Here is a 57,671-nt window from a genome sequence, read left to right on the forward strand (position 1 = left end):
CAAGAGGCCCGAAGGTCCCCCTCTTTGGTCTTGCGACGTTATGCGGTATTAGCTACCGTTTCCAGTAGTTATCCCCCTCCATCAGGCAGTTTCCCAGACATTACTCACCCGTCCGCCACTCGTCAGCGAAACAGCAAGCTGCTTCCTGTTACCGTTCGACTTGCATGTGTTAGGCCTGCCGCCAGCGTTCAATCTGAGCCATGATCAAACTCTTCAATTTAAGCTTGATGCTCGTGAATTAAACTTCGTAATGAATTACGTGTTCACTCAGAGACTTGGTATTCATTTATCGTCTTGCGACGTTAAGAATCCGTATCATTGAGTGCCCACACAGATTGTCTGATAAATTGTTAAAGAGCAGTGCCGCTTCGCTTTTTCTCAGCGGCGCGGGGTGTGCATATTAAGCCATCCCGCTACAGAGTCAAGGTTTATTTTCACTCTGTTGACCCGGCGGCATGTTGGCCGTTGTTCCGTGTCAGTGGGGGCGCATTATAGGGAGTAATTGAGATCTCGCAAGCATAAAATACAAAAAACTTTTCACTCGCTCACTTTTCATTCAATTTACTTATTTTTGCCTGGTTTATAAACAAAAACGAGCCCCTGAGGGCCCGTTTTTGCATTTTTGTGACTTACTGCACTGCCACAATATGATCGTCTTTAACGTCCAGACGTATCGTTTTCCCCGGAACCAGCTCACCGGATAGGATCTGCTGCGCCAGCGGGTTTTCAATTTGCTGCTGAATAGCGCGTTTCAACGGACGCGCGCCATATACCGGGTCATAACCGTTTTTACTCAACAGATGCAGAGCCTCATCGGAAATCTGCGTTTCATAACCGCGTTCTTCCAGACGTTTGTACAGACGTTGCAGCTGAATCTGTGCAATTGAGGCAATGTGTGCTTCACCCAGCGGATGGAACACAACCACTTCATCAATACGGTTGATGAATTCCGGACGGAAGCTCTGACTGACCACGCCCAGCACCAGATCTTTCATATGACCGTAATCCAGCTCGCCAAAGCGCTCCTGAATCAGATCGGAACCCAGGTTAGAGGTCATAATGACCACCGTATTACGGAAATCAACCGTCCTCCCCTGCCCATCGGTCAAACGACCATCGTCCAGCACCTGCAGCAGAATGTTGAACACATCCGGGTGCGCTTTCTCAACTTCATCCAGCAGGATGACCGAGTAAGGGCGACGGCGTACGGCTTCGGTCAGATAGCCGCCCTCTTCATAACCGACATATCCCGGAGGCGCACCGACCAGGCGAGACACGGAGTGTTTCTCCATAAACTCGGACATATCGATACGCACCATCGCGTCATCGCTATCGAACATAAAGTTCGCCAGCGCCTTACACAGTTCCGTTTTACCGACACCGGTCGGCCCCAGGAACAGGAACGAACCGATTGGGCGGTTAGGATCGGACAGCCCGGCGCGGCTACGACGAATCGCGTTCGATACCGCTTCCACCGCTTCGTTCTGACCAATCACCCGGCTATGCAGGTCTTGCTCCATCCGCAGCAGTTTTTCGCGCTCGCCTTCCAGCATGCGTGCAACCGGGATCCCGGTCCAGCGAGCCAGCACTTCGGCGATTTCCGCATCCGTTACGCGGTTACGCAGCAGACGCATGGTTTTACCTTCGGACTGAGTCGCCGCCGCCAGCTGTTTTTCCAGTTCCGGAATTTTACCGTACTGCAGTTCAGACATCCGCCCCAGGTCACCCACGCGGCGCGCCTGTTCGATGGCGATTTTCGCCTGCTCAAGCTCCGCTTTAATTGTCTGCGTACCGGAAAGCGAGGCTTTCTCGGCTTTCCACTCTTCTTCTAATACCGAATACTGGCGTTCTTTGTCTTCCAGCTCTTCATTCAGCATATCGAGACGTTTCAGGCTGGCTTCGTCAGACTCTTTCTTCAGCGCCTGTTGTTCCAGTTTCAACTGGATGATACGGCGATCGAGCCTGTCGAGTTCTTCCGGCTTCGAGTCAATCTGCATACGAATGCTGGACGCCGCTTCATCAATCAGGTCAATCGCTTTATCCGGCAACTGACGGTCGGCAATATAACGATGCGAAAGCGTTGCCGCCGCGACGATAGCCGGGTCGGTGATTTGCACGTGGTGGTGCAACTCATAACGTTCTTTCAGACCACGCAGGATCGCGATGGTATCTTCAACGGACGGCTCAGCCACAAACACTTTCTGAAAACGACGTTCCAGCGCCGCATCTTTTTCAATGTACTGGCGATATTCATCAAGGGTGGTCGCGCCCACGCAGTGCAGTTCACCACGAGCCAGCGCCGGTTTCAGCATGTTCCCGGCGTCCATTGCGCCATCGGCTTTACCTGCACCCACCATGGTGTGCAGCTCATCGATAAACAGAATGACGTTGCCTTCCTGTTTCGACAGATCGTTCAGCACGCCTTTGAGACGTTCTTCAAACTCACCGCGATATTTCGCCCCGGCCACCAGCGCGCCCATATCCAGCGCTAGTACGCGGCGGCCCTTCAGCCCTTCCGGCACTTCACCGTTCACGATACGCTGCGCCAGCCCTTCGACGATCGCCGTTTTACCGACGCCGGGCTCACCAATCAGCACCGGGTTGTTTTTAGTACGGCGTTGCAGCACCTGAATGGTGCGGCGAATTTCTTCATCACGACCGATGACCGGATCAAGCTTGCCCTGCTCGGCACGCTCGGTCAGATCGACGGTATATTTTTTCAATGCCTGACGTTGGTCTTCGGCATTTTGATCGTTCACGCTCTCCCCTCCGCGCATCTGTTGAATCGCCTGAGTAATGTTGGCAGTCGTCGCCCCTGCGGATTTCAGCAGGTCGGCCAGTGAACCGCGAGACTCAAGCGCGGCCAGAACAAACAGTTCTGACGAAATAAAGTTGTCGCCCTGTTTTTGCGCCAGCTTGTCGCAAAGATTCAGCACGCGCACCAGATCCTGTGAAGGCTGGACGTCGCCGCCGGTACCTTCCACCTGCGGTAATCGGCTTAACGCCTGATCGATAGCCGTGCGAAGCTGGCCCGCATTAATGCCGGCAGTGGTTAACAAAGGACGAATCGAACCCCCTTCCTGATTCAGTAAGGCGCTCATTAAATGAAGGGGTTCGATAAACTGGTTGTCGTGCCCCAGTGCGAGAGACTGGGCATCGGCGAGAGCAAGCTGGAATTTGTTAGTAAGACGATCCAGACGCATAATTCCTCCCATAACAGGTCAATTTTGCTACTGGAGATTAAATGAGGTCATCCCTCAATTATTCAAGGTTAATGACCTGTTTAATGCGAAAAATAAGTCAGCCTTCTGGATCGTCTTGATTCTTTAGGTTATATCAGCCAAATGAAACTTGCCATACGACCTGTAGTACGGTCACGACGATATGAGAAAAAATCATCGTTTTGGCTGAAGGTACAGCGGTCACCGCCGTAGATGCGCTGCACACCGACATTTCCCAGACGCTGACGCGCCAGTAGATAAATATCAGCATAGTACTTTTCACCCGCTGCGCGGAACGCGGCGTCAGCCTGATGGTCTTTCGCCATAAAGGCGTCACGCACTTCCGGCCCCACTTCAAACGCCGTAGGGCCAATCGCCGGGCCAAGCCACGCCATGATATTTTCAGGGCGATCGTTAAAGCAGGCAACCGTCTCTTCCAGCACGCCCTCACACAGCCCGCGCCAGCCAGCATGCGCCGCAGCCACTTCTGTTCCGTCGAGATTACAGAACAGTACCGGCAGACAATCGGCGGTCATTACCGCACAAACGGTGCCCGGCGTATTGCTGTATGACGCATCGGCGCGTTTTGATTCATACGGCCCGCCGCTTAAGCGCAACACATCTTTACCGTGAACCTGTTCAAGCCAGACTGGTTTAGAGGGTAAGCCGCCCGCCGCAAACAAGCGGCGGCGATTCTCTTCTACATCGTCCGGATTATCACCGCAATGCGCGCCCAGATTCAGAGAATCGTAAGGCGCTTGACTCACACCGCCTTTACGGGTGGAACTACAGGATGCCACGCCCTTTGGCTGCGGCCACTGCGGGATAATCAATGACGTCATAACCAGTCCACATCGTCCTTATGTTCTTCGAAATCGGCGCGCATCGCGTCGATAAGATCGATCATATCCTGCGGGATAGGCGCATGCCATTCCATCTCAATCCCGGTGATCGGATGATAAAGACGCAGCATGGTGGCATGCAGTGCCTGACGGTCAAATTTACGCAGTGCGGAAATGAACTCATCCGACGCGCCTTTCGGTGGACGCGGACGCCCGCCATAAACCTGATCGCCCACCAGCGGGTGCGTGATATGGGCCATGTGCACGCGGATCTGGTGCGTACGTCCTGTTTCAAGACGCAGCCGCAGACGCGTGTGCACACGGAAGTGTTCCATAATGCGATAGTGCGTGACCGCCGGTTTACCCATTGGGTGCACCGCCATATGTGTACGTTTGGTTGGGTGACGGCTAATCGGTTCTTCAACCGTACCGCCCGCCGTCATATGGCCAATCGCTACCGCTTCATATTCACGGGTGATTTCGCGCAGCTGCAGCGACTCTACCAGACGCGTTTGCGCCGGAACGGTTTTCGCCACAACCATCAGGCCGGTGGTGTCTTTATCCAGACGATGGACAATGCCCGCGCGCGGCACATCGGCAATCGGCGGATAATAATGCAGCAGCGCGTTCAGCACCGTGCCGTCCGGGTTACCGGCGCCAGGGTGAACCACCAAATCGCGCGGTTTGTTGATAACCAGAATGTCATCATCTTCATAGACGATGTTCAGCGGGATATCCTGAGGTTCAAAACGGATATCTTCATCAATTTCAGCGTTGATCGCGACGGTCTCGCCACCCAACACTTTTTCTTTCGGTTTGTCGCAAATTTGACCATTAACCTGCACGCGCTGGTCAAGAATCCATTCTTTTATGCGAGATCGCGAATAATCAGGGAACAATTCGGCCAAAGCTTGATCTAAGCGTTGACCCAGTTGATTTTCTAAGACCGTTGCGGTGAGTTCTACTCGTTGTGCCATATACAGCTTCTTCGTTAACGTTGGGTTTTTACGGCTTCGCCGTTTAATATAGTGTGCTATTGTAGCTGGTCTTAATCGGGAACAGGAACTGCGAATATCCCGTACAAACATTTTGAGGAAAGTCAAAACGTCATGACGCGCATGAAATATCTGGTGGCAGCGGCCACGTTGAGCCTGGCTTTGGCGGGGTGCTCTGGTTCAAAGGAAGAGGTGCCTGATAATCCGCCTAACGAAATCTACGCAACTGCTCAGCAAAAGCTGCAGGACGGTAACTGGAAACAAGCGATAACGCAACTGGAAGCGTTGGATAACCGTTATCCGTTTGGCCCGTACTCTCAGCAGGTGCAGCTGGATCTGATCTACGCGTACTACAAAAATGCCGATCTGCCGTTGGCTCAGGCTGCCATTGATCGTTTTATCCGTCTTAACCCGACGCACCCGAACATTGATTATGTCATGTATATGCGTGGCCTGACCAATATGGCGCTGGACGACAGCGCACTTCAGGGCTTCTTTGGGGTTGACCGTTCTGACCGCGATCCGCAGCACGCACGTGACGCCTTCAATGACTTCTCTAAGCTGGTTCGCGGCTACCCGAACAGCCAGTACGTCACGGATGCGAACAAACGTCTGGTGTTCCTGAAAGATCGTCTGGCCAAGTACGAGCTGTCAGTCGTTGATTACTACACTGACCGTGGCGCATGGGTTGCCGTGGTAAACCGCGTTGAAAACATGCTGCGCGATTTCCCGGATACACAGGCCACCCGCGATGCGCTGCCGAAGATGGAAAACGCGTACCGTCAGATGCAAATGACGGCGCAGGCAGACAAAGTAGCGAAAATCATTGCGGCAAACAGCAGCAGCACGCAATCCTGATTTCGAACGCAAGCAAAACGGCAGCCCTGGGGCTGCCGTTTTTTTATCCGTTTCACCTGCCCGCTGAACCGCTTTAGCGGCAAGTCATCTCATCAAATATGACCGCCTTTTTCCCTTTCGACAAGGAAAATATCGCCTGTTCCTGCCCTGCCTCACAAAACAGTTTCCTTGACAAAAAGTGACAAAAAAACGTGATTTAAATCACACATTTTGACATTAGGAAAGGTATGCTGGAATCACCAAGACGGAAAGACAAGAGGTAAAATTTATGACAATGAACATTACCAGCAAACAAATGGAAATTACTCCGGCCATCCGCCAACATGTCGCAGACCGTCTAGCCAAATTAGAAAAATGGCAAACTCATATTATTAACCCGCACATCATCCTGTCCAAGGAGCCGCAGGGTTTTATCGCTGACGCCACCATGAACACGCCGAACGGGCTTCTGGTTGCCAGCGCCAAGCATGAAGATATGTATGCTGCAATCAACGAATTGATCAACAAGCTGGAACGGCAGCTCAATAAGGTGCAACACAAAGGGGAAGCCCGTCGCGCCACAACATCGGTGAAAGACGCAAGCTTCGAAGAAGTTGAAGAAGAGTAAAACTGAACTTTGAGTGTATCGCCAACGCGCCTTCGGGCGCGTTTTTTATTGACAGAAGGAAAACGGAGCAGGTACTGTTACCTGACTCACTGTAAGGAATCATCATTCGTGAAATCTGTTCTGTTTTTCTTCGCATTCTTTTTTACCTTCCCCTGAACGGGAGGCGTTTCGTCGTAAGATAAAGAATGCGAAGACGAACAATAAGGCCTCCCACTCCGGGGGGCCTTTTTTATTGGCAAGATTGATAACAATAAAGGCACAACTATGACAGCGGAAAACCCGTTACTGGCTCTGCGCGATAAAATAAGCGCGCTGGATGAAAAATTACTGACGTTGCTGGCCGAGCGTCGTGGTCTGGCGGTGGAAGTGGGCAAAGCGAAGCTGGCCTCCCATCGCCCGGTTCGCGATATTGACCGCGAGCGTGACCTGCTGGAACGTCTGATTGCGCTGGGTAAAACGCATCACCTTGACGCCCACTACATCACCCGCCTGTTCCAGCTCATCATCGAAGATTCCGTTCTCACGCAGCAGGCGTTACTTCAGCAGCATCTTAATAAAATTAATCCACACTCTGCGCGTATCGCCTTCCTGGGGCCAAAAGGCTCTTATTCGCACCTTGCAGCGCGCCAGTATGCTGCACGCCACTTCGAGCAGTTTATCGAGAGCGGCTGCGCGAAATTCGCCGATATCTTTAATCACGTGGAAACGGGCCAGGCTGACTACGCCGTGGTGCCGATTGAAAACACCAGCTCTGGCGCTATTAACGACGTCTACGATCTGCTGCAACACACCAGCCTCTCAATCGTCGGTGAAATGACGATCGTTATCGATCACTGCGTACTGGTCTCCGGGTCAACGGATCTCGATACTATCGACACGGTTTACAGCCATCCGCAGCCGTTCCAGCAGTGCAGCAAATTCCTTGCCCGCTATCCACACTGGAAAATTGAGTACACCGAAAGCACTTCGGCGGCGATGGAAAAAGTGGCGCAGGCCAACTCACCGCGCGTTGCGGCGCTGGGTAGCGAAGCCGGCGGCGCGCTGCACGGTTTGCAGGTTCTGGAACGTATTGAAGCCAATCAGACGCAAAACATTACCCGCTTCATCGTGCTGGCGCGTAAGGCGATTGATGTCTCAGACCAGGTTCCGGCAAAAACCACATTGCTGATGGCAACCGGGCAACAGGCGGGCGCACTGGTAGAAGCGTTGCTGGTGCTGCGCAACCATCACCTGATCATGACCAAACTGGAATCCCGCCCGATTCACGGCAACCCGTGGGAAGAGATGTTTTATCTCGATATTCAGGCCAACCTGGAATCGGAATCAATGCAAAAAGCGCTCAAGGAGCTGGGCAAAATTACCCGCTCCATGAAAGTGCTGGGCTGTTATCCGAGCGAGAACGTCGTTCCGGTTGATCCGGCTTAACGCTCGATAAACGGTAACTTCTTCATTCCTGCCACACTCACTGGCAGGGTGAAGATGGCACCGGAAAGGGGATACTGCGCCACTTCTGCCGCTGACATGTTTTCCCGCGTGGTGGTAATAAAGAGCGTGCGCATATCTGCCCCACCAAAACAGACCATTGTCGGGCAACGTACCGGCATCCGGTACTCTTCCAGCTGTTCACCCTGCGGGGAAAAACGCGCAATACGCCAGCCATCAAACAACGCACTCCAGTAACAGCCTTCTTCATCGACCGCCGCGCCGTCCGGAATCCCCTCCCCGGCCGCAAACTGATGAAAAATTTCACGGCTGCCCGGTTCGCCCTCGTCATCAAGCGGCGTTCGATAAATCACACCGTTCGGCGTATCCGATGTGTACATCCAGCGTTTATCCTCGCTGAACGCCAGACCATTGGCACCATGGATATCGCACTGCACCACCTTCGGCTGCAAATCATTATCAATTCGTACCAGCAACGCGCCGTTGTAATCGCCCGGCCCCCAGAAGGTCCCTGCGTAGAAACGGCCGTCCCGGTCCGTACCACCGTCATTGAAGCGGGCCAGCGCCGGGTTGCTGGGGTTATCGCAGATTTTTCGCACCAGCAGGCCATGTTTATCCGCCAGCCAAATGGCGCTACGTAGCGCCACAATAAACCCACCCTTTTCGCGCAATGCAAAACAGCCGACCTCTTCAGGAAACTGCAAAACCTGATGCTCGCCGCTTTGCGGATGATAGCGATGGATTTCGTATTCCAGGATATCGGCCCAGTACAACGCCTGCTCCGACTCACTCCAGGTGGGACATTCCGGCAGATGTCCGGCGTAATCAAACAGCGGTTGTGGCTCAGTCATGCGTCTCATCCCTATAAAAAAAGCCAGCGGGCTACCCACTGGCTTTTAAGTATATACAGAATTTGTTAACGCTATGTGTGACGACGCTCTTAGGCGCGACTGTCGTTGGCCTGGCGCAGCAAGGTGCGACTTTCACTCTGGAAGCGCTGTGCGTAATCGCCAAACCAGTGCTCCACTTTGCGGAAGCTGTCGATAAACGCCTGCTTATCGCCCTGCTCCAGCAGGCTGATGGCTTCACCAAAACGCTGGTAGTAACGCTTAATCAGCGCCAGATTATTGCCGGAAGACATAATAATGTCGGCGTAAAGCTGCGGATCCTGGGCAAACAGTCGGCCAACCATCGCCAGTTCCAGGCGATAGATAGGCGAAGAGAGAGCCAGCAACTGTTCCAGCTGCACATTCTCTTCCGCCAGATGCAGGCCGTAAGCAAAGGTCGCGAAGTGGCGCAGCGCCTGAATAAAGGCCATGTTCTGATCATGCTCGACAGCGCTGATGCGATGCAGACGCGCCCCCCAAACCTGAATCTGTTCAAGGAACCACTGGTACGCTTCCGGCTGACGCCCGTCACAGTACACCACCACCTGTTTTGCCAGGCTACCGCTGTCCGGCCCGAACATCGGGTGCAAGCCAACAACCGGGCCCGGATGCGCTTCCAGCATCGCCTGTAACGGCCCGGCCTTCACCGATGCCAGATCAACCAGAATGCAGTCGGCAGGCAACGGCGGCAGCTTCGCGATGATCTGCTCGGTGACGTGAATCGGCACGCTGACAATCACCATGCCCGCATCGGCAACAATCTCCTGCGCACGCGACCAGTCGTCACGTTCGAGAATGCGTACCTGGTAGCCGGACAGATTCAGCATTTTTTCAAACAGCCGCCCCATCTGCCCACCACCGCCGACGATAACGACAGGACGCAGCCCAGGATGCAGGGTTTTGAAGCCTTTATCATTTTCGCTGGAGTACGACTCACGCATCACGCGACGCAGGACATCTTCAATCAAATCGGGCGGAACGCCAATCGACGCGGCCTCTTCCCGGCGCGAGGCAAGCATCGTCGCTTCACGCTCGGGAACATAAATCGGCAGGCCATATTTGCTTTTGACCTCGCCAACTTCAGCCACCAGTTCAAGGCGACGTGCCAGTAAACCCAGCAACGCCTTATCCACTTCATCAATTTGATCGCGCAGCGCGGTCAGTTCAGCAACCATACAATCCTCTTACGCCAGTCGTGCTGCCAGATGGCCACGTAAATCCTTGTCTAACTCACGCAGCAGCGCATCGGTGGTTTCCCAACTGATGCAGGCATCGGTCACCGAAACGCCGTACTTCATATCGCAGCGCGGTTGTTCAGAAGACTGATTGCCTTCGTGAATGTTACTTTCAATCATCAGGCCGATAATCGAACGGTTACCGTCTTTGATCTGAGCGACAACGGATTCCGCCACCGCAGGCTGACGGCGGTAGTCTTTATTGGAATTACCATGGCTGCAATCTACCATCAGCGACGGTTTCAGTCCCGCCTGTTCCATCTCTTTTTCGCACTGGGCAACATCTTCTGGCCCGTAGTTTGGTGATTTACCGCCGCGCAGAATCACATGACCATCCGGGTTACCCTGCGTTTGCAGTAAGCAAACCTGGCCGGCCTGGTTGATACCCACAAAACGGTGCGGCATGGCAGCCGCGCGCATGGCGTTGATCGCGGTTGCCAGCGAGCCATCAGTACCGTTTTTAAAGCCTACCGGCATAGAAAGACCAGAAGCCATTTCGCGGTGGGTTTGTGATTCGGTGGTACGCGCACCGATTGCAGACCAGCTAAACAGATCGCCCAGGTATTGCGGGCTGTTAGGGTCCAGCGCTTCCGTTGCCAGCGGCAGGCCCATGTTGACCAGTTCCACCAACAGACGACGCGCAATTTTCAGGCCGCCTTCCACGTCAAACGAGCCGTCCATGTGCGGGTCGTTGATCAGACCTTTCCAGCCAACGGTCGTACGTGGTTTTTCAAAATAGACGCGCATCACCAGGTAGAGGCTATCGCTGACCTCCTCGGCAAGGCTTTTAAATCGACGAGCATATTCGATGGCCGTTTCAGGGCAGTGAATCGAGCACGGGCCACAGACAACCAGCAGACGAGGATCGCGCCCGGCGATGATGTCAGAGATGGTTTTGCGTGACTGCGCGATTTGCGCTTCCTGTTCAACACTCAGCGGGAATTCCGCTTTCAGTTGTTCTGGGGTGATCAGAATTTGTTCATCGGTAATATGTACGTTATTCAGCGCGTCTTTTTGCATGGTGGCTTACCTGTATAGCTCGTTTGCGATAGTGGTTTCCTCGGTGAGGTGAAATAACAATATCATAAAAAGTAAAGATTTCAATCCAAATTCCGTAAATATTACTTTACATGTGACTATTTCAGGCAAATTTCACCGCCTCAAACAGTAAACATATCGTTACAATCAACAAACTTTGATGTTAACCCTCTGATAACCGCGCTCGTGGCGATAACTGGTTCACCCGCTTGCCCGGTCTCCTTAACATCGCTGAAATTGCAAACTGAGTGCCTGTAAAATCAATTAACTAAGAGATATCCTTACTTTTAATATATTTATTTCTAAGCATGTGATCGCCACCAAGTCATTCAGCTGAGATTTAACTTAACTAATACGTAATCCATTTCATGATCTAATGACGGGTCGGGCGAAAAATGATAGTCTGCACTGAGAAATTATGGACGCAGAAATCAAAGCTTTACGGCGGATTCCGATGAGCAACCCGTTCTTAAAACTTTCATACCCGCTTTTGCTGGTATTGATATTTTTTTCTCTTAGCAGACCTCTTCTTGCCGCTGCGCTAACTGATATGGATAAATCGGTACGTTCAATGGTTTCCGGTATTATCAGCTACACCCGCTGGCCGCAGCCTGTGCAGCCGACAACGCTCTGCATTTTTAGCACCGCACGTTATCGCGATGCGCTGAGCACAGCTGAAGGGCCGCCCGTTACCTATCACCCGGTAATGGTGCATTCCCGCCAGGATGTTCTTAGCGCTGGCTGTGCTGCTATCTATTTTGGCTCGGAATCACCTGAACAACAGGTGGAATTACAAAATATGCTTAACGCGAGGCCAACATTATTAATTTCCGAACAAAACGCCGAATGTCGTATTGGCAGTTCCTTCTGTCTGCTATTCAATACCGATAAAGTGACATTCGCTGTAAACCTCGATTCCCTTTCTCGTAGCGGTATCAGGGTCAATCCGGATGTTTTGATGCTCGCACGGAATAAGAATCATGAATAAGGACTATTCAACCCCACCGCGCCCAACGTTTAAGCGCACGCTCCGGCGTATTAGCGTCACCAGCGTATTTATTACCATGACGCTGATTTGGCTGCTATTGTGCGGCGCATCCATTGTGACGCTGAAGCAGTACGCGCAGAAAAATCTTGAGCTGACCGGTTCGACCATGAGCCATAGTCTGGAAGCAGCACTGGTCTTTAAGGACAATACCGCCGCCAATGAAACACTGGCGATGCTGGGCAAGCAGGGTCATTTCGCCACCGCAGAAGTGGTGAGCACCGGCAATAAGCGCTTTGCGTACTGGCACTACAATGCGTCTGCCGAGCGGGACACGCTGAACAGATTAGTCAGCCAATGGTTATTTCCTTTACCTGTCACGCAGCCCATCACTTACAACGGTCAGACCATTGGTGAGTTACGCTTAACGGCCCGCGACAGTTTGATCAGCCATTTTATCTGGCTATCACTTGGCGTTCTGACTGCCTGTATCGTCTTCGCATCAGCGGTCGCCTTACTGATTACCCGCCATCTGCACGAAGGCGTGGTCACCGCCCTGCAAAGCATTACCGATGTGGTACATGATGTGCGCACGAATCGTAACTTCTCTCGCCGCGTCAGCGCCGAACGCATTGATGAATTCCACCGTTTCGCCCTCGATTTCAACAGCCTGCTGGACGAAATGGAGGAGTGGCAGCTCAAGCTGCAGGCCAAAAATGCCCAACTTCTGCGCACCGCGCTGCACGATGCGCTGACGAGCCTGCCTAACCGTGCGGCTTTTCGAACCCGCATTGCCTCGCTGATGAGTAATCCGCAGATGAAAGCCAGCTCGGCGCTACTGTTCCTCGACGGCGACAACTTTAAACGCATTAATGATACCTGGGGCCATGCCGCTGGCGATTGCGTGTTGATCGACGCGGCGAAGCGGTTGATGGAGTTCAGCGGGGATCGCCATGCGGCGTATCGTCTGGGCGGCGATGAGTTTGCGGTTATTTTATCGGGCGTGAACAGCGAAGATGAAGTCCAGCGGATCTGCTCCGCGCTGTCGCAGCAGTTCATTCGCCCCTTTGATTTACGCAATGGGCATTATGTGCCGCTGTCACTGAGCGTCGGCTATGCCTTAACGTGGGAACATAATTCCGTCGAAGATTTACAGGAACTTGCCGATAAGAACATGTATGTCATGAAAAATCAGCGTTCCAAAAACTCATTATGAGAAGCAAGGAAAGAGAATGTTAAAGCGTTACATCGCCGCCGCGTTGCTATCAACCACTCTGCTGGCAGGCTGCCAGGCCCCGCAGGGGAAATTTACGCCAGAGCAGGTTGCCGCCATGAAATCATACGGTTTTAGCGAAGCCAATGGTGACTGGTCACTCGGCCTCTCTGATACCATTCTGTTCGACAAAAATGATTTCCGCCTGCGTGCAGATAGCCAGCAGCAAATCCACACCATGGCCGCACGCCTGGCATCAACCGGGATCACGCATTTGCGTATGGACGGACACACGGATAACTACGGGGAAGCGAGCTATAACGAAGCTCTTTCCCTGAAACGCGCCAACGCCGTCGCCGACAGCTGGGCTGAAGGCGCGCGCATCCCGCGCAGCAATCTGACCACTCAGGGGCTGGGGCAGAAATACCCGGTTGCCAGCAATAAAACCTCGCAAGGGCGCGCCGAAAACCGCCGCGTCGCGGTGGTGATCAGCGCCCCTTAAGGCTTATTGTACTGGCTGCGTTTGCGTCGCTCCCTGATGACTCCGCCAGCGCAGCCAGTCAATGACCACAAACAGCAACAAACTGACGCCCATCACCGGTAGCGCGAACCCAAACAGGACAGCAATCCCCAACGTCATAAGGCGACCGGCCCAGGATAACGCCAGCCAGCTCTGAGACAAGGTCTGAAGCGGATCTGCTACTGCCTGCGCCGGGCGCTTGATCCACCACAGTCGATATCCCATCACGATCGCTACGCACAGTGCCAGCCCGAAAGCGATCAACAGCAGCTGGTTAGGCAAACCCAATAAAATCCCCATATGGAAATCGACACCCCAGCGGGTCAGCTTCGCCATCAGTGGGAAATCAGCAAAACGCGTGCGGTCGAGGATCGCAAGCGATGTGCCATCTACCGCAACGGCATCCACCTGGGTCGGCCAGCGACGGTCTATTTCCGTTACCGTCCAGGCGCGATCCTCGCTGCGCGGCGGGCGAATCTCCAGCAGAGACGCATCAATACCCGCTCGCTGTGCCGCAGCCAGTACGGAATCAAACTTTTCTCCGGCGATAACCGGCGGTGACATGCCAGGCATGGCTGCCATATGGCCTTTATGTTCCGCATGCGGGTCTGCCATTTCCATTTTGCCGTGCAGCTGCGTATTCACCTGCGGCGTCATCCAGCCGAATGCCGCGCGCATCTTATCGACGTTGCCGCCCGCCCACTGCGACCAGGTCAGCCCGGTTGCGGAGAAGAGCAGCATCCCCGCCAGCAGTAACCAGCCAAGCGTGACGTGCACACGACGCGTGTTCTGGAAGCGGTTATTAACACGGCGTTTTGGTCGGGTAACGGCCCACAGCGCAATACCGCCCAGCGCCGCCACCCACATCCATGATGCCGCCAGCTCGCTGTAGAGTCGCCCCACATCGCCCAACAGTAATGAACGGTGGGCGTAATCAATCCACTGACGCAGCGGCAATATACCGCTGGTGCCGTAGACGGTCATATCGCCCGTGACGGCCAGCGTCACCGGGTCGATAAAAATCGCCCGGTTTTCAGACTCGCCGAGCGAAGGATCGGCGAACATCACGCGGGTGGTTTCCCCGGCAGTCAACGCCGGACGAACCGCATGCAGACGAAGTTCACCACCGGAGGCCCGCTGCGCAACCGCGATTTGATCGGCAAGCGGAAGGCGCTCGGAGCTCATCGTGCCGTGCAGCGCGTGCTGGTAGAGCCTATTTTCCAGCTGTGGCGTGGCGACATACAGCGTGCCGGTTAACGCCGCCACGAAGATAAACGGCCCAACAAACAGGCCAATAAAAAAATGCAGGCGACGAAGCAGGTGTACCCATGCCGCCCGTGAGGTGCAGGTTGTCATACTTTTCCTTAATGCAGACGAAAAGAGTCGTGGCGCATGACGCCATTTATTATGTTTTAACGAGGAAAAGCAGACAGACGCGGCGGCGCGCGAGTATCAGGGAAAAGCCAGGGGAAATAGTGCCAGTGTTTAACCGCAGGCCGCACCAGCCTGACACGACAGCGCAACAGCAGCCCACACAGCAGGATGACCAGCGCCAGAATCAGCCCCGGTACGTGCGCCATTAAAACGCAGTAGCCGCAGGCCTCGGCATGGTCAACTGGCATACTCTGCGAAGAGGAGTGATGCTCTGCATCCATACTCATTACATGATGCATACCGGGCATCGCGCTCATCGGATCTTTTTGCAGCGACACGGAGACGAGCGGTGCCACGATAATCAGCGCAATAGCAAACAGCGCGAACCAGGCCGCGTGCCGTTTTAGCGCTATACCATGAAACCGATTGCTGCTCACAATACCCTCCGATAAGGAGCGGATATTGTAAATGAATTATCTCAAAACAGTTAACACGAAGTGCCCAGCGCGAAAAAAAAGGGCCAGCCTTTCGGCCAGCCCTTTTCTAACAGGATGTCGCTTACGCGAATCTTAGTTAAGACGCTCTTTGATACGAGCAGACTTACCAGTACGTTCACGCAGGTAGTACAGTTTAGCTTTACGCACAGCACCACGACGTTTAACAGCAATGCTGTCAACAACCGGAGAGTGAGTCTGGAAGACACGCTCAACGCCTTCGCCGTTGGAAATTTTGCGAACAGTGAATGCAGAGTGCAGACCGCGGTTACGAATAGCGATAACCACGCCCTCGAATGCCTGCAGACGTTTTTTGGAACCTTCAACAACCCATACTTTCACTTCCACGGTATCACCCGGACGGAAGGAAGGTACGTCCTGCTTCATCTGTTCTTGTTCAAGTTGCTTAATAATGTTGCTCATAATTTAATCTCTTATCCTGGGTAAACTGATATATCGGGCGCGTATTACGCTTGCCCATCATGTTTATGTTGCTGTTGTGCGTGCTCCTTTTGGAACTCCGCCAGCAACCTTGCTTGCTCTTCAGTCAGAGCCAGGTTTTCCAGAAGTTCAGGTCTTCTAAGCCAGGAGCGGCCCAGCGACTGTTTCAAACGCCAGCGACGTATCTCGGCATGGTTCCCCGACAGCAATACTGGCGGTACTTCCATTCCTTCTAACACTTCAGGACGCGTATAGTGGGGGCAATCCAGCAACCCGTCAGCAAAGGAATCTTCCGTTGCCGATGCTTCGTGACCCAGTACACCCGGAATAAACCGGGAAACGGAGTCAATCAGCGTCATTGCCGGTAACTCACCACCGCTGAGAACGTAATCACCGATTGACCATTCTTCATCAATTTCGGTCTGAATCACGCGCTCATCAATACCTTCGTAGCGACCACACACCAGAATCAGTTTCTGATTCGTTGCCAGTTCGCTGACGCCTGCTTGATCAAGCTTGCGTCCCTGAGGTGACAGATAAATCACCTTTGCGCCTTCACCTGCCGCGGCTTTTGCTGCGTTGATGGCATCCCGTAAGGGTTGCACCATCATTAACATCCCCGGTCCGCCGCCGTAAGGACGATCGTCCACGGTACGGTGCCGGTCATGCGTGAAGTCACGAGGACTCCAGCTCTGGATGTTCAGCAGGCCATTTTTTACTGCCCGGCCAGTTACCCCGTAATCGGTAATTGCGCGGAACATTTCAGGAAACAGGCTAATTATGCCAATCCACATAGCGCCGTCTTTTACCGTTTATCCGGTGGTTTAAAAACCAGGATCCCAATCTACTTCGATTGAACGAGTAGCGAGATCGACTTTCTTGATAACCTGCCCATCGAGGAACGGAACCAACCGCTCCTTGATACCAAATGCATCTTTCAGGTTTGCCTTAATGACGAGAACGTCATTCGAACCGGTTTCCATCATATCGATGACTTTACCGAGATCGTAACCTTCGGTTGTGACTACCTGGCAGCCCATCAGGTCTTTCCAGTAGTAATCACCCTCTTCCAGTTTTGGCAACTGCGATGAATCTACGATAATTTCGCAATTAGTCAGCAGATTCGCAGTATCACGATCATCAACGCCTTTCAGCTTAATGATGATGTCCTGATTGTGGTGGCGCCAGCTTTCCAGCTCAACAACCTGCCACTGACCCGCCTTCTGGATTAACCAGGGCTGATAGTCAAAAATGCTTTCGGCGTCTTCGGTGGAGGAAAACACTCTGAGCCAACCACGGATACCGTAGGAAGAACCCATTTTGCCCAATATGATGGGATCAACAGGTGCCTGTGCGGTGAGTTGCTTGCTCATCATGACCACCGTGACAGATTAAGCTGCTTTTTTAGCTTCTTTGATCAGCGCAGATACGCGATCAGAGATAGTTGCGCCCTGGCCAACCCAGTGTGCGATGCGATCCAGATCCAGGCGAGTGCCTTCTTCTTTTTCGCTAGCCAGCGGGTTGAAGAAACCAACGCGCTCGATGAAGCGACCGTTACGTGCATTACGGCTGTCAGTAACAACAACCTGGTAGAACGGACGCTTTTTAGCGCCGTGACGAGCTAAACGAATAGTTACCATAACATCCTCTTGTGTGAATAGAACAACCGGGCCCCATCGAGGGAAGGGGCCCGGTGTCATATTAAAAGCCCGAAAATTTTACTCATTTTCGTATAAATTGCAATCTTTAAAGCAATTATCGGCCTGGGAAACCTGGGGGCATCATGCCTTTCATGCCGCGCATCATCTTCGCCATGCCGCCTTTCTTCATTTTCTTCATCATGCGCTGCATGTCGTCGAACTGTTTCAGAAGGCGGTTGACGTCCTGAACCTGCATGCCGCAACCGGCAGCAATACGGCGTTTGCGGGAACCTTTAATGATTTCCGGCTTCGCGCGCTCTTTCAGGGTCATGGAGTTGATGATGGCTTCCATACGCACCAGCACTTTGTCATCCATCTGTGCTTTTACGTTGTCAGGAATTTGGCCCATGCCCGGCAGTTTGCCCATCAGGCTGGCCATGCCGCCCATATTTTTCATCTGGCGCAGCTGCTCCAGGAAATCGGTCAGGTCGAAGCCGTCGCCTTTTTTCAGCTTGGAGGCCAGTTTCTCAGCCTGCGCACGGTCAACCTTGCTTTCGATATCTTCGATAAGCGACAGCACATCGCCCATGCCGAGGATACGGGAAGCGATACGATCCGGGTGGAACGGCTCCAGCGCTTCGGTTTTTTCGCCAACGCCGAGGAATTTAATCGGTTTACCGGTGATGTGACGAATAGAGAGCGCCGCACCGCCACGGGCGTCACCGTCGACTTTGGTCAGCACCACGCCGGTCAGCGGCAGCGCTTCGTTGAAGGCTTTCGCAGTATTCGCCGCATCCTGGCCGGTCATGGCGTCAACAACAAACAGGGTTTCAACCGGATTAATCGCGGCATGCACCTGTTTAATTTCGTCCATCATCGCTTCGTCTACGTGCAAACGACCGGCGGTATCCACCAGCAGTACGTCGTAGAATTTCAGCTTCGCTTCTTTCAGTGCGCCGTTAACGATGTCGATAGGTTTCTGGCCTACGTCAGACGGGAAGAAATCGACTTCAACCTGTTCGGCCAGGGTTTCAAGCTGTTTAATCGCCGCAGGGCGATAAACGTCGGCAGACACCACCAACACTTTCTTCTTGTGCTTTTCGCGCAGGAATTTACCCAGCTTGGCGACACTGGTCGTTTTACCCGCACCCTGCAAGCCCGCCATCAGCACCACGGCTGGCGGCTGTGCGGCCAGGTTCAGCGTCTGGTTCTCTTCGCCCATCGCCGAAACCAGCTCGTTACGGACGATTTTGACGAACTCCTGACCCGGAGTCAGGCTTTTGTTCACTTCATGACCAACCGCTTTCTCTTTTACGCGGTTGATAAACTCACGCACCACCGGCAACGCGACGTCGGCTTCCAGCAGCGCCATGCGCACTTCGCGCAGCGTCTCTTTAACGTTGTCTTCGGTGAGGCGGCCACGGCCGCTGATATTACGCAGCGTCTGTGACAAACGATCGGTTAAATTATCAAACATTGTCTCTCGCCTAAGGTGGAAACGGTTGGTCGCTGTGCGACACAAAATTAGAAATTTGCCGGAGTATAACACGACAGCGCCCGAGTTGTGATGCCGCGGTTTACCTCAAAGCGCCCGATGTTTTGCCCAACGCCCCGCGCCTTGATACAACTTGAATGATTTTGCGTATATACTGCCCTTCTTACACTCTTATTGACGATTGCCGACACACTCTATGCCCGTTTTTGCCCTGCTCGCGCTTGTCGCCTACTCCATCAGCCTGGCGCTGATCATCCCCGGTTTGCTGCAAAAAAACAGCGGCTGGCGGCGTATGGCTATTCTTTCTGCCGTTATCGCGCTGATCTGCCACGCTTTCGCGCTGGAAGCCCGCATTCTGCCCGGCGGCGAGAATGGTCAAAACCTGAGCCTGCTCAACGTCGGTTCTCTGGTCAGTCTGATGATTTGTACGGTGATGACGATTGTCGCCTCACGCAATCGCGGCTGGCTACTGTTGCCGATTGTTTACGCCTTTGCGTTAATTAATCTGGCCTTTGCAACGTTTGTCCCAAATGAATTCATCACGCATCTGGAAGCCACGCCGGGGATGATGGTGCATATCGGCCTGTCGCTGTTCGCCTATGCGACGCTGATTATCGCCGCGCTCTACGCACTTCAACTTGCGTGGATTGACTACCAGCTGAAAAACAAAAAGCTAGCCTTCAGCCACGAAATGCCACCGCTGATGAGCATTGAACGTAAAATGTTCCATATCACGCAGGTGGGCGTGGTGTTGCTTACACTTACCCTGTGCACCGGCCTGTTTTACATGCATAACCTCTTCAGCATGGAGAACATCGACAAAGCCGTGCTCTCTATCGTGGCCTGGTTTGTCTACATCGTGCTGCTGTGGGGTCACTATCATGAAGGATGGCGTGGACGCCGCGTCGTGTGGTTTAACGTCGCGGGCGCGGGCATTCTGACCATGGCGTATTTCGGTAGCCGGGTCATTCAACAGCTTGTCGGCTAGACACAACTAAGGAACACCTTTTGGAACATATCTCCACCACCACACTGATCGTCACACTGATCATTATGGTGGTCATCTCCGCCTATTTCTCCGGTTCGGAGACAGGCATGATGACGCTCAACCGCTATCGTCTGCGTCATCTTGCCAAACAAGGCAATCGCCAGGCGAAGCGCGTGGAAAAACTGCTGCGTAAGCCAGATCGCTTAATTAGCCTGGTGCTGATTGGCAATAACCTGGTCAACATTCTGGCCTCCGCGCTGGGCACTATCGTCGGGATGCGTCTATACGGCGATGCGGGCGTGGCGATTGCCACCGGTATCCTGACGTTCGTGGTGCTGGTGTTTGCCGAGGTCTTGCCGAAAACCATCGCCGCGCTCTACCCGGAAAAAGTGGCCTACCCCAGCAGTTTCCTGCTCGCCCCATTACAAATTCTGATGATGCCGCTGGTGTGGCTGCTTAATATGATCACCCGCCTGCTGATGCGCATGATGGGGATAAAAACTGACATCGTGATGAGCAGTTCTTTGAGCAAAGATGAACTGCGCACGCTGGTGAATGAATCGCGCTCGCAAATCTCACGCCGCAATCAGGACATGCTGCTGTCGGTGCTGGATCTCGAAAAAGTGAGCGTCGATGACATTATGGTGCCGCGCAATGAAATCGTCGGTATCGACATCAACGATGACTGGAAGTCGATTGTTCGTCAGCTCACCCACTCTCCGCACGGGCGCATCGTGCTGTACCGCGACTCGCTGGACGATGCCATCAGCATGCTGCGCGTACGTGAAGCCTGGCGCTTAATGCAGGAGAAAAAGGAGTTCACCAAAGAGGTGATGCTGCGCGCAGCCGATGAAATTTACTATGTGCCGGAAGGCACGCCGCTCAGCGTTCAACTGGTAAAATTCCAGCGTAATAAAAAGAAAGTCGGCCTGGTGGTCGATGAATATGGCGATATTCAGGGGCTGGTGACGGTCGAAGATATTCTCGAAGAGATTGTCGGCGACTTCACAACGTCGATGTCACCGACTCTGGCGGAAGAAGTCACACCGCAGAATGACGGCTCGGTCATCATTGAAGGCAGCGCCAACGTCCGTGAACTCAACAAAGCATTCAACTGGCATATGCCGGAAGACGAAGCGCGCACCATTAACGGCATGATCCTCGAAGCGCTGGAAGAGATCCCGGCGGCAGGCACCCGCGTGCGTATTGGCCTGTACGATATCGATATTCTTGATGTACAGGACAACATGATTAAGCAGGTCAAAGTGGTACCGGTGAAACCGTTACGCGAAAGCGTGCAGTCCTGAGCATCCCCAAACGGCCCCTCGGGGCCGTTGTTATATCCACTTCTCCAGCCACGCTTCCAGCTGTGCTGCCGTTTTAGGTCGCGCAAAGAAATAGCCCTGCGCTTCATCGCACGCATAGTCACTGATAATCCGCGCGGTGGATTCATCCTCCACCCCTTCCGCCAGCACCCGATAACCCAGCTCTTTCAGCATGCGAATAACGTTACGCACAATGACGCGTCGCGAAGGCTCTTTGAGCAGATCGTCAATCAGTGATTTATCCAGCTTGATCGTATCAAGCGGAATACGCAGCAGATAATTCAGGTTGCTGTAACCCGCGCCAAAATCATCCAGCGAGACCGAAAAACCGTTCTGGCGCAACAAGCGTAGCTCTTCCAGTACCTGGGAGCTCGCCAACAGTTTCTCCGTCTCCAGACATTCCACGCCCAGCATGCCGTTATCCAGCCCGGCCAGCGCCATTTTATCGTGCAGCCGCAGCGTGAAGTTATCCCGCTTGAGATCTAACACACTAATGTTAATCGACGCGGGTAAGGCAATCCCTTTCGGCCTCCACTCCGCCAACTGCATAATAGCGTGATCTATCACCCAATCGGTGAGCTCAACCATCAAGCTGGTATTCTCAATCAGCGGCAAAAAGCTTCCGGGTGGGATGATTCCGCGCTCCGGATGATTCCAGCGAATCAGTGCTTCAAGCGCCACCGGCTGCCCTGCTGGCAGCGATACCTTCGGTTGCCAGACCAGATAGAGCCCGCGATCTTTACGAATGGCTTCGGTCAGGTCGTTGAGCAGATAAAAATCTTCGTTACGACGGCAATCATCGTCCTGATTGTAAATCCCCCAGCGCAGCCGGTTATGCCGGGCTTCATACAGCGCGCTCTCAGCCTGACGCAGAATTTCATGTCCGGAGCAGATAGGCAATGTAATCGCCGTTTCGCCGACGTAGATCTTCAAATCAATGGTGACGGCATCAGAAAGATGCGCCTGCAGGGCCATTAGCTGCTGCTCACGGCGCTGGCGGTCAGGCGGTGTCAGGGGTTTTGAATAGAGCGCAAAGCGCCCTGCGCTCAGCATATACAGCTTTTCGCATCGCGAAAGTTGCAACACCCGCAGCAGCGCCTGGCTAATATCTCTCACCAGCGTGTTCAGCCGACTGGTGCCCATCACCCGGGCGATATCGTCAGATTGCGTCACGCCAATACACTCAATCACCATCAGCGAGTTGCCGGGGCACTCTTCCGCAAACGATTCATCCTGCAAGTCATTGATCAACTGATGCATATTTGGCAGACCACTATTGAGATCGGTCAACGCCACATCCAGCCATGACTCAATAAAGCTGGAAACCAGTTCTGCAATGAAGGTCAGCGAGGCCAGCTCGTCGCAGGTTAAATCACGTGGAACCGTATCAACCACGCAATAGGTGCCCATTGTGCAGCCGTTTTTAAAGGTCAGCGGCATACCCGCGTAAAAGCGCAACCCAGGGTCGCCCACCACCATCGGGTGCTCACAAAAACGTGCATCCTGCAACGTATCGGGCACAATGACCGGCTTTTGGGTATCGACCACATACTGGCAAAACGTGAACTGTCGTGGCTTCGGTGCCATCGAAATCTGATGCGATACGATCACATTGCGCGTCTTGTCATCCAGCACAGAAATGTAACCCGCTGGCATATGGAAAAGTGATGTGGTGAGTTGCAAGAAATGACGAAGAACATCGTCGCGTGTTTTATCCTGACGTACCAAAACCCCCACCTCATCGGGGGGAAGCGCTCGGGTCTTTACATCCGACTCCAGCATAAATGTCCCTCTTCATGTGAGCCTGTGAAGAGGCAGTATAAAACGCCAGCAACGACGGACAAATATCAGGCCTAAGCCATCTAAAACAAAAAGCCCTCACGAGGAGGGCTTCTGGAACAGGGCGACTGTGCGGTTACGCTTTCGCTTTCGCAACGGAAACCATCGCGGCGCGAATGGTGCGGCCATTCAGCGTGTAGCCTTTCTGCATCACCATCAGTACGTTACCTGCTGCGACGTCATCAGACTCCACCATCGCAATCGCCTGGTGTACGTTCGGGTCCATCGGCACGTCGATCGCGTCAACAACCTGAACGCCGAATTTACCCACCACATCAAGCATGGATTTACGGGTCAGTTCGATACCTTCGATCATCGCCGCCATATCGGTGTTGTCTTTGTTCGCCACTTCCAGCGCGCGGTCGAGGCTATCCAGCACCGGCAGCAGTTCGTTGACGAATTTTTCCAGCGCAAATTTGTGCGCCTTTTCGACGTCGAGTTCAGTACGGCGACGCAGGTTTTCCATTTCCGCTTTGATACGCAACACACCGTCACGCTCACGCGTCTGGGATTCAGCTAACTGAGCTTCCAGATTCGCAATTTTTTCATCGCGCGGATCCACCTGCTCAGCAGACGCGTCAGACTCTACAGCTTCAACGTCATCATGCTGTTCCGTGATAATTTCTTCCGGGGCTTGCCCCTCAGGCGTTTTCTGTTCTTTACTGCTCATGAATTTCTCCGCGTTTTTTTTCGCAATCATCTCGCTAACTTGGCTTATTATGGGGATAAGATTCCGCGTTTCAAGGGAAGCTCTCACATTGTCATCAATCTTCGGCACAAGGACCTTCAGAAAATGAACAATCATTTCAAGTGTATCGGTATCGTAGGGCACCCTCGCCATCCGACCGCGCTGACCACACATGAAATGCTCTATCGCTGGCTGAGCACCAAAGGCTACGAAGTGATTGTTGAACGCCAGATTGCTAAAGAGCTGAAACTGGAGAACGTGCAAACCGGCACGCTGGCAGAAATTGGCCAGAAGGCCTGTCTCGCGGTGGTGGTGGGCGGCGATGGCAATATGCTGGGCGCGGCGCGCACCCTTGCACGCTACGATATTAAAGTCATCGGTATTAACCGTGGCAACCTCGGTTTCCTGACCGACCTCGACCCGGACAACGCCCATCAACAATTAGCCGACGTGCTGGAAGGCAATTACATCACCGAGAAGCGTTTCCTGCTGGAGGCGCAGGTCTGTCAGCAGGATTGCCAGAAGCGCATCAGCACCGCCATTAATGAGGTGGTTCTGCATCCGGGTAAAGTGGCGCATATGATTGAGTTCGAGGTGTATATTGATGAAACCTTCGCCTTCTCGCAGCGCTCCGATGGCCTGATTATCTCGACGCCAACCGGTTCTACCGCCTACTCCCTTTCGGCAGGCGGTCCAATTCTGACGCCATCGCTGGATGCCATCACCCTGGTGCCCATGTTTCCGCACACGCTCTCGGCGCGTCCGCTGGTGATTAACAGCAGCAGCACCATCCGACTGCGTTTCTCGCATCGCCGCAATGACCTGGAGATCAGCTGTGACAGCCAGATTGCCCTGCCGATTCAGGAAGGGGAAGATGTATTAATTCGTCGCAGCGATTATCACCTGAATCTCATTCATCCGAAAGATTACAGCTATTTCAACACATTAAGCACCAAGCTGGGCTGGTCAAAAAAATTGTTCTAAATTTGCCAACAGCACTTTACTGTATAAAAAACCAGTTTATACTGTATGAAAACACAGTTATGGTTTTTCATACAGGAAAGCAGCTATGTTGGCACAACTGACCATCAGCAACTTCGCAATCGTTCGTGAACTTGAAATCGACTTTAACGGCGGTATGACGGCCATCACCGGTGAAACCGGGGCCGGTAAATCTATTGCTATTGATGCCCTCGGTCTGTGCCTGGGTGGCCGCGCGGAAGGCGACATGGTGCGCGCAGGTGCCAGCCGTGCCGATCTCTGCGCTCGCTTTGCCCTGAAAGACACGCCCGCCGCGCTGCGCTGGCTTGAAGAAAACCAGCTTGAAGATGGCCGCGAATGCCTGCTACGCCGCGTTATCAGCAGCGACGGGCGTTCACGCGGCTTTATCAATGGCACCGCCGTGCCGCTGTCGCAGCTTCGCGAACTGGGCCAGTTGCTGATTCAAATCCATGGCCAGCACGCGCACCAGCTTCTGGTCAAACCCGAACATCAGAAAACTCTGCTCGACGGCTATACGGGCGAATCCGCCCTCACCCGCCAGATGGCCGACCATTACCATCTGTGGCATCAAAGCTGCCGCGATTTAGCGCAGCATCAGCAGCAAAGCCAGGAACGCGCCGCGCGCGCCGAGCTGCTGCAATATCAGCTTAAAGAGCTTATCGAATTCAACCCGCAGCCGGGTGAATACGAGCAAATCGACGAAGAGTACAAGCGTCTGGCGAACAGCGGGCAACTGCTCTCCACCAGCCAGCATGCACTGGCGCTGCTGGCTGACGGTGAAGATGCCAACCTGCTAAGCCAGCTCTACACCGCAAAACAGCTCACCACGGAGCTGGTCGGCATGGACAACAAACTCGCAAGCGTGCTCGATATGCTGGAAGAAGCCTCCATCCAGCTAAGCGAAGCCAGCGATGAGCTGCGTCACTACTGTGACCGTCTCGATCTCGACCCGAATCGCCTCTATGAACTGGAGCAACGCCTGTCGCGGCAAATCGCGCTGGCGCGTAAACACCATATTTCGCCAGAAGCGCTGCCCGACTTCTACCAGTCGCTGCTTGATGAACAGCAGCTACTCGACGATCAAAGCGACTCGCTGGAAACCCTGAAACACGCGGTATCACGCCACCACGAACTGGCGCTGGAAACCGCGCGTCAGCTTCATACTTTGCGCCTCAACAGCGCACAGGAACTGGCGGGGCTTATTACCGACAGCATGCATGCGCTCTCTATGCCGCACGGCATCTTTACCATCGACGTCAGCTTTGAAGAACAGCACCTCACGGCAGACGGCGCGGACCGCATTGAATTTCGCGTCACCACCAACCCAGGCCAGCCGCTCCAGCCTATTGCTAAAGTGGCCTCCGGCGGTGAGCTGTCGCGTATCGCACTGGCTATTCAGGTGATCACCGCGCGTAAAATGGAAACCCCGGCGCTCATCTTCGATGAAGTGGATGTGGGGATCAGCGGCCCGACCGCCGCCGTTGTCGGGCGCTTGCTGCGCCAGCTTGGCGAATCAACGCAGGTCATGTGTGTGACTCACCTGCCGCAGGTGGCCGGTTGTGGCCATCACCACTTCTTTGTCAGCAAAGAAACCGACGGCGAAATGACCGAAACGCACATGCAACCGCTGGATAAACGTGCACGTTTGCAGGAGCTGGCACGCCTGCTTGGCGGCAGCGAAGTCACGCGAAACACGCTGGCAAACGCGAAAGAGTTGCTGGCAGCGTAAACTTTTTCGCATCCCAGGAGTCTGAGTTCACAATAAAAACGCCGTGTGACCTGGCAGCAAAAGGTTTTAAACTGACGTCAGGTCTATTATCATCGGCATATTACATATGAGCCGCGTACTGCTCGGGCCCGAAAAGGAATGAAATCACTATGCGCTGTAAAACGCTGACTGCTGCCGCAGCGGTTCTTCTGATGTTGACCGCAGGCTGTTCCACTCTGGAGCGAGTGGTTTACCGTCCTGACATCAATCAGGGAAACTATCTGGCACCTAACGATATTTCAAAAATCCGCATCGGCATGACCCAACAACAGGTCGCCTATGCATTAGGTACCCCGATGATGTCCGATCCGTTCGGCACCAATACCTGGTTCTACGTGTTCCGCCAGCAGCCGGGTCATGAAAAAGTGACGCAGCAGACGCTGACGCTCACCTTCAACAGCAGCGGTGTGCTGACCAACATCGATAACAAACCTGCGCTGACCGGCGAGTAAGTTCAGGCAATAAAAAAGCGCTCAGTGAGCGCTTTTTTTGTTTCTGGCGGCTGAAGAGTGGCATCAGTCTTTCCCGGCTGACTTCTCCGCTCGCTGGCGACGCAGTTCTTTCGGGTCGGCAATCAGTGGGCGATAAATCTCAACCCGGTCGCTATCCTGCACCACGTCCTGCAACTTCACAGGGCGGCTATAGATACCCACTTTATTCTTCGCAAGATCGATATCGTCACGCAGCGTCAGAATGCCGCTCGCCAGAATCGCCTGCTCGACGGTGGCGCCCTCTTCCAGCGTCACACGTTGCAAATACTGTTTTTGCGGCAGCGCGTAGGCCACTTCAACCATAATCTTACCCGGCACTGTAAACCTCTCTGGCGCGCATCGTGAATGCCTGAACCATGTTCAGCGCCAGCTCTTTGAAGATGCGCCCAAAGGCCATCTCAATCAGCTTATTGGTAAATTCGAAATCAAGATGGAACTCGATTTTACAGGCATCCTGACTGAGCGGAATAAACTTCCAGCCACCAATAAGTTTCTTAAATGGCCCATCCACCAGCTGCATCAAAATGCTCTGGTTGCTGGTGAGGATATTCCGCGTCGTGAACGTCTTGCTGATACCGGCCTTCGACACGTCCACCGCCGCCGTCATTTGCGTCGGGCCCGACTCCAGCACGCGACTTCCGGTGCAGCCAGGTAAGAAATCAGGATAAGCATTAACGTCGTTGACGAGGGTATACATTTGCTCCGCGCTATAGGGCACCAGCGCAGTACGGCTAATCTGAGGCATAGCAATTTCCATGTTCGAACACGGGCTAAATAGTATCATTTATCTACGGTTAAAAAAAACGTTCCGCGGCAACTCGTGCTAAGATAGCGCATTGCGCCTCGCGGGAGCTTGAGGCAGATGTGTACGAACTGCGATGACTTCAGGATATTATGACTAAGAAAAAAGCACACAAACCTGGATCGGCCACCATTGCGCTGAACAAACGCGCCCGCCACGATTACTTTATCGAAGAAGAGTACGAAGCGGGCCTCGCGCTGCAGGGCTGGGAAGTAAAATCCCTGCGAGCCGGTAAAGCCAACATTGGCGATAGCTACGTGATCCTGAAAGATGGCGAAGCCTACCTCTTTGGCGCAAACTTCACGCCGCTGACGGTCGCGTCATCCCACTACGTTTGCGATCCAACGCGTACCCGTAAACTGTTACTGAATCAGCGTGAGCTGGATACCCTTATCGGCCAGATCAACCGCGACGGCTATACGGTCGTTGCTCTGTCGCTGTACTGGAAGAATGCCTGGTGCAAAGTCAAAATCGGCGTGGCAAAAGGTAAGCAGCAACACGATAAGCGTAACGATGTGAAAGATCGCGAGTGGAAGCTGGATAAAGCGCGCATTATGAAAAACGCCGGGCGCTAAAAACGTTATGCACCCGTATCCTGAAAAGGTGCGGGTGTTCATCAAAACTTTTCCTGCCAATGTTACCTTCCTGAATCACAACAGTTAATTCCCCATCCCAAAGAATATATTCTTCACCGCAACTTCTCAGTTCTGATTAACTCATAACTTAATTTCATAATATATTTTTTATCGTCAAACCCTCTTCCTGTGAATAAAAAATAATTCCACTCATGCATCAATTACGCGTTCGATCACGGATATATCATATTTTCTATTCATGATTTTCATCAAATTAATAATGAAAAAGTCCTGGAATATGAATTCAGACATTTCCTAAAACCCGCTTTTTGTCGTTTTTTTTGCACCAGCTTCCGGTGACTTACCTAAAATCATTAACAGTCACTCTGCGACTGAGAAAATATAAAAACATACAAATTCATGGTGTTAAAAAATGGTACATCTGCTTTTCATGCTAAAAACCACACGAATAAAAGCGCTATTAACCCTTCATAAAATGCTGGTTTAACTGATAGTTAGCAAGCTTGCGGTTTATCGCTCGTTTGCGATTTATCTTATATCTGGCTATATCAACAACAGTACTTCAACGTTTAAAAGACCATTTAGAGCAAGGAATTAAATTTCAGATAGAAATTATTTAACTATTCGCCAGTCAATATTTTAAGAATATTCCTAATCACTATTTCGATAGTGGGCGCTACCGCTTTTGCCTGAATTTATGGCGAGCTGAATATCACAACAAATATGCCGGCGTGAAAGTCCTGAGCTGCTGAATAACCGAATATCGCCATTGCGATCAACCTGTTCACCTCGAATGGAGTGACACCATGCGTTCTGTATCGATTATTTCAAAAATGACTACCGTCGCCACCACGGCTGAAACCGACAGTGTGACATTGACTGCCCCATCGATTGTTAAAATTAAGGTCGATCGCGCCGATATTGCCTCGATGCAGCGTTCCAATCAGGATTTGGTTATCACCCTGAAAGACGGTGAAACCGTGACGGTGAAAAACTTTTACGTCACCTCAGATTTAGGGCAGAGCCAGCTTGTACTGGAAGATGCGAACGGAGCGCTCTGGTGGGTACAGGACACGGATGGCGCATTCCACTTCCAGCAAATCAGCAGCATTGATGAACTGCTGGTTGCCGGAGAGGGCAGCAACGAAAGCGGCGGAGCTGCCTGGGCGTGGATTCTGGGCGGAGCCGCCGCAGCTGCCGGGATTGGTATCGCCGCCTCCAACAGCAACGGTAGCGGAAGTCATCACAACGATGACAACAATGGTGGAGAAACGAACCCGGGCAACCCGGAACCTCCCGCAGATACCACGCCGCCCGATGCGCCAACCAATCTCGCCATTTCCCCTGACGGCAAAACGGTCACCGGCGACGCTGAACCGGGTAGCACCATTATCATTCGCGATCCCAACGGCAACATCATCGGTACCGGAAAAACCGGCGATGACGGCAAGTTTACAGTGGGTCTGGACAAGCCGCAGTCTAACGGTGAACACCTGACCGTTGAGGCGAAAGATCCATCGAATAATACCGGGCCATCTACGCCAATCACCGCGCCAGATACTACCCCGCCCAATGCGCCAACCGACGTTGCTGTTTCAAACGATGGTAAGACCGTCACCGGGAATGCCGAGCCCGGTAGCACCGTCACCATCCGCGACCCCAATGGCAACGTTATTGGCACCGGCACCGCCGGCAGCGATGGGAAATTCACCGTTGACCTGAACAAACCGCAGACCAACGGCGAACATCTGACAGCGGAAGCGAAAGATCCTGCCGGAAATACCAGCCCCACCACCAGCGTCACCGCGCACGATACTACCGCGCCGGGCGCGCCGAGCGACCTGAATATTAACGCCGAAGGCACAACGCTTACCGGGAAAGCAGAAGCCGGAAGCACGGTAAAAATCACCGACAGCGAAGGCAATGTGCTGGGCACCGGGAAAGCCGATGGTAACGGCAACTTCACGATAACCCTGACCTCGCCGCAAACCGATGGCGAACGTCTCTCGGTAACCGCGACCGACGCAGCAGGGAACCAAAGTTCGCCTTCGAATATCACCGCCCCCAATGTGATTGAAGAACCCGTTAACCTGCTGCGCAGCGTGGTCGATGACGTCGGTTCTATCACCGGGGCGCTCACTTCCGGGCAGAGCACCGATGATTCACGCCCGACCTTTAGCGGACGCGGTACGGCCGGAACCACCATCAATATTTTCGATAACGGCGTAAAAATAGGCTCCGTTCAGGTTGGCAGCGACGGCAACTGGAGCTATACGCCAGCAACGCCGCTTAAAGAGGGTAATCATTCAATCGTGGCGACTGGCGCACAAACGCCGGACAATTCGATTCCTGGCTTCAAATTTGCCGTGGATACCACCCCTCCCACAGCCCCCTCAGGCTTAACGCCTTCAGCGGATGGAACGCATCTGAGCGGTAAAGCGGAGCCGGGTAGTGAAGTGATTATTCGTGATGCTGGCGGAAAAGAAATCGGCAAAGGCACGGCGGACGCCAGCGGCTCGTTTAACATCACACTCAACCCAGCCCAAATTACCGGTGCACCGCTCACTGCGACGGCATCGGACAGCGCTGGGAATATCAGCCCGGAGAGCAAAGTGCTCTCCGTAGATAAAACGCCTCCCGAAACACCGGAGGAACTCAACATTAACGCTGCGGGTACGCAGTTAACCGGTGAAGCTGAGCCGGGTAGCAAAATTACGATTAAGGATAGCGCGGGCAACACCATTGCAAGCGGGGTCACGGACAGCAATGGTAATTTCGCCATTACGCTCACCCCTGCGTTGACTCACGGTGAAAAATTAACGGCCATCGCCACCGATGCGGCAAACAATTCCAGCGCCCCAGGGAACGTCACTGCGCCGAATTTTGATATTTCCAGCCAACCAACCATCATTTCCGCCACGGACGACATTGCACCCGATACGGGCAATGTCGCCAATAATGGGCAAACCAATGACACCCGCCCAACGCTAAATGGTCACAGCGATGCCTGGGCGACAATTACCGTTTATGAAGGCCAGACCAGGCTGGGGACGGTACAGGCAGACGGCAAAGGCAACTGGAGTTTTACGGTAGCTAATACCTTAAATGATGGTCCACACAGCTTCACTGCTACGGCAACCAACATCGCAGGCAAGGTGAGCGATGCATCGGCTGATTTCACATTAAATATTGATACAGCGGCCCCTGAAGCCCCGTCGATTCAGGCCGTAATTGATAATCAACCCGGTATCGTCGGCGCAATCGAGAATGGCAAATCGACCAACGATACCACGCCAACCTTTAGCGGCGCAGGCGAACCAGGTAGTACTATCACCCTGTACAACAACAGTAACGTCATTGGCACCGCAAAAGTTGATGAGTCAGGGGCATGGACGTTCACACCATCGACTCCGCTAACCGATGGAAGCTATAGCATTCGTGTTACCGCCACCGATGCAGCAGGCAATATCAGCTCGCCCTCCGCTAGCTTCACTTTTACCGTCGATGCCAAAGCGCCCGTGGCACCAACCTTTACGGCGGTTATCGATAATTCAGACGGTACAAACGTAACGGTCGCCAACGGAGGCGCGACCAACGACGCAACCCCGACGATTACGGGCAAAGCGGAGCCTGGCAGCACCGTGACGCTTTGGGCCATGCTCAATGGAAGCCGCGTAGAATTGGGTACTGCAACCGTCAATGCGCAGGGTAACTGGAGTGTCACGCCCGGCACACCGCTGGCAGAAGGCACCTATACTCTGAGCGTGACCGCAACCGACAGTGCGGGCAACGTTAGCCCGGTAACCTCAACGCAAAGTTTTACCCTGGATCTTACCGCGCCAGCCGCACCGAGCGGCTTAGCCGTATCGCCAGATGGCGGCAGCGTAACAGGTACTGCGGAAGCGAACAGTACGGTAACCGTTAAAGATGCTAACGGCACTGTTCTGGGAACCGCTACTGCTAACGCCACGGGTCAATTCACCGTTACTCTCAATCCAGTACAAGATGATAATCAGGTGCTTTCAGTCACCGCCACCGATAAGGCTGGTAACACAAGCCCGCCTAATGGCGTTCAGGCGCCAGACCTTATCGCCCCCGATGCGCCAGAAAATTTACAGGTGTCAGATAACGGTACAATCGTTACAGGTCAGGCCGAACCGGGCAGCACAGTGACCATTACCGACGCTAATGGTAACCCACTGGGCAACGCCGAAACCGACAGCAGCGGAAACTTCAGCGTAACGCTGACAACCCCACAAACCAATGGCGAAACGCTGACCGCGATTGCGACGGATAAAGCGGGTAACCCAAGCGACGACGCCAACGTCAACGCACCGGACATCACCGCCCCAGAACTCCCGGTGATCGGTTCAGTCGTGGATGATGTACCGGCATTGACAGGGAATTTAGAGAACGGACAAAGCACTAATGATCCACGCCCTACTCTGAACGGCACGTCAGAAGCCAACGCTATTATCACGCTCTACGACAATAACGTCATTATTGGTACGACAACCGCCGATGCGCAGGGCGTCTGGAGCTTTACGCCGGGTTCGAATCTCGGCAGCGGCAGCCATAGTTTTACTATTACGGCGAAAGATGAGGCTGGCAACACCAGTGACACATCTGCGCCCTTCACCATTATTGTCGATACTACCGCCCCAACCCGGCCAACGATCACAAGCCTGACGGACGACCAGGAACCGAATACGGGCGCGGTGAGCAACGGGCAAACCACCAATGATAATTTGCCGGTTATCAACGGTGCAGGCGAAGTGGGATCAACCCTCTCCGTGTTTGATGGCGGTAAATTGCTGGGAACAGTCGTTGTCGGGAGTTCAGGTACCTGGTCGCTCACGCTCAGCGCACCATTGAGCGACGGCCCACACAGCCTGACGCTGAGCGCGGCGGATGCAGCAGGAAACACGACAACCAACACTACACCCTTCACGTTTACCGTTGATACCAGTACACCAGATGAGCCAATCATTCTGGAAGTCCGCGATGATGTGGGCCCGGAAGTCGGGGTTCTGAATGATGGTGACACTACCGACGACACTCGCCCAACGTTTTCAGGGAAAGCGGAAGCCAACGCGCAGGTTAACGTTTATGAAGGAGATACGCTGCTTGGCACAGCCAACGTCGATGCCAACGGAAACTGGACACTCACTCCTAACGCGGCGCTGGATGAAGGTAAGCACGACTTCACCTTCGTCACGGTGGACGCCGCCGGCAATATTGGGTCTGAAACTACCTTCACGCTTACCGTCGATACCCTTGCGCCCGAGGCACCGCTGATCGCTACCGTCAATGATGATGTGGGCGCAATCAAAGGCAATCTCACCAACAACCAGGTCACCGACGATACCCGTCCAACCCTTAGCGGAACCGGAGAAAATGGGGCGACTATCACGGTGTACAGCAATGGAATCGTACTGGGTACAACAACCGTCGTAGACGGTAAATGGTCATTCACACCGAATAGCGATCTGAATGATGGTGAAAATATCTTCACCGTAACCGCTACCGATGCTGCGGGTAACGTCAGCGCGGAATCGCCTTCCTTCACCATCACCGTGGATAATGATGCACCTATCAAACCGGTGATTGGCTCGGTCGTTGATGACGTGCCGGAATATACCGGCGCGCTGGCCTCAGGAAGCGTAACCAACGATACCCAACCCACCTTCAACGGTACAGGCATCGAAGGCGATACCATCACGCTCTATAACGGCACCACCGTGTTAGGTACCGCCGTCGTCGGGGAAGATGGAAAATGGAGTTTGACGCCGACTGCGCCTCTGGGGGAACAGACCTATACGCTTCGCATTACGGCGACCGATCCGGCAGGTAACGTCAGTGTGCCATCGGATAACTTTGTCATTACCGTGGATACCACACCGCCTGCGATACCACCCGCTTTCAGCGTTCAGGATAATGTCGGCGACGATCAGGGCGCGCTGCAAAGCGGCGACCGCACTGACGACAACACGCCAACGCTGAACGGCACAGCCGTGGGCGGTAGTATTGTGACGATACTGGTTGATGGTAAAGCGATTGGCACAACCACCGCGAACCCGCAGGGCGGCTGGAGCTTTACACCTTCTCCAGCCCTGACGGATGGCACTCATACCCTGACCGTTACGGCAACCGATCCGGCGGGCAACACTAGCCAACCGACACAGCCCTTTACCCTCACCGTGGATACCACTGGCCCGGACGCACCAGCTATCGTTACCATTGTTGACGATGTTGGCTCGATCACGACTGACCTGATAGACGGTTCCTATACTGATGACTCTCGCCCCACGTTCTCTGGCACTGCCGAGGCGAATGGCACCGTCATCATCTTTGCCAACGGGGTAGAAATTGGTCGAGCCAACGTCAATGACGAAGGTGGCTGGAGTTTTACCCCCGGTACTAACTCGCCGTTGTCCGATGGGGATAACGTACTGACCTTCCAGGCGCTGGACGACCTTGGTAACGCGGGTCCGCTTTCGGATGGCTTAACCCTGCACGTTGATACACAAGCCCCTGTTGCACCGGTCAATCTGGCGGTGGCTGATGATGGTCTCATCGTTACCGGACAGGCAGAGGCTAACAGCACGATTATCATCCGCGATGCCAACGGTGATGAAGTGGGTCGTGGCATCACCAATGGCCTGGGTTACTTCACCGTTGAGCTTAATGAAGTGCAGGCCGCAGACTCGATACTGTCTGTTTATGCGCAGGATCGCGCGGGGAATATCAGCGTTGGGGCAGATGTCACCGTCGCGCCTCCGACTGAGCCAGCCGTCCCGGTGATTATAGAAATTCTGGACGAAACGGGTCCGAATACCGGCCCACTAAACGACGGAGACAGCACCGATGATACGCAACCGGTCATCAGTGGTACGGCCGCTGATGGCGCTACCGTTTATGTATTGATTGACGGGGTGCGTTCTGAAGGTATCACAGTGGTCGATGGCCGCTGGACCTACACCCCACAAGAAGCACTAGGCGAAGGCGAACACACCATTTCAGCCATCGCGGAAATCAACGGCGAAACCAGCGCTGAATCCACTGAAATTACCATTACTGTGGATACCATTGCCCCTGACTCCGCCATCATTGTCAGCGTGACGGATGATGTCGGCGTAGTCACCGGGCCCATTATCAATAATGGCGGCACCGACGACACACAGCCCACTCTGCGCGGCACCGCTGCCGACAGCGCCCGTGTGGAAATCTTCAATGGAACCACGTCACTCGGCTTTGCGACGGTGAATGCTCAGGGTAACTGGACATTTACACCAACCACGCCGCTGGCCAACGGTATCTATAACTTCAACGTTGTGGCTATCGATGCTGCAGGTAACAGAGCGGATGCATCCAACACCTGGACCGTAACCATCGATAACGCCACGCCAACCGCCCCAACACTTACGGGCGTGGAAGACAACGTGGGTACCCTCGTTGGGCAAATAGACGAAGGTAGTAAAACCGATGACACTCAGCCAACGCTTAGCGGCACGACCTCGCCAGGCTCAACGGTCATTATCTATGACAACAATGTCGAAATTGGTCGCGTCACCACCAGCGATGGTAACTGGAGCTTTACTCCGACCACACCTCTGGGCGAAGGAAGCCATAGTCTGACGCTGACGACCACCAACAGCGCAGGGAACACCAGCCCGGCAAGCGAGCCGTTTGAATTCAGTGTCGATACCACGGCACCGTCGCGCCCGATACTCAACAGTGTTAACGACAACCAGGGGCCGGTCACTGGCGATCTGCTGAATAATCAGACGACCAACGATGCAACCCCAACGCTCAGCGGAACCGCCGAAGCCAACTCAACGCTGAAGATTTACGACAACGGTAATCTGGTGGCGACCATTACCGTGCCGGAAACAGGCAACTGGACATGGACACCCGCCACGCCACTGAGCAATGCATCGCATGCATTCACCATAAATACCACCGATGAGGCTGGTAACGTCAGTGCAACAACACCGGCATTTACGATTGTGGTTGATACGGTGGCTCCTAACACGCCATCGGCAATCACGGCGACGGATAATACACCGCCGAATACGGGTGCGATAACTGAGGGCCAGCAAACCAATGAAACACGTCCGGCCCTGAGCGGTACCGCTGAACCTAATGCCACCGTGCAAATTCTGGATAACGGTACTGTCATTGGCACCGTTAAGGCAGATGCTGGCGGTAGCTGGAACTTCACACCGAGCACCGCATTGCCACCAGGCGAACATCAACTGACCGTCACGGCCACTGATAGCGCGGGTAATGTTAGCCCGCCATCTCCGGCATTGAACTTTGTCGTCGACACCGTCGCGCCTGATGCGCCAGCCATCGTCAACGCCAGCGACAACGTCGGCAGCATTACCGATACGCTGACGAACGGAAAAACCACCGACGATACGACCCCTACGCTAAATGGCACCAGCGAAGCCTTTGCCTCTATTCGCATTCTTGATAACGGTGTGCAAATCGGTACCGCCACCGCGGATGTCAACGGCAACTGGAACTTCACGCCAGGCAGCGCATTGGGAACCGGCAGCCACGTGTTTACGGCCATTGCGACTGACAGGGCGGGTAATACAGGCAGCACATCGACATCGTTTACGTTGATTATTGATACCACCGCCCCAGGCGTACCGACGATCATCCAGGCCAGTGACAACGTCGGCACGGTGCAGGGAACATTGCTGTCAAACCAAACGACAGATGACACTACGCCAACGCTGAGCGGTACAGGTGAAGCAGGTGCCACCATCACCATTCGCGATAATGGCACTGTGATAGGAACTGCCATTGTTGGCGATAACAATACCTGGACCTTCACGCCCGAGGGCGCACTTGGTGCGGGTACGCATAACTTTACCGCAACGGCAACGGACAGTGCCGGGAACACCAGCTTACCATCAGGCAGTTTCGTGCTGACCGTCGATCTTACCCCGCCCGTTGCGCCAATTATCACTGGTGCGGCGGATGATATTGGGACCATTAAAGGGCCAATTGCGAACGGCCAGGTAACCGATGACACCCGTCCAACGCTCAGCGGGACGGGAGAAATTGGCGCAACTATTAACGTCTATGACAACAATGTACTGATTGGAACCACGACCGTAGGCAGCGGGGGAACCTGGAGCTTTACCCCAACGCAGGATCTCACTACCGGTTCGCATAATCTGACGGCGACAGCAACCGATCCTGCCGGTAACACTGGCCCGGCATCAGGCGCCTGGAATGTGGTTATCGATACAACTGCACCAAACGCACCGTTTATCACCACAGTGACCGATAACGCAGGAACTGTGACGGGCACGCTTGCAGCCGGTCAGCCTACCGATGACACCACCCCAACGCTGAACGGTACAGCTGAAGCGAACGCCACCGTGCGTATTTATGACAATGGCGTAGAAATTGGCAGCGTACAGGCGGATGGCGGCGGTAACTGGACCTATACACCGACGCTCACTGAAGGTACGCATACGCTTACCGCAAAAGCCGTGGATGCGGCGGGCAATACCAGTTCGTCCTCCACGGTGACGACGGTGACCGTGGACCTTACGCCCCCCGCCGCACCAACGGATTTAACCGTCAACGCCACGGGCAACGTGGTGACAGGCCGCGCCGAAGCAGGTAGTACCGTGACCATTTACAGTTCAACGGGGACCGTGCTGGGCACCGGTGTTGCTGATGGGCTGGGCAACTTTACGGCTAACCTTTCCCCAAGTCAGGCTAACGGAGAAGCGCTACAAGCCAGAGCAACCGACGTAGCCGGGAACCAGGGCATAGCAGCAGATTTCAACGCCCCATTCACCGGCTTGCCGGGCTCACCGGTTATTACCACGATTGTGGATAATGTGGGTCCTGTTTTAGGCAATGTTGGAAACAACCAGAGCACAAACGATAACCAGCCGGACATCAGCGGTACTGCTCAGGCACGTTCAACGGTCAACATCTATAACAACGGCGTGCTGCTGGCGACCGTTGTGGCGGATGACACCGGGGCGTGGAGCTATACACCGACGACAGTTTTAACCGAAGGTCTGCATGTTATTACCGCCACCGCCACAAATACCAACGGTACCAGTAGCCCATCCACCGCCATTAACATTACGGTAGACACTATCGCGCCGGACGCGCCGACTGCCACGATCAGCAGTGATGGCTACACCATTAGTGGCACAACGGAAGCCAACATTACGATCAGTGTGACGGTACCAGGTCAGGCCAACCCTGTCACGGTAACGACAGACGCCCAGGGTAACTGGTCTGTCGGGCTACCGACGCGTCTGGTTAGCGGTGAGCAGGTGACAGTGATTGCCACCGATGCGGCCGGAAACGTTTCATTGCCGGGGACAACTAACGCACCAACGCTGCCCATTGCGGCAAGCGACAACGTAGTGAACCTTGAGCTGGAAACATCTGCAACGGTTACCACAGAAGAGCATAGTGACTACGGCTTCCTGCTGGTCGGTGCGCTGGGCAATGTGGCTTCTGTGCTGGGTGATGATACTGCGCAAGTGACGTTTACCATCGATGCTGGTGGTAGCGGTGTTGCCGTCATTGAAGCGGCGGCAACAGGGGCAGTGCTCTCGTTGCTAAACACCCTTGAGATCGCCGTACAGAAATATGATACCAACCTTCAGGCGTGGGTCACGGTCATCGATACCTCGCTGCCGCAATTCGCTAACCTGTTAACTATCGGCGCTTCAGGCGTGCGCCTGAATCTCGACAACCTCACGGGCGGCGAGTATCGCGTACTGAGCTATAACACCAGCCTGTTGGCCGTTGGCTCTTACACAAGTCTTGATGTTTCTCTTGTCAAAACCAGCGCAGGCACTGTCGCTGCGGGTGCAATAGAAAATGGGAACGTTATTACCGATGCCGATCCGACGAACGGTAGCGATGTTGCGCCTTCGGGGACAAACGTCACGTCCATCACCAACGCCAATGGTACGACAACCGTTGTTGGGACTGGTGGCGCGGATATCGCGGGCAAGTACGGCACACTGCATATTAACCAGGACGGTAGCTACACCTATACGCTGACATCAACCAGTTCCAGTGTGATTGGTCGCTCGGAAAGCTTTACCTATACCATTACAACTGCCGGTCAGAACCCGCAATCTTCTTCGGCGAATCTGGTTATCACCCTCGGTTCAACCGTACCGACCAGTTCGGTTACCGCCGCCGATGACAGCGCCAGCCTGCAATTTGACACCTCGGTTGCCGCAGTCAACAACGGCCCGAGTTCCACCACCGGCTTTACGCTCGTGGGGCTGAATCTGGGGAATGTGATTGACGTCGGCCTGCTGAACAACATGCAGAACCCGATTCTCTATAACGTCGATGCGGGTACCACACGTACGCTCTCCCTGGGCGCCAGCGTCGGCGGCGTAGCGGTTGGCGCAGTCTTTGACCTGTATGTCTATCGCTACAACGCGGAAACCGGTAATTATGAGCAGTATCGCCATGTTCCGAGCTGGCTCCAGGCGGCTCTGCTGGGCGGCTCCACGGCGCAGGATCTGGTCATCACCCTGCCAGATGGTAAATATCTGTTCACGCTGAATGCGGTTTCCGGCCTGACCGTGGCAACCGGCTTTACGCTGAGCGTCAACGCCGACCACACCTACAGCGTGAAAAGCGCGGGCGCCAGCACCACGGGCGATGTGCTGGATAACGATGCCGGTGCGGCAAACGGTCATGTTACCGAAGTGAACGGCGTGGCGGTGGCGGCCAATGGCACCACGACCATTAACGGCCTGTACGGTACGCTAACCATCGATGCACAGGGGCATTACACCTACACCCTGAAATCCGGCCTTGGTGCCGACAGCATCAAAACGCCGGACAGCTTTGTTTATACGGTCACGGCGGCCAACGGCGACACCAGCAAAGCCTCGCTCAACGTACAGCCAACGGCGAAACCGGTCGATGCGGTGAATGACACCAGCAGTACAATGGCGTTGGCGACTAACCAGGTAACGGCAAACTACTCGGACACGACCGTCGGTTCAGCCACCATCGCGCAAGGTAGCAGAAGCGCGACGGGCAGCGGCACCTTTGATGTGGCAGAGGGCATGGCGCTGAAAGCGATCTCCGTAACCTTTAATACCTCCGCATCCGGGTTAGCCGGGGTTGGCGGGTTGAGTGTGGCGTGGTCGATTCTGGAAAACGGGCAAACTGTTTATACCGGAACTACGCTGCCTTCCGGCACGTTTGGCCTGCTGAATGGTTCTAAAACGCTGACCCTCAGCGGGTTTGAGCTGGATGCCGGTACCTATACCCTCGCCATCACCACCAATTTGACCAGTACCCAACTGGGCAACGTAAGCGTTACCCCCGTGGTGAACGCAACCTCGTACGATCTGGATAACTTCCTGATCAACAACAACGCGCACACGGTGACCGGCAACATCTACAACGGCCACGACTCCGCAGGCGCCGTCGATCAGATTGCTTCCGCACAAACCGTGCTGACGGTCAGCGGGAACAACAGCACGCAGACGCTCAACCCAACGCTCGACAGCAACGGTGCGGCGACAGTTCAGGGAACCTACGGCTCACTGCGCATCGCCATCGACGGTTCGTACACCTACACCCTGAAAGCGGGGCTGCATCCGGGCGACATCACCACCAAGGAGACCTTCACCTACACCCTGAACGATCAAAAAGGCCACTCGGACAGCGCGACATTAACCATCAACATGAACCCGCAGTTCACCAGTACGTCGCAGTCAGATGTGATCCACGGCTCGGCCTACGGAGACACTTTAATTTATGACCTGCTGAATAATGCCGATAACAGAGGAGGCAACGGGGCCGATCGCTGGGACAACTTCTCGCTCGCTCAGGGCGATAAAATTGATATCGGCGACCTGCTGGTCGGCTGGAATGGTCAGGAATCGTCGCTCGGTAACTACCTGAGCGTGACCACCAGCGGTAATAACACGGTTATCTCCATTGACCGTGATGGCACCGGTACCGCCCACAGTTCAGCCACCTTAATCACCCTGGAGAACGTGCAAACTACGCTGAATGAGCTGATCGAACAGAACCACATTGTGACCTGATAGTTAACAAAACCCCGGGCGCGAAGACGCCCGGGGTAATAACAAATACACCTGCGCTATTTTAAAAGGGATCGACAATGGGAAAGTTAACACCTATCGCATGGGGGCTGGCGAGCTGTCTCTGCTCAGCCGCCCTTCACGCCGAAGAGACGCCACGGTTTATCTCTTCGCAGACATTGCAGGAACAGCAGGAGCTACCGTCGTTATCCGGCAAAGTGGATCTGCCGCTCGACCCTGCCGCGCCGGGAACCTTAACACTGAACAACGCCGTCGATCGCGCGGTGAGCTGGCATCCGTCCATTCAGGAAGCCGTGGGCAAACTGCTCGCGCAGAATGAGCAGGTCGATGTCGCTAAATCAAAATACTATCCGCAGATCAGCGCAGGCATGAACAACGGCTACGCCAATAACTATGTCGACCACGGCTTCAGCCCGTCGCTGGTGGTGTCGCTTTCCCAGATGCTCTATGACTTTGGCAAAGTGGCAAGCCAGGTGCGCGCCGAAAGCGCGGGCGTCGCGCAGGAGCAGGCGAACGTGCTGGTCAGTATTGATAACGTGGGCTACAGCACCGCCGTCGCCATGGTGCAGGTGCAGACCTGGCAACAAATGGTGGACGTCGCCGAAGAGCAGCTCACCGCGCTGAACCACATCGGCGGGCTGATTCGCCAGCGCAGCGATGAAGGCGCGGCATCGCAGTCTGACGCGGTGCAAACGGACGCGCGTATTGAGTCCGCGCGCTCGCAGCTGATTCAGTATCAGGCGACGCGCGACAGCGCCGAGGCCACACTGATGAGCTGGCTCGGCTGGAATACCCTCAACGGCATCAGCAACGACTTCCCCGACAAACTGGCGCAAAGCTGCAATATCGCGCAACCGGACGACCGCCTGGTGCCGTCGGTGCTGGCGGCGTGGGCGCAGTCGAACGTCGCGCAGGCCAATGTCGATTACGCCAACGCGCAAATGACGCCGACCATCTCACTGGAACCGCAGGTTCAGCACTATCTGAACGACAAATATCCCAGCCATGAAGTGCTGGACCGCACGCAATATTCGGCATGGGTGAAAGTGGAAATGCCTATCTACCAGGGCGGCGCAATGACCGCCCGACGCAATGCCGCCAACTATGCGCTGAGCGCGGCGCAATCGACCATCCAGCGCGTGCGTCTGGAAGTGCGGCAAAAACTGCTGGAGTCACAAAGTCAGGTGATGAGCCTGGTGAACTCTCTGCAAGTGCAGCGCCGCCAGCAAGCGTACAGTGCGCGCACCCGCGAACTCTATCAACAGCAGTATCTGGAGCTGGGCTCGCGCCCGCTGCTGGACGTACTGAACGCCGAGCAAGAGGTGTATCAGGCGCGCTTTTCCGAGCTGCAAACGCTTAACCAGCTGCATCAGCTTGAGCTGAATTGTCTCTACAACACCGGACGCCTGCGCAACGCGTTCCGCCTGGAAAATCGCAGCATTCAGTCAGTGGAGATCCAGCCATGAACAATGCCGATACCGCCGACACCTTTTTAACCGAACAGACGCTGCAACGCTGGGCGCTGGCGATAAGCCATATCGCCAACCACTACCGCATCGCCTGCTCGCCGGGCACCATTCAGGCCAATGCCCCGTGGTTTCACGATAAAAGCCTGCTGCCCGCGCTGACCCAGCTCTCTCGTCAGGGCGGGCTGTCGTTTCGCCTGCTGGAAGCCAACACGCAAACCCTTAACAGCTGGCGTCTTCCGGTCGTCGCCGCGCTGAATAACGGCGAGCTGGTGATCGTCGAACGTTTCGATGGCGACAGCACCGTCGAGGTGCGCTTTGTCGATGACACCTCGCACATCAACCGCCTGTCGATGGACGAACTGCTCGGCAAAATCGACTATCTCGCCGCCCTGCGTCCGCTTTCCGCGATGCGCGATAGCCGGGTCGACAACTATATTTCCCGCTTCAGCCCCGACTGGCTGAAATCGCTGGTCTTGCAGGACATCCGTCCCTACGGCCCGGTGATGTTCGCCGCCTTTCTGGTGAACGTGCTGTCGCTCGGCGGCATTGTGTTCTCGATGCAGGTCTATGACCGGGTGATCCCTGCGCAGTCTTACCCGACGCTTTACGTGCTGGCATTCGGCGTGCTGCTGTCGGTGATTTTCGGCTTTCTGCTGCGCGTGGCGCGCGGACACATCATGGACGTGCTCGGTAAACGCGCCGACATGCGCGTCTCTGACCGCGTGTTCAGCCACGCGCTGCGCCTGCGCAACAGCGCGATCCCCCGTTCGACCGGCAGCTTTATTTCGCAGCTGCGCGAGCTGGAACAGATCCGCGAGATGATCACCTCCTCGACGATCTCGACGATCGTCGATCTCCCCTTCTTTTTCCTGTTCGTGATCGTACTGGCGATCATCTCGCCGCAGCTGGCGTGGATCGCGCCTGTCGCCGCCGTGATGATGGTGCTGCCCGGTATTCTGTTGCAGAAAAAGCTGGCGGTGCTCGCCAACCAGGCCGCGCATGAATCGACGCTGCGCAACGCGGTGCTGGTCGAGAGCGTTCAGGGGCTGGAAGATATCAAACTGATGCAGGCGGAGAACCGCTTCCTGCAACAGTGGAACAGCTATATTCGCATTACCGCCGAGTCGGGCCTGCGCACCCGCCAGATCTCCCAGGGGTTGATCAGCTGGGGGATCACCGTGCAAAGTCTGGTTTATAGCGCGGTGATCTTGTTCGGCGCGCCGATGGTTATCGAGGGCGAAATGACCACCGGTGCGGTGGTTGCCGCGTCGATGCTGGCTTCACGCATGATCGCCCCGATGGCGAACCTGTGCGGCGTGCTGGCGCGCTGGCAGCAGGTGAAAGCCGCCAAATCGGGCCTCGACAGCATTATGCAGCTACCCACTGAAACCCAGCGCGACGACAGCGTGGTGCATCGCGATATTTTCCACGGCCACTATCTTTTTGAAAACGCACAGTTTCGTTATCACAACGACGACCAGAACGTGCCGCTCAAAATTGGCCGCCTTGAGATTCAACAGGGCGAACGCATCGCCCTGCTCGGTCGCAACGGCGCGGGGAAATCAACCCTGCTTCAGGCAATGGCGGGCGGCGTGGAACTGATTAGCGGCGAAGCGCGGCTCGACTCCCTGAGCATCGCGCAGATTGATATGGCCGATTTGCGCCGCAACGTCGGCATGCTCAGCCAGAACGCGCGCCTGTTCTTCGGCACCCTGCGCGAGAACCTGATGCTTGGCGCGCCGCGCGCCAGCGATGACGACATCTTTGCCACCCTTGAAGTGTGCGGCGCGGCAGGCTTTGTGCGTCTGCTGGCGAAAGGTCTCGACCACCCGATTATGGAAGGCGGCGCAGGCCTGTCCGGCGGCCAGCGGCAATCGATTCTGCTGGCGCGTATGCTGCTGCGCTCGCCCAACATCGTCCTGCTCGATGAACCCACCGCCTCCCTCGACGACCACACCGAACGCGAATTCATCCAACGGCTGAACCAGTGGCTGGGCAACCGCACGCTGATTGTCGCCACTCACCGCGTCCCGGTGCTCGAACTGGTGGAGCGCGTGGTGGTGCTGAAAGATGGGCAAGTGGTGATGGATGCACCAAAAACGCAGGCGCTGGGCGGCAACCGTATTGGCACACCGGCAACCGGACGGGAGTGGAAAAATGAAAACCAATCAGCATGATGTGGTGATGGATGACCCGGACATCAGCCGCGAACGGGAGTTCTCCGGGGCCAGCCGCATTATTATTATCAGCACCGTGTTATTCGTGCTGCTCGGCATCTGGGCATGGTTTGGCACGCTCGATGAAGTCTCGACCGGCACCGGGAAAGTGGTGCCCAGCTCGCGCGAGCAGGTTTTACAGTCGCTCGACGGCGGCATTCTGGCAGAGCTTTCCGTGCGTGAAGGCGACAAAGTGCAGGCCGGGCAAATCGTCGCCCGCATGGACCCGACACGTTCAGAGTCCAACGTGGGTGAAAGCTCCGCACGCTATCGCGCATCGTTGGCCTCCAGCGTTCGCCTTTACGCCGAGGTAAACGACCAGCGTCTCGTCTTCCCCGACTCACTGAAAGCCTGGCCCGATCTGCTCGCCAGTGAAACCCGGCTCTACCGCTCGCGCCGAGCGCAACTGGCGGACTCCGAAGCAGAGATTAAAGACGCGATGGTCTCGGTTAACAAAGAGCTGGCCATCACCCAGCGGCTGGAAAAAAGCGGCGCGGCAAGCCACGTGGAAGTGCTGCGACTGCAGCGCCAGCGCAGCGACCTGAGCCTGAAACTCACCGATTTGCGCTCGCAGTATTATGTGCAGGCCCGAGAAGCACTCTCCAAAGCGAACGCCGAAGTCGATATGCTGCTGGCCATCATCAAAGGCCGCGAAGACTCCGTCACCCGTCTGACCATCCGCTCGCCGGTGCGCGGCATCGTAAAAAACATCCAGGTCACGACCCTGAACGGCGTCATCCCGCCCAACGGCGACCTGATGGAGATTGTCCCGGTCGATGACCGCCTGTTGATTGAAGCGCGCCTCTCGCCGCGCGACATCGCCTTTATCCACCCCGGCCAGCGCGCGCTGGTGAAAATCACCGCCTATGATTACGCCATCTACGGCGGGCTGGAAGGCGAAGTGGAGACCATCTCCCCGGACACCATCCAGGACAAAGCCAAGCCGGAAGTTTTCTACTACCGCGTATTCATCCGCACCCACCAGGATTATCTGGTGAACAAAGTCGGGCACCATTTCTCCATCGTGCCGGGGATGATCGCCACCGTGGACATCAAAACCGGCGAAAAAACCATCGTCGACTACCTGATCAAACCGTTTAACCGGGCGAAAGAGGCGCTGCGTGAGCGATAAATGAACGACTATCTGCCTGTTGGCAATGGATTTTTGCCCAAAATGCAGGCAGAGAGTATTTATGCAGGGGGGTGGCAGAGCGCATAGCAACTCTGTTATACTTGCTACAACACTATTGGGGCTGATTCTGGATTCGACGGGATTTGCGAAACCCAAGGTGCATGCCGAGGGGCGGTTTGCCTCGTAAAAAGCCGCAAAAAAATAGTCGCAAACGACGAAAACTACGCTTTAGCAGCTTAATAACCTGCTCTGAGCCCTCTCTCCCTAGCTTCCGCTCTTAAGACGGGGATCAAAGAGAGGTCAAACCCAAAAGAGATCGCGTGGAAGCCCTGCCTGGGGTTGAAGCGTTAAAACTAATCAGGCTAGTTCGTTAGTGGCGTGTCTGTCCGCAGCTGGCGTGCGAATGTAAAGACTGACTAAGCATGTAGTGCCGAGGATGTAGGAATTTCGGACGCGGGTTCAACTCCCGCCAGCTCCACCAAAATCTTTAGCGGCGATTCCAGAGTCGACCGCAGAAGTCGAAAGCCCGCAAGGCGTAAGTCTTGCGGGCTTTTTTGTTGGGTTTTTTATAGATATCTTTATTAATCAGCAACCTAAAAGTTAAGTTTCATCGCTACCCGGCGTGCTGGGTCGAAACCCTTTGCTATTTCATCCTCGCTTATTGCCCCCAAATGCGGCGGCCGCGCTTCTGCCTCCACAATCTCAAAACCTAACGTGGCGTAAAATCTGGCATTAAATGCTGCCATTTTGTCGGTGGTTAACGTGGCACCCGTCAGGCCGCGTTGCTGTCCATTACGGAGAATTGCATGCATGAGTTGTTTGCCGATCCCGCGGCGCTGCCAATTCGGATGAACATCCATTTCTGCGATATGTAGCCATTCGTCAGCGATTTGCCCCGCGATGAATCCGACGGGAACCGAGTCTGACGTACAGGCCGCAAGCAGTAGTCCGTTACGGCTGAAATCACTAAGTTCTTCAATGCTGCTGGCGCTGGCGGGGCCGGTCATCGCACCTGCGTGACGCAGCGTTTCAAAGGCGGCCAGCTCGATGGCGCGGAGAGTGGCAAAGTGCTCAGGGTGTGCGGGGGTGATGGTGACGTTTATGTTCGGGCTCTCCGTAAGGGCTGTGGGGCTGATTTTCTTGGGCTGAAGGTTGGGGAGAACGGTTCGGCTATAAGGTAGCATATGTTTGCGAAGTCTGTTGCTAATTGGGGGCGAGCTGTTGGGAAGATGATAGGGCTGCTTTGAGCGAGGAGCGGAAGTTCGTAATTTGATAAAAGCATTACTTAAATCGTGGCGTGTTTAGCAACAGGGAGCATGTCAGGTAACTGTCAGATCAGATCTAATACTTATTATTCAGCAACAGTAACGGACGTTATTGATGATAAGCCGGTATTACCAATTTTTAATATAGCTGATAAAAACATGTTCCCACGAATCGTAAGCAAGGCCAATTTAATTTCAGGAAGCCTGATTAACGACTGACACAACTTCGGCAGCACTGCTGCTAAAGTTGTGCAAGAAAGGATAAAAATCTAATCGGTGGTACTCGCTTGAAGCAATTTGTCCGCTATACGTTGCCAGAATATTGATACGTGGAAAGATTCGCAATGATGGATCAAAGTAGCTGACTTACATCTATCTTTATAATGATTACGGACCTGATGCTGACGATCCCTTATCTGAGCAGCAGGGTAGTTCTCTGAAACCCAAGCAATATCATTTCTCTGACTATTTCTTATAAATAATTCATAAATGGGTAGAAAAACCCTATCGAGCAAATCATGTCCATTTATAAAAAGCATCGCATTTTCTGCATTAATTCCTCGCTCACTGAGTTTTCCACGATGACTCTCAAAGCTTTCGTCATCATCTATGTATTGCGTGTGGTGACTAATGTATTGGCCAACTGACTCACTTAATCCCTCAAAAGCAGTCTCATTGAGACTGAGATCAGAGTTAAGTATATTCACTCCTGATGGTAGTTGAATGCTTTCGTTGAAAGCTCTTTCGTCAAATTGTTGCTGATCACGATTATGAAGCCATGAAAATACCAACATAGCTTCATAGATAATACTGGAGTATCTATTTAAAGCAGGGATGATATTGCTTTCGATATTATCATGAAAATGAATGCATCCTGTCAAATCCTCAATAGCTTCAGAGGTATGTAGGTAACTCTCCCTTGAATAAAAAAAGGTATGTAGCACAAAAGGACTGTTGTTTAGCACATCTGAATACTCATTGCGTTCTGGACACAAATAATCATAATCGCTATCTACACCAACTAATCGATCTTTATGAAGATGTTGATATTCTTTTTCAAGCTTTCGTTTTCCCTCAGATCCAGCTCCTGAAAAGGGTTTAACCGAATATCTTCCGGGGCATACTCCATTAACAATTCTCTCCCAAAATAGGCGATCTGAAGCATCTTCTATATAGATAACTCCCATAGGCTGTCCTGACTGGATTCCAGTATACCCTCTTAAAAAAGAACCAGTTCTTAAAATATCCGTGAAATCAGCCATGAGAAACACTCTTCATCACATCTTTCATCTCTATGTAAGCGTCCATGTGGCCATTCATTATGATGCCTGGGCTATGAGTTACAGCAATAATCTGTATTTTATTGTTAACATTTTTAATGGCATTAAGAATTTTCTCTTGCCAGTCGAGGTGAAGGGAAACCTCAGGTTCATCCATGAGTAAAAGTGTTTTCTTTCCTACGGTATTAGCAACTGTCGCCAATATATAGATAAGTTGGCGTTCTCCGGAAGAAAGCTGTCGAATCGTTATTTGTTTACCTAACACAGTTCTGAAATATAAATCATGATTATTAAATACTGCAATTTTACCCGAGTCGCTAAAAAGCGCATTAATATTATTTAAGAGTGTGTTAAGTAATTTTTCATTTCCATTTTTTATCAACGACCTTATTTCTTCATGTATAGCAAGATCTATAAGGTTAAGTTCAACACCATTACCAAGATCCTTCCTTGAACTCGAGTTTGCAGAAATATTAACCGTTGACAAGTATCTCACATTAACTGTTTTTATTAACTCTTCAGTATGCCATTTATTTGAAAACATCTGCTTCTTGTTCTTCTGCAAGATTTCACTATAGCCATTTTTAAGCATATTAACAAATGACTCTGAATTTAATGCGTTTTCTATTAATTTTTTAGCAAAGTTTTCTTTTTCTTTTTCGCTTAACTGTGAATTTAATCCTTTAACTTCTTCGAAAATTGAATCAATCCCGTCTTTATCATACATAAGATGATGATAGAGTCCTTTACTAGCTGAGGCTATTCCCATTTCATCACTTATCTTTCCAAAAGAAATGATATTCCCATCTTCGTAAAAAACCTCAATGCTCTCGCAGATTTCACTGTAATTTAACTCGTGTTTCCCTGTAGTAAATCCCTGCAAAATTTTGAGGATTGTTGATTTGCCTAGTCCATTTTTCCCCACAATTACAGTCAGATCATTGAAAGTAATGTTGACATCATGCTGTCCAAAAAGACCTTCGATTTTTAGTGCGCTGATGATACGTGTATTTTTCATAATCCTACCCCGTTTTGCTTTCAAACATTGTACCCGACTATCTTGCTCTAAGAAGTGTTGATTTAATGTTTGCCAACAATTTGCTACCGTTTATGAGAGACCTCGTTTCCGGTTTCTATTTTTTCAGGAAGAGCCGCCTCACCGTGGGTGGTTTGTCGCAGAACACACCATATGTACCCTCCCGCCACCAGTCACTACATCATCCAGGGCAAAAGGATCATTTTACGGTCACCCAGCCAGACTTTCTCATTCTTTTTTTGGGTATAATTCCAGAAAGTGGAAATTCAGCGTGGGCCGCTTTGCTGGTTTTTTCCGCAGCAATAGGACAGTGGATCTGTAAATTACATCCGCTCCTGGCACAAACCCGCCCTACCCCCACCAATACCCCATCCCATAAACCACGCCCACCAGCACCGCTACATTCACCACCACGCTCCCTAAAAACCACCGTTTAAACGGCTGTTTCTGCGTTTTATGCCTGAACAACTGCTGAGCGGCTAACCCGCCAGGCCATCCACCCACAAGGCCAAAGGCCAGCAATGTCTTTTCCGGTACGCGCTGCCAGCTTCGTCGTGCAGCAAATTTATCCGCGCCATAGATGAAAAAGGTCAAAACATTGACCATCAAAAACCACGCCCAAACGGGATGCAAAAACCAGAAGCTGGCAATGAATGATGCGGCTAGCAAGCCATAACAAATTTTATTGATCATCACGTATTAATTACTCAGAGCCATAACTTTTTTGATAACAGTAGCCGGATCAATCGAAAGCAATTTTGCTAAATGGATGAACTCAACCACGTCCAGCCTGCGCTCTCCATTCTCAACCTTCGCAATAAAAGACTGAGGCTTGCCTAAAGCTTTTGCGAGAGTCGTCTGTGTTAATCCTTGCTCAAGGCGTGCATTGCGCAACGCGCTTATAACAAACTGATATTCTTGAGAATAAATGGATGACATTTTTCTTTCTCGATTTTTATCCCAAAATCGAATATCAGCGATTTACTCTTTTATCCCAAAACGGGATAATTCATATTTTCAAAGTATCAAGGATGAATATATGCCCCCAAAAAACTGGCACCCCGCCGACATCATCGCCGCACTGCGCAAGCGCGGTACCACTCTGGCGCGCGTATCCCGCGAAGCCGGGCTGGCGTCCTCTACGCTAGCCAATACGCTGAATCGACCATGGCCAAAAGGCGAGTGGCTCATTGCTAACGCGCTTAATCTGCATCCTTCGGTGATTTGGCCTACACGCTATCAAAACTGTCACGATACGCGCCTGCCCAGAGAAACGATCGCCCCTGAAAAATAGCGTCTGGCGTTGGGGCCTGGAATATTATTCCGTCCAGGCGCCCAGCCAGCTCAATCAGGCAGTCGACAAAAGAGATTATTTTATTGATTTGTTAAATACATAACTCAGCAAATCCGGGATCTGCGCCAGCGCGCTGTTTTCCGCCTGCTCACGTCCGGGATGGGTTTTATCGACGCCCTCGGCAGGAAGAACATGTACGTCCTCGATACCCATCAATTTTAAAGTAGAGATCAAATAACTTTCCTGATGATCCATCGCCCGATGCTCCTCAGAGGAATACACACCACCGCGCGTCGAGACAATAAACGTCGGCTTGTCCTTCACCAAACCCTGTGCCCCTTCTGGCGTAAAACGGAACGTCATTCGCGCCTGGCAAACCTGATCGATCCAGGTTTTCAGTGCCGATGAAACGCTGTGATTGATCATCGGCGCGCCAATCACCAGCACATCACATTCATTCAGCTCACGAATCGCGTCATAAATATCGCTGACTTCTTTACGCGTCCGATCGTCTGGCGCGTCGAGGATTCCGGTCAGCGCCAGAAACGTCTCTTCACGCAGGTGAGGCGGCGGCGTCCGCCCGAGATCGCGATGGGTTACACTCGCGTCCGGATAACGCAGACAAATCGCGTCGGTAAGGGCCTGGCTCAGTTTGCGCGAGCTTGAGGCGCTCAACATCGGGCTACTGTCGATATGCAGAACTTTCATCATTTTTATCTCATTAACGGGAATACGTTAATGTTAACCGTTGCATTAATGATGATTAAATAGACAATAATGAACATCACTGTTGTATAAGAAGAACAATCATGATCGACTGGAATGATTTTTATTACTTCTCACTTATCGCCGAGGAAGGCAGCTATACCCAGGCCGCTGTACGGGCCGGAATTTCTAAGTCAATGCTTAGCCGCCGGATGTCTGCGCTGGAGGAGCGTCTTGGCGTGCGGTTGATTCAACGCACGACCCGGCGGCTGTCGCTCACGCCAGCCGGGGAACAATTTGCCGCAGAGTGCCGAACGCTGGTGAACCAGGGGAAACAGGCTCAGGCAACGGTCATGGCGGAGCAGGTGCAGCCACAAGGTTTGCTCAGAATCAGCGCACCGGTGTTTATTGCAGAAAGCTGGCTTGGGGAGTTTGTCAGCGATTTTATTCTGCGCTGGCCACTGGCAAACGTGCAGTTGCTGGCCGTCAATCGCCCCGTGGATATGATTTCTGAAGGTATTGATATTTCTATAGTGGTTACCACCACCGCGCTTAACGATTCCACGTTTCATGCGCGAAAATTGCAAACACAACGCGATATTCTGGTGACCAGCCCGGCGTGGCTTGCGCAGAACGCCAAGCCGGAAACGGTACGTGATCTCGCTCAGATACCGGCGTTAGTTCGTCTCAGCGGAAACAGCATCCCACGCTGGCATCTGGTTTGCGGGCAGGAGGCGTTCGAATTTGAACCTAAGCCTCGCCTGCAAAGCAACAATTTGCGCGTATTACTGAAAGCGGTTCTGGGCGGGAATGGCGTGGCACTGATGCCCGCCTTCGCCTGCCAGAAAGAGCTTGAAGCAGGCAGCCTTCAGCCATTGTTTCCTGACTGGAGCACACCGCCAAGAGATCTTATGGCGCTCTATCCGGCGCGCAAAGGGATGCCTGCCATCACGCGTATTTTCATTGATGAACTGGCCGACTGGCTTGCGTCGTATCCCCCTCAATAACGACGGAAAAACACAGCCAGATGAAAGGTATCTGTACAATGATTTAGCAGCGATCTTTCACTGCTAAAATCACTCAATGCAGAACATCCTGATCCAAATACAGTTTTTTCCTAATGCATCTCCCGGTTCGCTCTGCCATGCTGAATACAGCTCATACAGCCATAACGATAGATGAGGATATTATGAAAAAAACAATGATCGCATTATCTGCCCTGCTGCTGGCTTCTCCTGTTTTTGCCGCAACCACCCACGCAACCGACGATACCGTTGCCGCGGCGCATGAGAATGCGAATACCGCCAAAGAAAAGCTGCATCAGTCGCAGCATGAAGGCGAAGAGCTGAAGCTGAAATCTAAACATGCTGCTGAAGGTAAAGCAGAAAGCACCGGGAGCAAAGTGAGCGAAGGCTCGCAGAAAGCCTGGAATAAAACCAAAGAAGGTACTGAAAAAGGCTGGAACGCCACCAAAGAAGGTACCGAGAAAGGTTGGAATAAAACCAAAGAAGGTGCTGAGTCGCTGAAAAATAAAGTGACTGAGTAATTTCTCAGAGTGATAAAAAGGCCGCGAAGCGGCCTTTTTGCTTTGGTGCCCATGCCGGATGCGCTTCGCTTATCCGGCACAGGGCTGGCTAACAACTCAGTTATACACCAGCGCAAACGTCACAATACTGTTCGCTTCCCCTGCCGTTACGCTGCCTTCCGTCTGAACATACTGCGCCGAAAAATTCACGTTCTCCGCATTACCCGCACTTGCCGCCGTCACATGCTTCAGAATGGGCAGGTTAGACGCTTCATTAATTTTTACCGAGGTGCCCGCTGAAGGCGCAGAGGCATCATTGTTGCCATAAGTTAGCTTAACACCAACGCCCGTTGCCGCATCGCCGCTTTTCGTCAGCGCCAGGGTATCCGGGGAATCGCTGGCGGCAAGAATACCGAAAAAGCCCACTCTGACGTCGCTCGGCGCCGTGCAATAAACCGGAATATCAAACGAACGGGCGGAGCCTGCCGTCAGCCCTTTGCCCTTAAATTCGGCGCGATTGACGGACCCCAGGTTCACCTGAATGCTGGAGGTGCTGACCTGACAGCTGCCGCTGGCGCCGATATCAACGTTAAGCGCTGCCAGGTCAATCGATACCGGGCTGCTTTTCACGCTGGTCGCGCCATCGGTGCGATCCTCAATATAGAGTTCCCCAAAATGCGGCTGCGATTCCACGTTGGTGTGGTTGCCGCCGCTCATCGTCACCTCACCGGTTTTATAGAAAGTGATATACATTTTGACGATGGGTTCACGTTCACTGAGCAGGTCCGGCAGTTCATCGCTGTCGCATACCGTCACCGACTCACCGCCTGCCGGAGCCGTGCTGTCGCCGATATAGCGAATCGGCCCACCGTTGCACTGAAATCCTGCCGAGTAGCTCACGCCATCCAGCTTTGAGGCAAACACGTGATGCCCGTTGATCACTGTCCCGGAACCGGTAGTCTCTTTTTGTTGATAAACAATACGTTTCCAGTTCGCCAGCGGTGCCTGTAAATCACAGGAAAAGTGGATCCCATTGCCGTTATCCGCCATTTGATTGGACATCTGCGTGTTCACGGGCAGTGTCGGTAAATAGGTCAGGTTCTGCGTATTCAGCGTCATCTGCCCGACGCTTGCCATGCAGGTTTCCGCATGCGAAGCGTGGCTATAAAAACCCGCAATCAGCAGGAAAAAGAAAAACAGCGCGCCGTCACGATGTCGCATATCGCTCTCTCTTATAAGCAAAGGCCAGTGACTGTTTTCACCGGATTTTGCTGTGGGTTACTGGAAATATGGAAATGCAGCGTGCAGTGGTGCGAGATGTTATCGGTTTCCCATTGCGCCTCCAGCGTGCCCTCTTCGGGCACGCCGCTCAGATACACTTGCCCCTGTTCGGCGACAATACCGCTGGCAGGCGTCGCGTCGTCATCGCTGGTTTTGCGTACCTGCGCGCTGGCACCGAAAGGCAGTGGCCCGTGGCTATCATGGAGGGTAAACAGAACGCGGTTACCGATGTGCGTTTGATAATTTGCCATCACTACTGCACCACCGCCGGGGATCACCGTCTGGCCCTGAAGATCGACGTCGGTATCATCTTTTAGCGACTCGGTATCGAGGGTAATGTAGTTTTTGCGATACGCCGTTAAGGTCGGCACCACCGCATAGCCGCGCCAGTCCGTATGCACGTTCGTCCCATTCTGGATGGCCACGTCCGAGGCTCCCGGCGCGCGAACAATCGCAAAGCTATCACCCGTACTCTGCCCAAGCGTGATCCCGTGAGGATGGGCAACAATCGAGCCCGATGCGCCCCAGGTCAGCTGGTTACTCTGCTTATCGTGGCGATAACCAAGCTGAGTGCTGCCGTACCCCCCACGGTAATCAAGCGCAACGCTGCTGTTCGCGCCCTGGCCGTTATTGCCGTAGCCCTGCTGGACGGTGTAGTAGAGATTTTTATTTTCCGGCACCGAGCCATACAACGAAACCTGCTGCGAGGTATAACCGTTGTTATCTGAGGTGGTGTTATAGCTCACCGAGCTGTTTGGTAACCACTGGCCGAGCGGGATGGTGACGTTAAATGACAATGAACGGTCAGATTTATTCTGCGCGGAAGATTTGGTGTAGTAGTAACCCACGCCCCACGACACGCCCTGCCAGGTGTTATAAAACCCGAAATGCACCGTCTCATCGTGACGCCCGGTGCGCCAGTATCGCTGCGAATAGGCGGATGCTGTCAGGCTGGTGCTGCCGCCAAGGGGCTGCGAAATCGAAATCTCTTCACGACTACGCTTGTTGTCCACCAGACCGTTTTCACTCTCCAGCGCATTGGCTTCGCTGAAATCATAAAACCCGCTGGATGAGTAGCGATAGCTGGCAAGGTTAAAAGTTGTACCGGTCAGATTCACATCTTTCTGGTACTGCACGCGAACAGAGTGACCTGAATAGCGCTTACCGGAAGGCGTGCGCGTATTGGCCCACGCGACATCCGCCCCCAGCGAGCCAAAATAGCCAAACCCGTGCCCCACACCGCCCGCCCAGGATTGATAATCCTGCGCCAGTTGGCTGCCGCCGTAGAGCGTAAAACTCGCCGGTAACCCGTAAAACAGCGTCGACTGAATAAACTGCGGGGAACGATTACCGTCCAGGCCTGAATGATAGTGGCCTGCGCTGACGCTGTATTTCAGCCGCCCCTCGCGCAGCATAAAGGGGATCGCGGAATAGGGCTGGGTAAACTTACGCTCGGAACCGTCGCTCTCTTTTACCGTGACCTCAAGATCGCCGCTTTGCGCAGTCGGATAGAGATCTTTCAGGGCAAACGCCCCTGGCGCGACATAGGTTTCATAAATCACATAACCATGCTGCGAGACGGTGACTTTGGCGTTGCTGTGGGCCATCCCGCGGATCACCGGCGCAAAGCCGCGCATGCTGTCCGGCAGCATTTCGTCATCAGAGGAGAGCTGCGCCCCACGAAACTGCACGCTATCGAAAACGTCGCCGGAGGTATAGGTATCCCCCACGCGCAGCAGACTTTTTAAAGACTTCACGTCCCGCTGCAAATAGGTGCTTTGTGAGCGCCAGTGGCTGGTTTTGTCGTACTGCATCGACGAAACGTTGCGCAGCCGCCACGCGCCAAGGTTCATGCCGCTGCGTAAGCTTAAATAGTTTGAGTTATGCTCGCCGTCGCGATATCGCGATTGCGCACCGGTCAGATTGTAATTTACAAAGGCGGCCGGTACGCCATCATCCCAGCGTGCCGGGTCAACGTAGCCACGGCTTTGCAGGTTCATGGCCGCCTGCGGGATACTGAGATTCAGCCGCTGTTCGCTAAAATCGAAAGTACTGCTGGCATCAGGAATATAGCGGCTAATCTGAGCAAATGTCTCGCCATCATGCAGCTGATTAAAAGCAGAAAAAGCGCTGACGTTGACGCCAAATTCCGCCAATTGCGCCGCCGTCAGCAGGGGTTGCAGAGTGCCATTGTCCTCGACAAAAGTCACATTCCCCTGCCCGACCTGCTGGTTGTTCACCCAGATAGCCACCGGGTACGTACCGGGTTGCTGGCCGCCATTCTTTTCAAAATAGTGGAGATCGGCGGTTTTCTGCTGCGGATCGGTCACCTCCAGCGCAGCCGGGTCGAAATAGTCGTCGGCCAGCGCCAGACGGTGATGACACAGCAGAAACAGTGCGGTTGGCACCGTTGCCAGCAGCAGTACCGCGCCCGTCGGCTTATGCGAATGGCTGCGTGGGAACTGGCGCATTACTGCTGCGCAACGTCAGTGATGCCGCCGAAATCATTAATTGCACGCCATTTCACCGTCCCCGAACCGCTAATCGGCCACGTTAACGAGGACATTGGCGCAAC

General features: G+C 53.7%; 46 protein-coding genes, 1 rRNA gene, 1 other RNA gene and 1 other annotated feature (1 of these 49 running past the window's edge). Of the genes, 21 read left to right on the plus strand and 27 right to left on the minus strand.

Annotated elements, in window-relative coordinates; genetic code table 11:
- From ACWWFX_RS02445 to rluD, 4 genes are all read right to left on the minus strand, one after another.
- Window positions 1-220: ribosomal RNA gene (locus tag ACWWFX_RS02445) — 16S ribosomal RNA — on the minus strand; the annotation flags it as partial.
- A 409-nt stretch (window positions 221-629) separates the two neighbouring features.
- On the minus strand, window positions 630-3,203 hold the full coding sequence (gene clpB / locus ACWWFX_RS02450; protein ID WP_149461738.1) for an ATP-dependent chaperone ClpB: 2,574 nt from the start codon (window positions 3,201-3,203) through the stop codon (window positions 630-632).
- Window positions 3,204-3,331: 128 nt separating this feature from the next.
- Window positions 3,332-4,063, minus strand: a complete 732-nt coding sequence (gene yfiH / locus ACWWFX_RS02455) for a purine nucleoside phosphorylase YfiH (protein WP_015963373.1) — start codon at window positions 4,061-4,063, stop codon at window positions 3,332-3,334.
- Window positions 4,060-5,040, minus strand: coding sequence for a 23S rRNA pseudouridine(1911/1915/1917) synthase RluD (gene rluD, locus ACWWFX_RS02460; RefSeq protein WP_473223143.1), 981 nt, complete (start codon window positions 5,038-5,040; stop codon window positions 4,060-4,062). The genes yfiH and rluD overlap by 4 nt, the downstream gene beginning before the upstream one ends.
- A 132-nt stretch (window positions 5,041-5,172) precedes the next feature.
- On the opposite strand from rluD, the gene bamD reads away from it, so the two are divergent.
- From bamD to pheA, 4 genes are all read left to right on the plus strand, one after another.
- Window positions 5,173-5,916, plus strand: coding sequence for an outer membrane protein assembly factor BamD (gene bamD, locus ACWWFX_RS02465; RefSeq protein ID WP_015963371.1), 744 nt, complete (start codon window positions 5,173-5,175; stop codon window positions 5,914-5,916).
- A gap of 268 nt (window positions 5,917-6,184) precedes the next feature.
- Entirely contained in the window at window positions 6,185-6,523 is a 339-nt protein-coding gene (raiA, locus tag ACWWFX_RS02470; RefSeq protein ID WP_015963370.1) for a ribosome-associated translation inhibitor RaiA, read from the plus strand.
- 107 nt (window positions 6,524-6,630) lie between these two features.
- Window positions 6,631-6,756: a sequence feature (Phe leader region), on the plus strand.
- The gene (gene pheL, locus ACWWFX_RS02475) at window positions 6,632-6,679 is read left to right on the plus strand and encodes a pheA operon leader peptide PheL (protein ID WP_199538682.1); all 48 of its coding nucleotides are present in this window, start codon (window positions 6,632-6,634) and stop codon (window positions 6,677-6,679) included. It overlaps the preceding feature by 48 nt.
- Window positions 6,757-6,787: 31 nt before the next feature.
- On the plus strand, window positions 6,788-7,948 hold the full coding sequence (pheA, locus tag ACWWFX_RS02480) for a bifunctional chorismate mutase/prephenate dehydratase (protein WP_015963369.1): 1,161 nt from the start codon (window positions 6,788-6,790) through the stop codon (window positions 7,946-7,948).
- Here the strand turns inward: pheA and ACWWFX_RS02485 are convergent.
- The 3 genes from ACWWFX_RS02485 to aroF all read right to left on the minus strand — a co-directional run bounded on the left by ACWWFX_RS02485 (window position 7,945) and on the right by aroF (window position 11,108).
- Window positions 7,945-8,817, minus strand: a complete 873-nt coding sequence (locus ACWWFX_RS02485; protein WP_473223144.1) for an SMP-30/gluconolactonase/LRE family protein — start codon at window positions 8,815-8,817, stop codon at window positions 7,945-7,947. The two genes, pheA and ACWWFX_RS02485, sit on opposite strands and share 4 nt — an antisense overlap.
- An 89-nt stretch (window positions 8,818-8,906) precedes the next feature.
- Entirely contained in the window at window positions 8,907-10,028 is a 1,122-nt protein-coding gene (gene tyrA / locus ACWWFX_RS02490; protein ID WP_231826476.1) for a bifunctional chorismate mutase/prephenate dehydrogenase, read from the minus strand.
- Window positions 10,029-10,037: 9 nt separating this feature from the next.
- Window positions 10,038-11,108: a 3-deoxy-7-phosphoheptulonate synthase AroF gene (gene aroF, locus ACWWFX_RS02495; RefSeq protein ID WP_015963366.1), complete on the minus strand. Its 1,071-nt coding sequence runs from the start codon at window positions 11,106-11,108 to the stop codon at window positions 10,038-10,040.
- Window positions 11,109-11,544: 436 nt separating this feature from the next.
- Here aroF and yfiR point away from each other — a divergent pair, with 436 nt between their 5' ends.
- From yfiR to ACWWFX_RS02510, 3 genes are read left to right on the plus strand one after another with little or no spacing between them, the layout of a single operon-like run.
- Window positions 11,545-12,114 (plus strand): regulatory sequestration protein YfiR, encoded by a 570-nt coding sequence (gene yfiR, locus ACWWFX_RS02500; protein WP_473223145.1) that lies wholly within the window; start codon window positions 11,545-11,547, stop codon window positions 12,112-12,114.
- Complete coding sequence (gene dgcN, locus ACWWFX_RS02505; protein ID WP_473223146.1) at window positions 12,107-13,327, plus strand: diguanylate cyclase DgcN/YfiN; 1,221 nt, start codon at window positions 12,107-12,109, stop codon at window positions 13,325-13,327. Before yfiR ends, dgcN begins: the two co-directional genes overlap by 8 nt.
- A gap of 16 nt (window positions 13,328-13,343) precedes the next feature.
- The gene (locus ACWWFX_RS02510; protein WP_276223334.1) at window positions 13,344-13,826 is read left to right on the plus strand and encodes an OmpA family protein; all 483 of its coding nucleotides are present in this window, start codon (window positions 13,344-13,346) and stop codon (window positions 13,824-13,826) included.
- 3 nt (window positions 13,827-13,829) lie between these two features.
- Here ACWWFX_RS02510 and ACWWFX_RS02515 read toward each other — a convergent pair whose 3' ends face one another.
- The 7 genes from ACWWFX_RS02515 to ffh all read right to left on the minus strand — a co-directional run bounded on the left by ACWWFX_RS02515 (window position 13,830) and on the right by ffh (window position 19,270).
- Window positions 13,830-15,200, minus strand: a complete 1,371-nt coding sequence (locus tag ACWWFX_RS02515) for a PepSY-associated TM helix domain-containing protein (RefSeq protein ID WP_276223333.1) — start codon at window positions 15,198-15,200, stop codon at window positions 13,830-13,832.
- A 56-nt stretch (window positions 15,201-15,256) separates the two neighbouring features.
- Window positions 15,257-15,655: a DUF2946 domain-containing protein gene (locus ACWWFX_RS02520; RefSeq protein ID WP_473223147.1), complete on the minus strand. Its 399-nt coding sequence runs from the start codon at window positions 15,653-15,655 to the stop codon at window positions 15,257-15,259.
- Between the two features lie 132 nt (window positions 15,656-15,787).
- Window positions 15,788-16,135 carry a 50S ribosomal protein L19 gene (rplS, locus tag ACWWFX_RS02525; RefSeq protein ID WP_002914145.1) on the minus strand — a complete coding sequence of 116 codons (348 nt, stop codon included), beginning with the start codon at window positions 16,133-16,135 and terminating at the stop codon, window positions 15,788-15,790.
- 44 nt (window positions 16,136-16,179) lie between these two features.
- Window positions 16,180-16,947 carry a tRNA (guanosine(37)-N1)-methyltransferase TrmD gene (gene trmD, locus ACWWFX_RS02530; RefSeq protein WP_189623991.1) on the minus strand — a complete coding sequence of 256 codons (768 nt, stop codon included), beginning with the start codon at window positions 16,945-16,947 and terminating at the stop codon, window positions 16,180-16,182.
- Window positions 16,948-16,977: 30 nt separating this feature from the next.
- The gene (gene rimM / locus ACWWFX_RS02535) at window positions 16,978-17,526 is read right to left on the minus strand and encodes a ribosome maturation factor RimM (RefSeq protein ID WP_473223296.1); all 549 of its coding nucleotides are present in this window, start codon (window positions 17,524-17,526) and stop codon (window positions 16,978-16,980) included.
- An 18-nt stretch (window positions 17,527-17,544) separates the two neighbouring features.
- Entirely contained in the window at window positions 17,545-17,793 is a 249-nt protein-coding gene (gene rpsP / locus ACWWFX_RS02540) for a 30S ribosomal protein S16 (protein WP_276223330.1), read from the minus strand.
- A 115-nt stretch (window positions 17,794-17,908) separates the two neighbouring features.
- Window positions 17,909-19,270 carry a signal recognition particle protein gene (gene ffh, locus ACWWFX_RS02545; RefSeq protein ID WP_276223329.1) on the minus strand — a complete coding sequence of 454 codons (1,362 nt, stop codon included), beginning with the start codon at window positions 19,268-19,270 and terminating at the stop codon, window positions 17,909-17,911.
- Between the two features lie 214 nt (window positions 19,271-19,484).
- Here ffh and ACWWFX_RS02550 point away from each other — a divergent pair, with 214 nt between their 5' ends.
- Together ACWWFX_RS02550 and ACWWFX_RS02555 are read left to right on the plus strand one after the other, a co-directional pair.
- Complete coding sequence (locus ACWWFX_RS02550; protein ID WP_276223328.1) at window positions 19,485-20,276, plus strand: cytochrome C assembly family protein; 792 nt, start codon at window positions 19,485-19,487, stop codon at window positions 20,274-20,276.
- A 20-nt stretch (window positions 20,277-20,296) separates the two neighbouring features.
- Window positions 20,297-21,583 carry an HlyC/CorC family transporter gene (locus ACWWFX_RS02555; RefSeq protein WP_231826471.1) on the plus strand — a complete coding sequence of 429 codons (1,287 nt, stop codon included), beginning with the start codon at window positions 20,297-20,299 and terminating at the stop codon, window positions 21,581-21,583.
- A 30-nt stretch (window positions 21,584-21,613) separates the two neighbouring features.
- Here the strand turns inward: ACWWFX_RS02555 and ACWWFX_RS02560 are convergent, their stop codons facing one another.
- Both ACWWFX_RS02560 and grpE read right to left on the minus strand, forming a co-directional pair.
- Window positions 21,614-23,329: a sensor domain-containing diguanylate cyclase gene (locus tag ACWWFX_RS02560; protein WP_276223326.1), complete on the minus strand. Its 1,716-nt coding sequence runs from the start codon at window positions 23,327-23,329 to the stop codon at window positions 21,614-21,616.
- Window positions 23,330-23,516: 187 nt separating this feature from the next.
- Entirely contained in the window at window positions 23,517-24,110 is a 594-nt protein-coding gene (gene grpE, locus ACWWFX_RS02565; RefSeq protein ID WP_276223324.1) for a nucleotide exchange factor GrpE, read from the minus strand.
- 123 nt (window positions 24,111-24,233) lie between these two features.
- Between grpE and nadK the strand changes: the two genes are divergently transcribed.
- The 3 genes from nadK (at window position 24,234) to bamE (ending at window position 27,350) form a co-directional block, all read left to right on the plus strand.
- Window positions 24,234-25,112: an NAD(+) kinase gene (gene nadK, locus ACWWFX_RS02570; RefSeq protein WP_015963352.1), complete on the plus strand. Its 879-nt coding sequence runs from the start codon at window positions 24,234-24,236 to the stop codon at window positions 25,110-25,112.
- Window positions 25,113-25,197: 85 nt separating this feature from the next.
- The gene (gene recN / locus ACWWFX_RS02575) at window positions 25,198-26,859 is read left to right on the plus strand and encodes a DNA repair protein RecN (protein ID WP_473223148.1); all 1,662 of its coding nucleotides are present in this window, start codon (window positions 25,198-25,200) and stop codon (window positions 26,857-26,859) included.
- Between the two features lie 149 nt (window positions 26,860-27,008).
- On the plus strand, window positions 27,009-27,350 hold the full coding sequence (bamE, locus tag ACWWFX_RS02580) for an outer membrane protein assembly factor BamE (protein WP_015963350.1): 342 nt from the start codon (window positions 27,009-27,011) through the stop codon (window positions 27,348-27,350).
- A gap of 63 nt (window positions 27,351-27,413) precedes the next feature.
- Here the strand turns inward: bamE and ACWWFX_RS02585 are convergent, their stop codons facing one another.
- Together ACWWFX_RS02585 and ACWWFX_RS02590 are read right to left on the minus strand one after the other, a co-directional pair.
- Window positions 27,414-27,707 (minus strand): RnfH family protein, encoded by a 294-nt coding sequence (locus tag ACWWFX_RS02585; RefSeq protein WP_473223149.1) that lies wholly within the window; start codon window positions 27,705-27,707, stop codon window positions 27,414-27,416.
- On the minus strand, window positions 27,697-28,134 hold the full coding sequence (locus ACWWFX_RS02590) for a type II toxin-antitoxin system RatA family toxin (RefSeq protein WP_015963348.1): 438 nt from the start codon (window positions 28,132-28,134) through the stop codon (window positions 27,697-27,699). The genes ACWWFX_RS02585 and ACWWFX_RS02590 overlap by 11 nt, the downstream gene beginning before the upstream one ends.
- Window positions 28,135-28,283: 149 nt before the next feature.
- Between ACWWFX_RS02590 and smpB the strand changes: the two genes are divergently transcribed.
- From smpB to ssrA, 6 genes are all read left to right on the plus strand, one after another.
- Window positions 28,284-28,766 (plus strand): SsrA-binding protein SmpB, encoded by a 483-nt coding sequence (gene smpB / locus ACWWFX_RS02595; RefSeq protein ID WP_015963347.1) that lies wholly within the window; start codon window positions 28,284-28,286, stop codon window positions 28,764-28,766.
- 827 nt (window positions 28,767-29,593) lie between these two features.
- On the plus strand, window positions 29,594-41,875 hold the full coding sequence (locus ACWWFX_RS02600) for a BapA/Bap/LapF family large adhesin (protein ID WP_473223150.1): 12,282 nt from the start codon (window positions 29,594-29,596) through the stop codon (window positions 41,873-41,875).
- Window positions 41,876-41,952: 77 nt separating this feature from the next.
- Entirely contained in the window at window positions 41,953-43,359 is a 1,407-nt protein-coding gene (locus ACWWFX_RS02605) for a TolC family outer membrane protein (RefSeq protein ID WP_473223151.1), read from the plus strand.
- Window positions 43,356-45,539 carry a type I secretion system permease/ATPase gene (locus tag ACWWFX_RS02610; RefSeq protein WP_473223152.1) on the plus strand — a complete coding sequence of 728 codons (2,184 nt, stop codon included), beginning with the start codon at window positions 43,356-43,358 and terminating at the stop codon, window positions 45,537-45,539. Before ACWWFX_RS02605 ends, ACWWFX_RS02610 begins: the two co-directional genes overlap by 4 nt.
- A gap of 7 nt (window positions 45,540-45,546) precedes the next feature.
- Window positions 45,547-46,710 (plus strand): beta-barrel domain-containing protein, encoded by a 1,164-nt coding sequence (locus ACWWFX_RS02615; RefSeq protein WP_473223297.1) that lies wholly within the window; start codon window positions 45,547-45,549, stop codon window positions 46,708-46,710.
- 117 nt (window positions 46,711-46,827) lie between these two features.
- Window positions 46,828-47,191, plus strand: a transfer-messenger RNA (tmRNA) gene (ssrA, locus tag ACWWFX_RS02620).
- A gap of 112 nt (window positions 47,192-47,303) precedes the next feature.
- Here ssrA and ACWWFX_RS02625 read toward each other — a convergent pair.
- From ACWWFX_RS02625 to ACWWFX_RS02645, 5 genes are all read right to left on the minus strand, one after another.
- The gene (locus ACWWFX_RS02625; RefSeq protein ID WP_473223153.1) at window positions 47,304-47,894 is read right to left on the minus strand and encodes a GNAT family N-acetyltransferase; all 591 of its coding nucleotides are present in this window, start codon (window positions 47,892-47,894) and stop codon (window positions 47,304-47,306) included.
- A gap of 350 nt (window positions 47,895-48,244) precedes the next feature.
- Window positions 48,245-49,237, minus strand: a complete 993-nt coding sequence (locus ACWWFX_RS02630) for a DUF4435 domain-containing protein (RefSeq protein ID WP_149461717.1) — start codon at window positions 49,235-49,237, stop codon at window positions 48,245-48,247.
- Window positions 49,230-50,273: an AAA family ATPase gene (locus ACWWFX_RS02635; RefSeq protein ID WP_149461716.1), complete on the minus strand. Its 1,044-nt coding sequence runs from the start codon at window positions 50,271-50,273 to the stop codon at window positions 49,230-49,232. The genes ACWWFX_RS02630 and ACWWFX_RS02635 overlap by 8 nt, the downstream gene beginning before the upstream one ends.
- 369 nt (window positions 50,274-50,642) lie before the next feature.
- A complete protein-coding gene (locus ACWWFX_RS02640; RefSeq protein ID WP_473223154.1) occupies window positions 50,643-50,987 on the minus strand; it encodes a DUF1294 domain-containing protein in 345 nt (114 codons plus the stop codon).
- Window positions 50,988-50,990: 3 nt separating this feature from the next.
- Window positions 50,991-51,230 carry a helix-turn-helix domain-containing protein gene (locus ACWWFX_RS02645; RefSeq protein WP_473223155.1) on the minus strand — a complete coding sequence of 80 codons (240 nt, stop codon included), beginning with the start codon at window positions 51,228-51,230 and terminating at the stop codon, window positions 50,991-50,993.
- A gap of 100 nt (window positions 51,231-51,330) precedes the next feature.
- Between ACWWFX_RS02645 and ACWWFX_RS02650 the strand changes: the two genes are divergently transcribed.
- Window positions 51,331-51,585, plus strand: a complete 255-nt coding sequence (locus ACWWFX_RS02650; protein ID WP_473223156.1) for a helix-turn-helix domain-containing protein — start codon at window positions 51,331-51,333, stop codon at window positions 51,583-51,585.
- 75 nt (window positions 51,586-51,660) lie between these two features.
- Here the strand turns inward: ACWWFX_RS02650 and ACWWFX_RS02655 are convergent, their stop codons facing one another.
- Window positions 51,661-52,296, minus strand: coding sequence for an FMN-dependent NADH-azoreductase (locus ACWWFX_RS02655; RefSeq protein ID WP_473223157.1), 636 nt, complete (start codon window positions 52,294-52,296; stop codon window positions 51,661-51,663).
- Between the two features lie 98 nt (window positions 52,297-52,394).
- On the opposite strand from ACWWFX_RS02655, the gene ACWWFX_RS02660 reads away from it, so the two are divergent.
- Window positions 52,395-53,297, plus strand: coding sequence for a LysR family transcriptional regulator (locus ACWWFX_RS02660; RefSeq protein WP_473223158.1), 903 nt, complete (start codon window positions 52,395-52,397; stop codon window positions 53,295-53,297).
- A gap of 182 nt (window positions 53,298-53,479) precedes the next feature.
- Window positions 53,480-53,836 (plus strand): hypothetical protein, encoded by a 357-nt coding sequence (locus ACWWFX_RS02665; protein WP_456146251.1) that lies wholly within the window; start codon window positions 53,480-53,482, stop codon window positions 53,834-53,836.
- Between the two features lie 96 nt (window positions 53,837-53,932).
- Here the strand turns inward: ACWWFX_RS02665 and ACWWFX_RS02670 are convergent, their stop codons facing one another.
- The 3 genes in view from ACWWFX_RS02670 to ACWWFX_RS02680 are tightly spaced (at most 11 nt apart) and all read right to left on the minus strand, a layout consistent with a single transcriptional unit that may run on beyond the window.
- Entirely contained in the window at window positions 53,933-55,036 is a 1,104-nt protein-coding gene (locus tag ACWWFX_RS02670) for a fimbrial protein (RefSeq protein ID WP_473223159.1), read from the minus strand.
- An 11-nt stretch (window positions 55,037-55,047) separates the two neighbouring features.
- On the minus strand, window positions 55,048-57,567 hold the full coding sequence (locus ACWWFX_RS02675; RefSeq protein ID WP_473223160.1) for a fimbria/pilus outer membrane usher protein: 2,520 nt from the start codon (window positions 57,565-57,567) through the stop codon (window positions 55,048-55,050).
- Window positions 57,567-57,671, minus strand: partial view of a fimbrial biogenesis chaperone gene (locus ACWWFX_RS02680; protein ID WP_473223161.1) — the end only. The gene runs 558 nt beyond the window's last position; 105 of the gene's 663 nt are visible here — the last part of the coding sequence; its start codon lies off the right edge, out of view; it ends in the stop codon at window positions 57,567-57,569. The genes ACWWFX_RS02675 and ACWWFX_RS02680 overlap by 1 nt, the downstream gene beginning before the upstream one ends.

Source organism: Pseudocitrobacter sp. 2023LY-00077, assembly GCF_055796175.1.

Excerpts from the sequence above, each read along its gene's own strand:
- clpB (WP_149461738.1), bottom strand. The coding sequence starts at position 3,203 with ATGCGTCTGGATCGTCTTACTAACAAATTCCAGCTTGCTCTCGCCGAT.
- yfiH (WP_015963373.1), bottom strand. The coding sequence starts at position 4,063 with ATGACGTCATTGATTATCCCGCAGTGGCCGCAGCCAAAGGGCGTGGCA.
- rluD (WP_473223143.1), bottom strand. The coding sequence starts at position 5,040 with ATGGCACAACGAGTAGAACTCACCGCAACGGTCTTAGAAAATCAACTG.
- bamD (WP_015963371.1), top strand. The coding sequence starts at position 5,173 with ATGACGCGCATGAAATATCTGGTGGCAGCGGCCACGTTGAGCCTGGCT.
- raiA (WP_015963370.1), top strand. The coding sequence starts at position 6,185 with ATGACAATGAACATTACCAGCAAACAAATGGAAATTACTCCGGCCATC.
- pheA (WP_015963369.1), top strand. The coding sequence starts at position 6,788 with ATGACAGCGGAAAACCCGTTACTGGCTCTGCGCGATAAAATAAGCGCG.
- ACWWFX_RS02485 (WP_473223144.1), bottom strand. The coding sequence starts at position 8,817 with ATGACTGAGCCACAACCGCTGTTTGATTACGCCGGACATCTGCCGGAA.
- tyrA (WP_231826476.1), bottom strand. The coding sequence starts at position 10,028 with ATGGTTGCTGAACTGACCGCGCTGCGCGATCAAATTGATGAAGTGGAT.
- aroF (WP_015963366.1), bottom strand. The coding sequence starts at position 11,108 with ATGCAAAAAGACGCGCTGAATAACGTACATATTACCGATGAACAAATT.
- yfiR (WP_473223145.1), top strand. The coding sequence starts at position 11,545 with ATGGACGCAGAAATCAAAGCTTTACGGCGGATTCCGATGAGCAACCCG.
- dgcN (WP_473223146.1), top strand. The coding sequence starts at position 12,107 with ATGAATAAGGACTATTCAACCCCACCGCGCCCAACGTTTAAGCGCACG.
- ACWWFX_RS02510 (WP_276223334.1), top strand. The coding sequence starts at position 13,344 with ATGTTAAAGCGTTACATCGCCGCCGCGTTGCTATCAACCACTCTGCTG.
- ACWWFX_RS02515 (WP_276223333.1), bottom strand. The coding sequence starts at position 15,200 with ATGACAACCTGCACCTCACGGGCGGCATGGGTACACCTGCTTCGTCGC.
- rplS (WP_002914145.1), bottom strand. The coding sequence starts at position 16,135 with ATGAGCAACATTATTAAGCAACTTGAACAAGAACAGATGAAGCAGGAC.
- trmD (WP_189623991.1), bottom strand. The coding sequence starts at position 16,947 with ATGTGGATTGGCATAATTAGCCTGTTTCCTGAAATGTTCCGCGCAATT.
- rimM (WP_473223296.1), bottom strand. The coding sequence starts at position 17,526 with ATGAGCAAGCAACTCACCGCACAGGCACCTGTTGATCCCATCATATTG.
- rpsP (WP_276223330.1), bottom strand. The coding sequence starts at position 17,793 with ATGGTAACTATTCGTTTAGCTCGTCACGGCGCTAAAAAGCGTCCGTTC.
- ffh (WP_276223329.1), bottom strand. The coding sequence starts at position 19,270 with ATGTTTGATAATTTAACCGATCGTTTGTCACAGACGCTGCGTAATATC.
- ACWWFX_RS02550 (WP_276223328.1), top strand. The coding sequence starts at position 19,485 with ATGCCCGTTTTTGCCCTGCTCGCGCTTGTCGCCTACTCCATCAGCCTG.
- grpE (WP_276223324.1), bottom strand. The coding sequence starts at position 24,110 with ATGAGCAGTAAAGAACAGAAAACGCCTGAGGGGCAAGCCCCGGAAGAA.
- nadK (WP_015963352.1), top strand. The coding sequence starts at position 24,234 with ATGAACAATCATTTCAAGTGTATCGGTATCGTAGGGCACCCTCGCCAT.
- recN (WP_473223148.1), top strand. The coding sequence starts at position 25,198 with ATGTTGGCACAACTGACCATCAGCAACTTCGCAATCGTTCGTGAACTT.
- bamE (WP_015963350.1), top strand. The coding sequence starts at position 27,009 with ATGCGCTGTAAAACGCTGACTGCTGCCGCAGCGGTTCTTCTGATGTTG.
- ACWWFX_RS02590 (WP_015963348.1), bottom strand. The coding sequence starts at position 28,134 with ATGCCTCAGATTAGCCGTACTGCGCTGGTGCCCTATAGCGCGGAGCAA.
- smpB (WP_015963347.1), top strand. The coding sequence starts at position 28,284 with ATGACTAAGAAAAAAGCACACAAACCTGGATCGGCCACCATTGCGCTG.
- ACWWFX_RS02600 (WP_473223150.1), top strand. The coding sequence starts at position 29,594 with ATGCGTTCTGTATCGATTATTTCAAAAATGACTACCGTCGCCACCACG.
- ACWWFX_RS02605 (WP_473223151.1), top strand. The coding sequence starts at position 41,953 with ATGGGAAAGTTAACACCTATCGCATGGGGGCTGGCGAGCTGTCTCTGC.
- ACWWFX_RS02610 (WP_473223152.1), top strand. The coding sequence starts at position 43,356 with ATGAACAATGCCGATACCGCCGACACCTTTTTAACCGAACAGACGCTG.
- ACWWFX_RS02615 (WP_473223297.1), top strand. The coding sequence starts at position 45,547 with ATGGATGACCCGGACATCAGCCGCGAACGGGAGTTCTCCGGGGCCAGC.
- ACWWFX_RS02625 (WP_473223153.1), bottom strand. The coding sequence starts at position 47,894 with ATGCTACCTTATAGCCGAACCGTTCTCCCCAACCTTCAGCCCAAGAAA.
- ACWWFX_RS02630 (WP_149461717.1), bottom strand. The coding sequence starts at position 49,237 with ATGGCTGATTTCACGGATATTTTAAGAACTGGTTCTTTTTTAAGAGGG.
- ACWWFX_RS02635 (WP_149461716.1), bottom strand. The coding sequence starts at position 50,273 with ATGAAAAATACACGTATCATCAGCGCACTAAAAATCGAAGGTCTTTTT.
- ACWWFX_RS02645 (WP_473223155.1), bottom strand. The coding sequence starts at position 51,230 with ATGTCATCCATTTATTCTCAAGAATATCAGTTTGTTATAAGCGCGTTG.
- ACWWFX_RS02650 (WP_473223156.1), top strand. The coding sequence starts at position 51,331 with ATGCCCCCAAAAAACTGGCACCCCGCCGACATCATCGCCGCACTGCGC.
- ACWWFX_RS02655 (WP_473223157.1), bottom strand. The coding sequence starts at position 52,296 with ATGATGAAAGTTCTGCATATCGACAGTAGCCCGATGTTGAGCGCCTCA.
- ACWWFX_RS02660 (WP_473223158.1), top strand. The coding sequence starts at position 52,395 with ATGATCGACTGGAATGATTTTTATTACTTCTCACTTATCGCCGAGGAA.
- ACWWFX_RS02665 (WP_456146251.1), top strand. The coding sequence starts at position 53,480 with ATGAAAAAAACAATGATCGCATTATCTGCCCTGCTGCTGGCTTCTCCT.
- ACWWFX_RS02670 (WP_473223159.1), bottom strand. The coding sequence starts at position 55,036 with ATGCGACATCGTGACGGCGCGCTGTTTTTCTTTTTCCTGCTGATTGCG.
- ACWWFX_RS02675 (WP_473223160.1), bottom strand. The coding sequence starts at position 57,567 with ATGCGCCAGTTCCCACGCAGCCATTCGCATAAGCCGACGGGCGCGGTA.